The following is a 56452-nucleotide window of genomic DNA, read 5'->3' as shown; positions in this document are numbered from 1 at the left end:
CCGCCCGGATGCTGCTGCCGCTCGGCACCGACCTCGCCGCCGGCACGCTGCGGGTGCTCGCCCGCCGGCAGGGCACGCGGGTGGACCCGGCCTCGGGCGAGGCGCCGGGCAAGATCATGCACGAGCTGCGGCGGCGCGAGTTCACCGTCGAGGGCAACGGCCTGCGGCTGCCCGCGGCCTACTACGGCACGATCGACGCCACGCCGCTGTGGATCAGCCTCCTGCACGACGCCTGGCGGTGGGGGATGCCCGAGCGCGAGGTCGCGGCGCTGCTGCCGCACATGGAGGCCGCGCTCGGCTGGCTCGCGGACTTCGCCGACCCCGACGGCGACGGGTTCGTGGAATACATCGACACCTCCGAGCGGGGCCTGGCCAACCAGGGCTGGAAGGACTCCGGCGACTCCATCCGGTTCCGCGACGGGAGCCAGGCCAAGCCGCCGATCGCGCTGGTGGAGGTGCAGGGCTACGCGTACGAGGCGGCCAGGAACGCCGCGTCGCTGCTGGAGGCGTTCGGCCGTCCCGGCGCCGCGCGGTGGAACGCGCACGCCGACGCGCTGTCGGAGCGGTTCCGCGCCCGGTTCTGGGTGGACGGCCCGAACGGCCGCTTCCCCGCGCTCGCGCTCGACATCGACAAGCGGCCGGTGGACGCGCTGACCAGCAACATCGGCCACCTCCTCGGCACCGGCCTGCTGTCGGAGGCGGAGTCGGCCCAGGTCGCGGACCTGCTGGCCGGCCCGGCGATGAGCGGCGGCTACGGGCTGCGCACGATGTCGTCCGGCGACGGCGGCTTCAGCCCGCTGTCCTATCACTGCGGCTCGATCTGGGCGCACGACACGGCGATCGTGCTCGGCGGGCTGGCCAGGGCCGGGTTCGCGGCACAGGCGGCCGGGCTCGCCGAAGGGCTGCTCGCCGCCGGGGAGGCGTTCGGCTACCGGCTGCCCGAGCTGTACGCCGGGGACGGGGCCGGCCCGCACCCTGCCTTCGGCAGGCCCATGCCCTACCCGGCGGCCTGCCGTCCCCAGGCGTGGTCGGCCGCCGCGGCGGTGGCGATCACCCACGCGGCGCTGGGCCTCTATCCCGACGTGCCGGCCGGGCGGGTGCTGCTGCGGCCCATGGCCGGGGCGCCCCTCGGCGCGGTGTCGGCCCGGGGACTGCGGGTGGCGGGCGCGGAGGTGAGCGTCGCCGTGGACGCGGCGGGCCGCGCCACCGTCACCGGCCTGCCGCCGGGCCTCGACCTCGACGTACGCTGACGAACCCGGCCCTCGGCTCCCGACATGATCGAATGCATGTTTGAATATGCTGGTAGCCATGACGGCTTTCCAGGCTTCGTTGCTCGACTGGGGCGAGGACGTTCATGTCGGCGAGCTGGGCTCGTCCGTGCGCCGCACTCTCCTGGAGCGCGGCGCCTGGATCGACGTGCGGCCCCACTGGATCGAGGGGGCCGACGCGCTCTTCGAACGCCTGCTTGAGGCGGTGCCCTGGCACGCCGAGCGCAGGCACATGTACGACCGGGTCGTGGACGTGCCGCGCCTGCTGAAGTTCTACGAGGAGGACGAGGAGCTGCCCGACCCGGTGCTGGTGCAGGCGAGGGACGCGCTCAACGCCCACTACGAGGAGGAGCTCGGCGAGCCGTTCCGTACGGCCGGCATGTGCCTCTATCGCGACGGCAGGGACAGCGTCGCCTGGCACGGCGACACCATCGGGCGGGGGAGCACGCACGACACGATGGTCGCGATCGTGTCGGTCGGCACCCCGCGCCCGCTGCTGCTGCGCCCCCGCGGCGGGGGAGGCCCGGCGCTGCGGCACGAGCTGGGCCACGGCGACCTCATCGTCATGGGCGGGAGCTGCCAGCGCACCTGGGAGCACGCGATCCCCAAGTCGGCGAAGGTGACCGGCGCCCGCATCAGCGTGCAGTTCCGCCCGCGCGGCGTGCGCTGAGCACGGGCCGGGGGCACTGGGCAGGGGGCCGGTGGGCAGGGGGCACTGGGCCGGGGCCGGTGGGCAGAGCGCGGTGGGCAGAGCGCGGTGGGCAGAGCGCGGTGGGCAGAGCGCGGTGGGCAGAGCGCGGTGGGCAGGGGGCGGTGGGCCAGCCTTGAGCACGTGCGGTTAGCTGGTAGTCCTTGAGTAAGGCCGCGGCAAAGGACCGGCCCAGTCGCGCAAGAAAGGCCACGGATGACCCCGCACCCCTACGTCCCCGCCCCCGCTCGATACGACGACATGCGGTATCGGCGCAGCGGAAGGAGTGGCGTGCTGCTCCCCGAGATCTCCCTCGGGCTGTGGCACAACTTCGGCGACGGCCACCCGCTCGACGTGCAGCGCGCCGTCCTGCGCCGTGCCTTCGACCTCGGCATCACCCACTTCGACCTGGCCAACAACTACGGCCCGCCGTACGGCTCGGCGGAGGAGAACTTCGGCCGCCACCTGCGCGCGGACTTCCGGCCCTACCGCGACGAGCTGTTCATCTCGACCAAGGCGGGCTACGACATGTGGCCCGGGCCGTACGGCGAGTGGGGGTCGCGCAAGTATCTGCTGGCGAGCCTCGACCGGTCGCTGAGCCGGATGGGCCTCGACTACGTCGACGTCTTCTACTCCCACCGGCCCGACCCGGACACCCCGATCGAGGAGACGATGGGCGCCCTCGACACGGCGGTGCGCTCCGGCAAGGCGCTCTATGTAGGCATCTCGAACTACTCGGCGGAGCAGACCGAGCGGGCCGCCGCCGTGCTGCGCGAGCTGGGCACGCCGCTGCTGATCCACCAGCCGCGCTACTCCATGCTCGACCGCTGGGTCGAGGACGGCCTGCTGGACACGCTGGAGCGGGCCGGGGCGGGGTGCATCGCCTACTCGCCGCTCGCGCAGGGCCTGCTCACCGGCCGCTACCTCGACGGCGCGGTGCCGGCGGACTCCCGGATGGCGATCGGCCACTTCCTGAAGCGCGACCGGCTCACCCCCGAGCTGCTGGAGACCCTGCGCGGCCTCAACAAGATCGCCCAGGAGCGCGGTCAGTCGCTCGCGCAGCTCGCGCTCGCGTGGATCCTGCGCGACCAGCGGGTCACGTCCGTGCTGATCGGGGCGAGCTCGGTCACCCAGCTCGAGCAGAACGTCGCGGCCCTGGACGCGCCGGCGCTCACCGCCGAGGAGCTGGCCGCGATCGAGAGCCTGCTATAACCCTCCCGACGTGTTGTCCGGGGCGGCACACCCGTGCCGGCCCGGTCAGTCGGCCTCGGCACTGCCGTTCACGCGGAGCTTGCGGCGGGCTCGCTCGTAGAAGGTCGTCGTGCCGAGCCGCACCACGCGGGCGGCGGCGCGCAGCGCGGTCACCGTGAGCCGGTCGCCGGGACACAGGTGGCCGCCGATGGTGCCGTCGACCTCCAGCGCGAGCTGTCCGCTGGTCGGGAGCACGTCGAGCGTCACCTCCTCGTCGGCCGACAGGACCAGCGCCCGGTTGAACGCCGAGTGGGCGGCGGCCGGGACGACGAGGAAACCCTCGACCGTGGGGGAGACGATCGGGCCACCCGCCGAGAAGTTGTACGCGGTGGAGCCGGTCGAGGTGGAGACGATCACGGCGTCGGCGGAGTAGCGGACGAACGGCTCGCCGTAGACCGAGACGGACACCGCGGCGAGCCCGTCGCCGGGGATGCGGACGAGGGCGATGTCGTTGAACGCGGTCACCATCCGGCCGTCGTGGCTCGTCGCCCGGACGGCCATGCGCGGCTCGACCGTGTATCTGTGCTCGTCGATCGCCGACAGCGCGGGGGCCAGCTCGTCCACGTCGATCTCGGCGAGGAAGCCGAGCCGTCCCAGGTTGACCCCGAGGACGGGGGTCGGCCGCCCGGCGATCAGGCGCATCGTGCGCAGCATCGTGCCGTCGCCGCCGAGGCTGACGAGGAGGTCGGACCGCTTCACCAGCGTCTGGGCGTCCACCGCGATGGCGCTGCAGTCGATGCGCCCGACCTCGTCGGGCAGCCCCAGCACCGCGCAGTCCCGCTTGCGCGCCCACTCGACGATCGTCTCGATCGCCTCCCTGGAGTCGCGCTGCGGGTGCAGGACGAGACCCACGGTGCTGACCATGCCCATGCCCACACTGTACGGGGCCGTGTGGGCGGCTCTACCGAACGGCCTCCGGGGCCGCCTGGTCCAGCGGAAGGTAGACCCGGAACCGGGTGTCGCCGGGCTGTGAGTCCACCCGGATGTCCCCGTGGTGCTTGTTGACCACGATCCGATAGGAGATGTCCAGGCCCAGGCCGGTGCCCTCACCGACGGGCTTGGTGGTGAAGAACGGCTCGAAGATGCGGGGCCGGACCTCGGGCGAGATGCCGGTGCCGGTGTCGCCGACCTCGACGACCAGGTGGCCGTCCTTGCGCCGGGTGCGGAGGGTCAGCGTGCCCGTGCCGTTCATCGCGCCGAGCGCGTTGTCGATCAGGTTGGTCCACACCTGGTTGAGCTCGGCGGCGTACGCCGGGATGAGCGGCAGCGACCGGTCGTAGTCCTTGACCGTGTGGACGCCCCCGGGGATCTTGCCCTGCATCATGGTCAGCGTGGCGTCGAGCAGGTCGTGCACGTCGACCGTCTGGTACGGGGCGCGGTCGAGCTGGGAGTACTGCTTGGCAGCGGCGACCAGGCCCGAGATCCGGTTGACCGCGTCGTCGATCTCGCACATCAGCAGCTCGGCGTCCACCGTGTAGGTGAGCCATCGGATCGCGGACTCCAGGTTCTCCTCGCCCACCGCTCCGGCGATCTGGTCGAGCCAGCTCGCGTCGAGGCCACCGGCCACCAGCGTCGCCGCCAGGTCCCAGCTGCCGACGATGTCGTGGTCGTCCAGCCAGTCGGCGACCGCGTCCTCGGCGTCGGAGCGCGCCAGCGGCGTGAGGTCGGGGGCGGAGGCCGACCGCTTGACCGCGTTCTCCTGGAGCTCCACCAGGTCGTGCAGCTGACTGCCGTCCAGCCGCCCGTCGGCGATCATGGCGAGCTTGTGCCGCATGCCCGCCACCCGCTCGCGCAGCGCCGACGTCGCCCGTACGGCGGCGGCGGCCGGGTTGTTCAGCTCGTGGGTCAGTCCGGCCGACAGCGAGCCGAGCGCGAGCAGCCGCTCCCGTTCGCTGACGATCGTCTGGCTGGTGCGCATGCCGAGGAACAACCCCTCCAGCAGGTGCATCGCCATCGGGAACCACTCGCGCACGCATTCGGCGATCACCTCGGCCGGCAGCACGAAGAACTCGGCGTCGGTGACCGCGGTCAGCGAGTTCAGGTAGAGCTGGGAGAACTCGCCGGAGATGTACGCCTGGGTGGCGCCGGCGTACACGCCGCGCTGGCTGGTGCGGCTCACCTCGACGTCGTCGCCCTGCACCCGCCTGCTCATCGCGACCGTGCCGTTCAGCAGCACGAAGAAGCAGGTGGCGGGGTCGCCCTCCGGGTAGACGAGGGTGCCGGCGAGCCGTCGCTCGACCCGCCCCGCCTCCGACAGCCGGGCGAGCTGCGCGTCGTCCAGCGCCTCGAACAGGAACAGCGTGCGCAGCTCGTCGGGGGGCAGCGTCGGCTCATGGGGATGGTCGGTCATGGAGTCTCCAGATAACGGTGAACGAGTGAGACCGCCATGGCGCCCTCACCCACGGCCGAGGCGACGCGCTTGACCGACCCGGCCCGCACGTCGCCCGCCGCGAAGACGCCGGGCATGCTCGACTCCAGGTGATAGGGGTCCCTGGACAGTGTCCACCCGGCCGGGCGGCGGCCGTCGGCGAGCAGGTCGGAGCCGGTCAGCACATAGCCGCCGGCGTCGCGGGCGACCACGTCGCCGAGCCAGTCGGTGCGCGGCTCCGCTCCGATGAAGACGAACAGCCACGACGCCGGCACGGTGGTCGTCCGGCCGGTCGTCCCGTCGCACAGGGTCAGGCGCTCCAGATGGTCGCGGCCCTCGCCGGCGACCACCTGCGTACACGGATGGACCTCGATCGAGGGGATGGCCTCGATCTGATCGATCAAATAGCGCGACATCGACCGGGTGAGGTCCTCGCCCCGGATGAGGACGTGCACCTTGCGGGCGTAGCGGGAGAAGTGCACCGCCGCCTGCCCGGCCGAGTTGGCCCCGCCGACGATGTAGACCTCTTCCCCGGCGCAGCTCGGGGCCTCGGTGGCGGCCGCGCCGTAGAAGACGCCCCGGCCGGTCAGGTCGGCCAGGCCGGGCGCGTTCAGGAGCCGGTATGACACGCCGGTCGCCAGCACGACCGTGTGCGCCGTCACGGCGGTGCCGTCGCCGAAGTGCAGCAGGGTCGCCGAACCGCTCCGTTCGAGGCCGACGACCTCGCGGGCGGTGAGCAGCTCGGTGTTGAACTTCAGCGCCTGCCTGCGGGCGCGGTCGGTGAGCTGGGCGCCGGAGACCCCGTCGGGAAAGCCCAGGTAGTTCTCGATCCGGCTGCTCTGCCCGGCCTGGCCGCCGGTGGCCCGCTGCTCCACGAGCAGGGTGCGCAGTCCCTCGGACGCGCCATAGACGGCGGCGCCGAGGCCGGCGGGTCCCGCGCCGATCACGGCGAGGTCGTAGAGATCCGAGGCGGGGGTGGTGGCCATACCCACGTGCGCGGCGAGGTCGGCCTCCGTGGGCCGCGCCAGGGCCTTGCCGTCCGTGGTGATCACCACCGGCACGTCCGCCTCGCTCATCCCGGCGGCGGCCAGCAGGCGGGTGCCCTCGGCCTCGTCGGCCCGCAGCCAGCGGTACGGCACGAGGTTGCGGGCGAGGAAGTCGCGCACCGCGAACGAGTGCGCCGACCAGCGGTGCCCGACGACCTTGGTCTCCGGCATCGTCACGGCGGGCGCGGCGAGCCACGCCTCCAGCAGCGCGTCGAGCACCGGGTAGAGCTTCTCCTCCGGCGGGTTCCACGGCTTGAGCAGGTAGTGGTCGAGATCGACGATGTTGATCGCGTTGATGGCCGCATCGGTGTCCGCGTACGCGGTCAGCAGCACTCTGCGCGCCAGCGGGAAGACGTCCATGGCGGCCTCGAGGAACTCGATGCCGTTCATCTGGGGCATCCGATAGTCGGCCAGGAGGACGGCGACCTGCTCGCCGCGCAGCTTGATCTCGCGCAGCGCGTCGAGCGCGCTGGGGCCGGACTCGGCTCGGATCACCCGGTAGCGGTCGCCGTATCGGCGGCGGATGTCACGAGCCACGGCCCGGGAGACGGACGGGTCGTCATCTACGGTGAGGATCGCGGCATTCTGCACATCTCACACGGTACTGGCGGGTCTTCCCTGATTGGCACCCCTGAGGACATAGGTCCCACGGGAGGGGGACGTTCGCCGGTCGCCCCGCGGCCGGTCGTGGCGAAGGCTGGGGGAGACGAGGGAGGCCCGCCATGCCGATGACCGTGAGCGACGTCATGAACCGGTTCGTCGTCGCCGTCGAGGCGACGGCCTCGTTCGCCGACGTGGTCACCGCGATGTGCCGCTTCCATGTGGGGGCGGTCCCCGTCGTGGACGGGGACCGGCGCGTCATCGGCATGGTGAGCGACAGCGACCTGCTGCTCAAGAGCCTCGACCGGCGACCCGGCGACCTGATCATCGAGGGGCCGTCCCGGTGCAGGGAGCGCAGGAAGGCGAGCGGCCGCACCGCCGCCCAGATCATGACCAGCCCCGCGATCACGGTCACCGAGGACACCACGCTGCGGCGGGCGGCCTGCCTGATGCGCCGCAACAGGATCAAGGAGCTGCCGGTCGTGGACGGCGAGACCGGCCGCATCACCGGACTGGTCAAACAGTCGGACCTGATCAGGGCGTTCTGCCGGCCCGCGGAGGACCTCCGCGACGACGTCATCGCGGTGGTGTCGCGCTACTCCCCGCAGTGTTCCGTACGGGTCGAGGACGGGATCGTCCACCTCGCCGGCAGCGTGGCGCGGCGTCGCCAGGTCCGCGCCCTGATCGATGAGGTCTGGCAGGTGGACGGCGTGGTGGACGTCGACTCCTCCATCACCTACGAGACGGACGACGCGGACCGGGCAGTCCCCGCGGGCGCGCCCCGGTGGACCCCGGAGGGCGGGAAGGACCGATGAGCGTCGAGACGATGACCGCGTCCGACGTGATGACCCGGACGCTCGTCACGGTGGAGCCGGAGGAGTCGCCGCTGATGGCCTGGGAGCTCATGTGGCGGGCAGGCGTCCACCACCTCCCGGTCGTGGACGCCTGCTTCCGGCTCGTCGGCGTGCTCGGGCGGGAGGACGTCGCCGCGCACTGGTCGGGCGGCCCCGCCGAGCAGTCCCGGACGGCGGTGCGCACGCTCCTGCAGGGGCGGCGCTGTCCCCGGGTCGCCCCGGACGCCCCGCTGCCCGAGGTCGCCGCGCTGATGGCCGACGCCGACTGCTGCGCGGTCCCCGTGCTGGGCCCGGACGACGTCCTGCGGGGCCTGGTCACCACCACCGACGTGCTGATGGCGCTGGCCGGGAGGACGGCGCGGCCGGTCGGCGACCCCACGTACGTGAAGGGCGGCCTGTTCCGCCTGGAGCCGGTGCCGTCCGCGCCCCGTCCATAAGCGTCACCCCTGGCTGTCACCCGTCCATGAGCAGGACCGCCGCCCCCTCCACGCGGTCGGCGGCCAGGTCGGCCAGCGCCCGGTCGGCGGCGGCGAAGGGATAGGGCGTCGTCGTGACCCGCGGGTGGTGGAGGGACGCGAGCCGCAGGAACTCCCGCCCGTCGTCGCGGGTGTTGGCCGTCACGCTGCGCAGCGTCCGCTCCTGGAACAGGTGGCGCTGGTAGTTCAGCACCGGGATGTCGGTGAGGTGGATCCCCGCCACCGCGAGCGTGCCGCCCCGGTCGAGCGCGGCCAGCGCGACCGGCACGAGATCGCCCACCGGGGCGAACAGGATGGCCGCGTCCAGAGGCTCGGGCGGCGGGTCGGCGCTGCCCGCCGCGGAGGCCGCGCCCAGCCGCAGCGCGAGCTCCCTGGCCGCCGCCGACCTCGTCATCACGTGCACGGTCGCGCCCTCGGCGATCGCGATCTGCGCGGTCAGATGGGCCGAGGCGCCGAACCCGTAGACGCCGAGCCGCCCGCCCGGGGGCAGGTCGGCGCGGACCAGCGCGCGATAGCCGATGATCCCCGCGCACAGCAGCGGGGCGAGCGTCTCGGCCGGGACGTCCTCGGGCAGCGGATAGACGTACGCCGCGGGGGCGGTCAGCAGCTCCGCGTATCCGCCGTCGGCGTCCCAGCCCGTGTAGGTGGACTCGGGGCACAGGTTTTCCGCGCCGCGCCGGCAGTAGCGGCACCGCCCGCAGGTCGAGCGCAGCCAGGCCACGCCCACGCGGGCGCCGACCGGCGGCCCCTGCGTGTCCGGGCCGAGCCCGGCCACGCGTCCCACGACCTCGTGCCCGGGAACCGTACGCGGACGCCTCGGGGGGAGATCGCCCTCGGCGAGGTGCAGGTCGGTGCGGCAGACCGCGCACGCCTCGACGCGGATGAGCAGCTCCCCCGGCCCGGGCACGGGGTCCGGCAGCACCGTGCGCTCCAGCGGCCGAGTCGCGACGGGCCCCGGCCGGGCCACGACCCAGGCGTCCATCACGCGTGCGTGATGCGCCGGCCGGTGATCTCGTTGGGCGAGATCCGGATGTAGAGCGGGCGTTCGCCGCCCGCCCACGATTCCACGGCGTCCTTGTTCACGTCGCCCGTGATGTGGTGGGCCCCGCCGCGCACGAGCACGCTCCAGCCCTCGCGGGTGCTCTCGTCGATGTGGTCCACCTCGAAGGCCACCATGAAGTCGGCCCCCTCGATCCCCGTACGCAGGTCGGCGTCCATCGGCCCGCCGAGAGCGGTGCGGAACAGGACGGAGCCCTGCTCGATCGTGTAGTTGACCGGCAGGATCACGGGCCCGGTCGGGTTGTTGAAGGCCACCCTGCCCACGCCGCCCGGAGAGATCAGCCGCAGGCACTCCTCGCGGTCGAGCTTGTCCAGGCGCGGCAGGCCGGCGGGAGCCGTGTCTTCGGTCATTCGGACCTCCACAATGATCCTCAAGGGCGTCGGCGACCACTCTGCCGTTCCCGGCTCCGCGGCGGCACGGACCTCCGTCGTACGACGGAGGGACGAAGTGCCCGGGAAGCCTTGGCCGTCGTTTGCCGCAATTCATCCTTTAACCGCATGCCCCGGATGGGCACGCACGTCACATGGAAGTGCTGAGCAGCCGCATACTCGTGCGATCGGCCGACCGGGCCGAGAGCCGCCGCTTCTACCGCGACGTCCTGGGCCTGGCCGTGAACCGGGAGTTCGGGCCGGCCGAGGACCCCGGGGTGGTGTTCTTCCTGGGGCAGGGGCTCCTGGAGGTCTCCGCGCGTGCCTCCGGCGCGGTGCGGGAGAACGCGACGCTCTGGTTGCAGGTGCGCGACGTCCAGAAGGAGCACGACCGGCTGGTGGAGGCGGGGGTGCGGGTGTCCCGGCCGCCCCGGCTTGAGCCGTGGGGGCTGGTGGAGATGTGGATCGAGGATCCCGACGGCATGCCGATCGTGCTGGTCGAGGTGCCCGCGGGCCACCCGCTGCGGCGCGACCTTCGCTCCTTCGCGCCGCATCCCGCCTGAGCCGGGCACCGGCCCCTCGGGGTGCGGGGCTGTTGAATTGAAGAATTCTTCATATTGCATATGCTTAACTCCGCCGACGGAGGAGAGGACCACATGCAGGAGTTCACGGCGGAGTTGCGTGCCCGGCTCGCGGAGGCGCGCGAGGACCTGCGGCGGGCGCGGGAGAACGGCGACGAGCACGGTGTCCAGGTCGCCTCGGGCCGTCTGGACAACCTGAATCGTCTGGCCGCCGACCACGGCATCAGCGTGGAGACGGCGGGGGAGACCGAGTGAGCCCAATGCCCGTTCCGCTTTATCAGGCCAAGGCCGACTTCTTCCGCACCCTGGGACATCCGGTGCGCATCCGCGTGCTCGAACTGCTGCGGGACGGCCCCCGCCCGGTCCGCGAACTGCTCGCCGAGATCGAGGTGGAGGCGTCGAACCTGTCCCAGCAGCTCGCCGTGCTGCGCCGTACCGGCCTGGTCGGCGCGGTCAGGGAGGGCGGCTCGGTGGTCTACTCCCTCGCCACCCCCGACATCGTGGACCTGCTCGCGGCGGCCCGGCGGATCCTCACCGACATGATCACCGGCCAGGGTGAGCTGCTGGCCGAGCTCCAGGCGGAGGCGGCCGAGTGACCAGCACGGCCAAGCAGTTGTACGACCGGGTCGTGGGCCTGCTGCCCTCGCCCGCCGACTGGCGACCGGCCCGCCGCAGTCCCGGCCGGGACCTGATCGCCGGGCTCACGGTGGCGGTGGTGGCCCTGCCACTCGCGCTGGCCTTCGGGGTCGGCTCCGGGCTTGGCGCGCAGGCCGGCCTCGCGACCGCCGTCGTCGCGGGCGCGGTCGCCGCCGTCTTCGGCGGCAGCAACCTCCAGGTGTCGGGCCCCACGGGGGCCATGACCGTCGTCCTCGTGCCGATCGTGCACAGCCACGGCCCGGGCGGGGTGCTCGCGGTCGGCCTGCTCGCCGGGATCGTGCTCATCGTCCTGGCGCTGGCCAGGGTCGGCAGGTACGCCCGCTACATGCCGACCCCCGTCATCGAGGGCTTCACGGCGGGCATCGCCGTCGTCATCGCGCTCCAGCAGGTGCCCGCCGCGCTCGGCGTGACCGGCGAGGGCGAACGCGTGTGGCAGGCGGCCGGCGACGCGGTGGCGAACTTCGTGCGCACCCCGCACCCGGCGCCGATCGTGATGGCGCTCGTGGTCGCCGCGATCATGCTGCTGGGCGCGCGGTGGCGGCCCGCGGTGCCGTTCTCGTTCCTCACGGTCGTGGCCGCCACGATCGTGGCCGAGCTCACCGGGCTTGACGTCACCCGCATCGGAACCCTGCCGGCCGGGCTGCCCGCGCCGACGGTGAGCTTCCTCGACCTGGGCTCCGTCACCTCGCTGCTCCCCGCGGCCCTCGCCGTGGCCGCCCTCGGCGCGCTGGAAAGCCTGCTGTGCGCCTCCGTCGCCGACGGCATGAGCGTGGGGGAGCGGCACGACCCCGACCGCGAGCTGTTCGGGCAGGGCCTGGCGAACATCGTCTCCCCGCTCTTCGGCGGCATCCCCGCCACCGCCGCGATCGCCCGTACGGCGGTCAACGTCCGCTCGGGCGCGCGCTCGCGCCTGGCCTCCCTCACGCACGCCGTCGTGCTGGCCGTCATCGTGTTCGGCGCGAGCGGCCTCGTCGGGCGGATCCCGCTGGCCGCGCTGGCCGGCGTGCTGCTGGCCACGACGGTCCGCATGGTCGAGGTCGGCTCGCTGCGCGCCATCGCCCGCTCCACCCGGGGCGACGCCGCGGTGATGATCCTCACCTTCGCCGTCACCGTCGCCTTCGACCTCGTCACCGCGGTCGCGGTCGGCGTCGGCGTCGCGATCGTGCTCGCGCTGCGGGCCGTCGCGCGCAGCGCGCAGATCGAGCAGGTCCCGCTGGAGACCGGCGACCACAGCGACGAGGAACGGCGCCTGCTCGCCGAGCACATCGTGGCCTACCGGTTCGACGGCCCGCTGTTCTTCGGCGCGGCCCACCGCTTCCTGCTGGAGCTGTCGGAGGTCGCCGACGTGCGGGTGGTCATCCTGCGGATGTCGCGCGTGTCCACGATCGACGCCACCGGCGCGGGCGTCCTCGGCGACGCGATCACCCGGCTGGAGGGGAGGGGCATCACCGTGCTGCTGTCGGGCATCCGGCCCGGCCACGACGAGGTGCTCGACGGCCTGGGAGTGGCAGGCCACCTCCGCCGCGACGGGCTCGTCTTCCCGGACACGCCGGCCGCGATCGCCCACGCCAGGACGCTGCTGGGACTCCGGCCGGCGCCGTCACCGGCCCCGGTCCCCGAGGCACGTCACCCGGACGTTCCCGCGCGGACGGTGTGATCGGTGCGCGACTGCCCGTAGGCTTCCCAATAGAAGCATGTAAGCCTTAATTTCCTACCAGCTTTGTGGGAGACTGGGGTGATGAGCGCCTGGCCCCGCGAGACACCGGTCACCGCCGCCGTCACGGCCGCGCGCTGGGTGCGGTCGGCGGCGGTGGACGACGACCTCGGACGGCGCTGGCGGGCCAACCCCGATCCCCGGGGGCGGTCGGCCGGAGCCGGTGACGCCTCGTCTCTCTACGCCGGCGCGGCCGGCGTCGTGCTGTTCTTCCTCGAACTCGCCGCCGCCACCGGTCACGAGGCCTACCTGGAGGACGCGCTCGCGGGCGCCCGCAGGCTGGCCGTCACCTGGCCGGAGCAGCGCGACCCGACCTTCTACCACGGGCTCGCCGGTCTGGTCTTCGCCATGGCGGAGACGGGGTGGGCGACGGGCGACGAGGAGGTCTTCGGGGCGGCCCGCGCCGCCGCCGACCGCCTCGTCCGCGACGCCCGCCCGCTCGGCGACGGCATCGGCTGGACCGGTGACCCGGCGCAGCGCGGCGACGGCGGGATCGTGCTCGCGCTGCTGCACGCGGCCGGCATCCTCGGCGTCCCGGCCTACGAGGAGGTGGCGATCGAGGCGGGGCACCGCATCGCGGCGCTCGCCGTCCCGGGGCACCGCTTCGGCGGCGACGCCATCCCCGACCTGCCCGTGGACGCCGTCACGCCCGGGTTCCTGTCCGGCACGGCGGGCACCGCTTTCCTGCTCGCCCGCCTGTACGGCGTGACCCGCGACGAGCGCTTCCTCGAGGCGGCCCGGAGGGGGGCAGGATTCGTCCGCGCGGTCAGCGTGGTCACCGACAGATGCGCGCTCGTGCCGCACCACATCCCGCAGGGGCGGCGGCTCCACTACCTCGGCTTCTGCTCCGGCTCCGCCGGGGTGGCCCGCATGTTCTACGAGCTGCACCGGGTCACCGGAGACCCGGGCGATCTCGACTGGGTGGAGCGGCTCGCGCACGGGATCATGCAGAGCGGCGTGCCCGGGGCCCGGCCCCCGGGGCACTGGGACGTCGCCTGCCTGTGCTGCGGCACCGCCGGGCTGATCGAGTGTTTCGTCGGCCTGTACGCCGCCACGGGGCACGAGCCGTACCTCGGCTTCGCGCGCACGCTCGCGATCGACCTGATCGGGCGCGCGACCGCGGGCGACGAGGCCGGTTTCCGCTGGTATCAGGCATATCGGCGGCTGCGGCCCGGAGAGGTCACGGCCGACACCGGTTACATGGTGGGAGCCGCGGGCATCGGCACCGCCCTGCTGCACCTGGACGCCACGGAGCGCGCCGCCACGCCGCGCCGGCTGATCCTGCTGCCGGACAACCCCTTCCCGGCCATCCCGATCCCGGCCGCCGTCCTGCGCGGCGACCAGGCATAGCCCGGAGCTTCGGGCGGCCGGGCATCAAGGCGACCAGGCGTGAAGGCGGCCGGGCATCAAGGCGACCAGGCGTGAAGGCGGCCGGGCATCAAGGCGACCAGGCACGAAGGCGGCCGGGCTACTCCGTACGGCGTAAGCGCGTCCGCCCGCTGCGCCCGGCGCGGTAGCGGGAAGAGCCCTCCCCGGGGCGACGACGCGGAGGACTCGTCGCGGCAGGCTGTCCACCGAGAGACCCCTCTCGGGAAGGACGGAGTGACGATGTTGTTTGTCGAGTTGCTGGTGCCCAAGGGCATGTTCGACGACTGGGAGCGCCGGGTGCTCGCCGGGCGGCTCACCGCGCGGCGTCTGCTGTCGGCCGGGGACGGCACGACGGCGGCCGCGGACCCCGGCGTGATGGATCTGCTCGACTCGCTCTCCCATGTGGTGGTCCGCGAGGAGGAGGTCTGGGTCGCGGGCGGAACCGCGCTCGACAGCCCGCTCGACGGCTCTCGGGCCCCTTGTTATGTGGTGAACGTCATCGTCGGGCTGTGGGGCAAGGAGATGAGCGAGCACCTCGTCTCCCGGATAACCGCCGAACTCGCGGAGGCGGAGGGCCGCCCCGAGCCGAACGTCGTGGTGAACGTGATCAGCCTCCCGGAGGGCGGCTACGGCCTGCGCGGGCGGGTGTGGCGCTCCTCGGACTTCCTCGCGCTGATCGAGGACTCGAAGACCGGGCCCGCCACGGACGCGCCGGACGGCATGGTCGTCGACCCGGTCTGCGGCGCCACGCTGCCGCTGGACGAGGCGGTCATCCTGGAGCGCGACGGGCGGACCTACGGCTTCTGCTGTCCTCATTGCCGCGGGCACTTCGTCAGGGAGTCGAGCGCCGCGGGGGCGTCCTGACTGGCGGTTCGCCCCGGACGAGGCGCCGGGCCGGAGCCGGACTGAAAATTTCACCTGTTCACGGCGGATACGCCCAGCTCGGCGAGGTGACGCGGGCCACGTTGTTGACTTAACCGGTCAAGTTAACGACGCTTCGCTCCGGTCTTCTATGGCCGCTCTTCTATGGAAGGACGGAGCATGCGACGGAGAGGCGCGATCCTCACCGCACTGGGGCTGCTGGCCGCAGGCGGACTCACCTTCGGCAACCCGCCGGCGGCCCAGGCCGCCGTGGCGTGCACGGTCACCTACACGGCCAATCAGTGGCCGGGTGGCATGTCCGCCAACCTGAGCATCCAGAACCTGGGCGACGCCCTGAGCGACTGGACGCTCACGTTCACGTTCCCCGACAGCGGCCAGAGGGTCACCCAGGGCTGGTCGGCCGACTGGACCCAGTCCGGCGGCAACGTGACCGCGAGGGCCATGGACTGGAACAGGTCCCTGCCCACCGGCGGCTCGGCGAGCATCGGATTCAACGGATCCTGGTCCGGGAGCAACCCGGCGCCGACCGACTTCAAGATCAACGGCGTCGCCTGCAACGGAACCCCGCAGTCGCCCTCGCCCTCACCGTCGCTGTCGCCGTCCGCGCCGCCCTCCCCCTCGCCGTCGCCCTCCCCCTCGCCCTCGCCGTCGCCCTCGCGCCCGCCGAGCCCGTCCCCGTCCCCGTCGCTCTCGCCGTCGACGTCGCCCAGCCCCTCCACGGGAGCGGCGCCGAAGCTGAAGGTGTCGGGCAACAGGATCGTGAACGCCGCGACCGGCACGCCGTACCGGCTGCTGGGCGTCAACCGGTCGGGCGGCGAGTTCATGTGCGTGCAGGCCCGCGGCATCTGGGACGGCCCGGTCGACAACGCGGCGATCGACGCGATGAAGGCGTGGAACGTCCGGGCGGTCCGCGTCCCGCTGAACGAGGAGTGCTGGCTCGGCCTGAGCAACATCCCGTCCGCGTACGGCGGCGCCGCCTACCAGAACGAGGTCAAGTCGTACGTCGACCGGCTGGTCGCCAAGGGCATCACCCCGATCGTCGAGATGCACTGGAACTACGGGCAGTACACCGGCAACTCCTCGGGCTGCTCCGACGTCCACGCCTCCTGCCAGAAGCCGATGCCGGACGCGCAGTACGCCCCGCAGTTCTGGACGGGGGTGGCGAACGCGTTCAAGGGGCGTGACGAGGTCGTGTTCGACCTGTTCAACGAGCCCTATCCGGAGCGTGCGACCGGCAGCGCCTCCTCCGGGTGGGCCTGCTGGCGCGACGGCGGCACCTGCTCCGGCATCCCCTACCAGGTGGCGGGCTTCCAGTCGCTGGTGAACGCGGTGCGGGCCACCGGCGCGACCAACATCATCATGCTCGGCGGCCTGGCCTACTCCAACGACCTGTCCCAATGGCTGCAGTACAAGCCCACGGACCCGCAGGGCAACCTGGCCGCCGCGTGGCACGTGTACAACTTCAACTCCTGCGTGAGCACCTCGTGCTGGGACGGTCAGCTCGCTCCGGTGGCCGCCCAGGTCCCGCTGGTGGCGGGGGAGATCGGTGAGAACACCTGCTCGCACGGCTTCATCGACCAGGTCATGAACTGGTTCGACGCGAAGGGTGCGTCCTATCTGGGCTGGACCTGGAACACCTGGGACTGCTCCACCGGGCCGTCCCTGATCAGCGACTACAACGGCACTCCGACAGGCTTCGGAGCCGGGCTGCGGGCTCGCCTGCTGTCGTCCTGATCCCGATACACGGCGTGCCCTCCTTCCTCGCGGCCCCCCGGGGAAGGGGGGCGCGTCACATCCGACTTTGCCACCTGATGGGCAGTTAGTCCATAAAGTAAAATTTTCGTCCGAGATGTCGAGATTTGGGGTGTTCTTGGCTTAGTGTCCGGTTACCCAGCCGTGACCAGTCAGGAGATCCCCCATTTCCAGCTACGCGGACCCCATGAACGCCCTGCGGGACCAGGCAAGCCTGGCGAAGGGCGAGACGCACCACGCGGCCACCGTGCCCCAGCATCGGCAGGACGCCCCCGCCCACCTCGCCCCTGAGGCGGGCTCCTCGTACACCGCCGCCGACGCGGGCGCCAGGCCCGCCGTTCCCCCGGTCGGCTGCCCGACCGCCGGAGGCAAGACCGTCCTGTACGTCGGCAAGACGACCGCGTCGTACTTCTGGGACGACGGGTCGGGCGTCAACGGCGACACCGGCGCCCCCGCGTCGGGCGAGCCGATGCAGAAGGGCCTGGCCGCCAGCCCCAGCTGGCCGATGGGAACCAAGGGCTACGTGATCTACCAGGGGAAGAAGGCCGACTTCTTCATCGGCGACCGCGGCCCCGGCATTCCCTCAAGCAGCGGGGTCATGCTCGACCTCGACGGCAAGACGTTCGCCGACCTGACCGGCGGCACCTGGGACACCGGCTCGTACACCGTCGACGACGCGGGCGGGCTCGGCCACATCCCCGTGACGTACGTGATCACCGAGTGGGGCGACGGCCTTGGCAAGACCGGCGCGCCCAGGCCGTTCTCGTCGGGCGCGTACGGGGTCAAGGACCACCCGAAGCCCCCGCCGCCCTGCCCCACCGCGGCTCCCGCCCCCTCCGCGACGCAGGACGCGCAGGCCGCGCAGGACTCCGCTCCCGCGCCCGGGGTCAAGGAGAGCCCGGCCCCCGTGGCCTCGTCCTCGTCGGCGCCTGCCGTGCCGGACGCGCCCGCCGAATCCGCCGCGCCTGCTGCGGCCGCGCCGCCCGCCCCGCCCGCACCATCCGCGCCGTCGGCTCCGCCTCCCGCGGCCGACTCGCCGGGCACGCAGGCCGAGGCCGCCGCAGCCCAGATGTTCCCGCTCTCCGGCGGGGCGGCGGCGAACGCCGGGACCACTCCGGCAACCCTCCAGCAGGTCGCCTCGAAGCCCGTCACGAAGACGGTCACGGAGACCGTGAAGGGGGCGAGGTACGGCGGGGGGATGGCCTCCCCGGCGTTCATCCCGGCGTCGGCCGTGGACGGGCAGGCGGATGAGGCCGTTCCCGCCTTCTCGGTCGCGATCGTGGTGTGCGCGCTCGTCGCCGTGGGCGCCAAGGCCGTGCTGAGCCGTCCCGCCCACGCCGCCGCGCACCACCCGGGCCGCCACCGCAAGCGGTAGGAACGGGGTGCGCCGCGGGCCCCGGCCCGCGGGCGTTCACCGCTTGCGGCGCTTGAGCGCTCCGGCCACGCGCTTGAGCACGCGGTCCCACTCCGAGCCGAACGGATTGTCCTGCACCAGATAGGTCCAGGTGGCCGTGGGCCGCTTGAGACCCTGCTCCGCGAGGTCCCGGGTGACGTCGGCCTTCTCGAAGGTCTCCGTGGACCGCCGCTCGACCTCGTCGAGCATCTCCCGGTAGGCCGGAACGGCCTCGCGGTTGAACTCGTCGAGCGGGTTCAATCGCCCGAGGGCCCGCAGGTGGATGCCCTCGCGGAGGTCGGCGAGGAAGCCGAGGTGCTCGGTCCAGCAGCGGTCGAGGTGATACAGCACGATCTGCCGGGCCGCCCGCTCGACCGCCTCCTCGCCCGCCGCCTCGCACAGCTCGCGGTAGCGCTCCGGGCGGGCCTGCTCCAGGGCCCGCGCCCCGGTGTCGCCGTACAGGACGCGGTCGCGCCGCTCCAGCACCTCCGCCCGCTGGCGCTCCTGCAGCCGCGTGTAGCGCCAGGTGTTGCGGTGGATCTCCAGGTTGACGCCCTCCGCCACGCGCTGGGCGTGCGCCACCAGGGCGGCGGCGTTCGGGTCCCGCACCAGGCCGTCGCGACCGGCCGCGGGCAGCGACTGGTCCGGCGCGTACGCGGTGAGGAGCGTGTCCTCCCCGCTGACGAAGAACACCGAGCCGCCGGGATCGCCCTGCCGTCCGGCGCGGCCCCGCAACTGGTCGTCCAGCCTGCTGCTCTCGTGTCTGCCGGTGCCGATGACGTAGAGCCCGCCGAGCGCGGCGACCTCCCGCTCCTCGTCCGGGTCGCCCGCGCCGAGCCGGATGTCGGTGCCGCGCCCGGCCATCTGCGTGGAGACCGTGATCGCGTCGCGCCGGCCGGCCTTCGCGATGATCTGCGCCTCCTCGGCGTCGTTCTTCGCGTTGAGCACGGCCGCGTCCAGCCCCTTGGCCTTCAGCGCCTCGGCCAGGCGCTCGGACTCGGCGACGTCGAGCGTGCCGACGAGGATCGGCTGCCCGGTGGCGTGCCGGGTCTCGATCTCCTCCAGCAGCGCCCGCTCCTTGTCCTCCAGCGTGGCGAAGATCCGGTCGGGCTCGTCCACCCGTACGCACGGCTTGTTGGGCGGGATGACCGCGACCCTGAGGTCGTAGAACTCGCGCAGCTGCTCGGCGACGGCGATGGCGGTGCCGGTCATGCCGCACACGCGCGGGTAGCGGCGGATGAGGCTCTGCACGGTGAGCGAGTCGAGGATCTCGCCCGTCTCCGACGCCGGCAGGTGCTCCTTGGCCTCGACGGCCGCCTGCAGCCCGTCCGGCCAGCGCTGCAGCACCGCGACCCGGCCGCGCGAGGTGTTGATCAGGTGGACCCGGCCGTCCCTCACGATGTAGTCGACGTCCCTGGTCAGCAGCGCGTGGGCGTGCAGGGCGAGGTTGACCTGCGTCACGACGCCGGGATGCTCGTAGAGATCGATCCCGAGGGCCTTCTCGACCGTGTCGGTGCCCTTGGGGGTGAGGAAGACGCTGCGCCCCTCCTCGTCGATCGTGTAGTGGTAGCCGCGCGACAGCCGCCGTACGAGCGCCGCCATCTCGGGCAGCGCCGTGCCGGGGTCGGCCGCGCCGGCCAGCACGAGCGGCACGCGGGCCTCGTCCACCAGCACCGAGTCGGCCTCGTCGACCAGGGCGACCTCGGGGGCGGGCACGACCAGCTCGGCCGGGTCGGTGCGCAGGCGGTCGCGCAGCACGTCGAACCCCAGCTCGCTGACGGCGCCGTACGTGACGTCGCAGGCGTAGGCCGCCCTGCGCTCCTCGGGAGAGGAGGTCTCGGCGATCCACCCGGCCGTGAGGCCGAGCGTCTCGTAGAGCGGGCCCATCCACTCGGCGTCGCGGCCGGCGAGGTAGTCGTTGACCGAGACCGCGTGGACCCGGACGCCGCGCAGCGCGAACCCGGCCGCCGTCAGCGCGCCGACGAGCGTCTTGCCCTCGCCGGTGGCCATCTGCACGACATGGCCGTCGAGCATGGCGAGCATGCCCACGAGCTGCACGTCGTACGGCCGCTGGCCGAGCGACCGGCGGGCGGCCTCGCGCATCACCGCGCAGAAGTCGGCGGAGCCGACCCAGCCGGGATCGGCGGTGGCGGGGCGAAGGTCGGCGCGCCGGGCGACCTCGCTCTCCAGCTCGCCCGCCTCGGCCACGATCCGCTGGAAGGGGGCCAGATCGACGCTTCCTGGTTTGTCCAGAAACCGCCTGATCCATTCGCCTACCCGTGCCACATCCGCTCCAACGACTCGCTTGCCGGACTGGTTCCACATGCCCGGTTCATGGTCCCACTACTGGTGCCGAATTCCGCGGCCCGGCTACCTGACACTCCCTGACAGGTATACGCGACAGGATGAGGGCCATGACAACGAAAGCGAAGCTCATCGCCGTGACCCTCGACTGCGCCGAGCCGAAGAAGCTCGCCGAGTTCTACTCGCAGATCACCGGATTCCCCGTGCAGTACGCCGAGGACGAGTACGCCGGGATCGGCGACGGCGCGACGAGCATCTTCTTCCAGCGCGTGCCCGACCGGAAGGCACCCTCCTGGCCCGGGCCGGACAAGCAGTTCCATCTCGACTTCCGGGTGCCCGACGTCGCCAAGGCGGTGGAGGAGTACATCGCTCTCGGAGCGACCAAGCCGGAGTTCCAGCCGGGTGACTGGGTGGTGCTCGCCGACCCGGAGGGCCACCTTTTCTGCGTGTGCCCCGAGAGGTCCTGAAGCAGGCACAGTGTAGGTGACCTCGGGACTCGCCCGCTGCGGCGGTCCTGCTGCCGGCCGGGCTGGGCGCCGGCTGAGCTCGGGCCGTCCTGGGATCGATGTGACGACGCGGCGGCGGTGAGCGGTCGGTCCGCCGTCACCCGGCCCCGGGCACGTCGGCGAGGGCGTGGCGGTCAACGGATGCTCGGTGGGGTGCCCGTAAAGCCCCACTTGTGTCGCGGGATCCTGAGGCGCGTGCCGCGTCCCACTAAGCTTGCGTAGTGATTTCTCGACACACCGGCGGGCGCGTATGACCTGGGTGGGAGTGGTGATCGCCCTCGTCGGCGCGCTGGGATACGCCCTGGGCGCGGCGCTGCAGCAGTTCGAAGCGGTGAGCGAGGGGGCGACCCTCGCCCTCGTCAGAAGGCCCCGCTGGTGGATCGGCGGGGTCATCGGTTTCGCCGGGGCGTCCCTGCACGCGGTGGCGCTCAGCGTCGCTCCGCTGGTCGTCGTCCAGCCCGTGAGCGTGGCGACCCTCGTGTTCGCGGTGCCGCTCGCCGCGACGCTGCACGGCAGACGCCCGCGCCGGGCCGAGATCGCCGGGTCGATCGCGGTGGCGGTCGGCCTGCTCGGGCTGATGCTGCTGGTCCCGGCGCACAACGTGACGCCGGTCCTGTCCGACGCGCACGCCCTGGAGCTGATCGGCTGCGTCGCCCTGGTGGTCGCCGTCGTGTTCACCGTGGCCCGCCGGCTCAAGGGCCCGGCCAAGGCGCTGCTGATGGCGGTCGGCGCGGGAGCGGTCACCGCCACCGTGTCCACCTTCGTGCGGGTCGTCGGCGGAGGGCTCCAAGGAGACCTCGGTCACCTGCTCCACTGGTTCACCCTGGCCATCCCGGTGCTGCTGGTCTGCGCCGTGGTGCTGCTCCAGAAGTCGTACGCCGTGGGCTACTTCGGCATCGCCTACGCGGGGGTCCAGGTCGTCGACCCCATCACCTCGGTGACCGCCGGAGCGGTGCTGCTGGGCGAGTCGCTGCCCACGGAAATGAGCAAGGCGATCCCCGCGCTGCTCGCGGCCGGGCTGCTGATCGCCGGGACGATCACGCTCGGCCGTCTCACTCCCGACCATTCCAAGCCCGTCGCCGCACCGGCCGAGCCGGACAGGGTCGGCGACCCGGTGGTCGCGTCCGAGGCCGCCTGACCGCCCGGCCGCCGGTCTCCCGGGCGGCCGGTCTCCTGGGCGGCCGGTTTCCTGGGCGGCCTGTCTCCTTGGTCCACCGGTTTCTTGGGTGGCCGGTCTCCGCGACCTCAGGGCGTCCAGGCGAAGATCTCGTCGCCCTGACGCAGCGCGACGTTGGGCCCCAACCAGCCCGCCGCCCGCATCGCGCCGTCGCGCAGGGCCACGGCCAGCGGGTTGCGCCACCGGGTGAGCCGGCAGATCGCCCGCGACCGCCGCACGATCGGCGTCGTCCGCGCCAGCCGTTCCCGGCTGTAAGCGGCCAATCCCGCCGCCAATCCCGCGGACAATCCCGCGGACAATCCCGCGGACAACCCCGCGGCCAACCCCGCGGACAACCCTGCGGGCAGTCCCGTGGCAGGCCCCGCGGCCGGGTCGCCGCCGGGGGAGACCCGATCGGCGAGTACGACGGCGTCCTCCATGGCCTGGCAGGCTCCCTGCCCGAGGTTGGGGGTCATGGGATGGGCGGCGTCGCCCAGCAGCGCGATCCGTCCCCTGTGGAGGGCGGGCAGCGGGACGTCGAGGCTGTGGATGTCGTGGCGGAGCACGGCCGCGGGGTCGGCCGCCTCCAGCAGTGCCGGGATCGGGTCGTGCCAGCGGCCGAACAACCGGAGCAGCTCGTCCCTCTCGTCCGCCGCGCGCAGGCCCGGCGGCACCGTCGCGGTCGCGTAGCAGTACACCTGGCCACCCGCGAGCGGCATGACCCCGAAGATGAGCCCGCGTCCCCATGTTTCGGAGGCTCCCGTCACGCCGGGCAGCGGCACGATCGCCCGCCAGCTCGTCACGCCCGCGTAGACCGGTGCGGGATGCCCGGGGAACAGAGCGGAACGGATCCGGGAACGGATCCCGTCGGCCGCCACGACGAGGTCGGCCTCGAACGCCTCCGCCGTTCCGGCCACGACGACGCGGCCGGTCGCGGGGTCGACGGACTCGACCGGGGTGTTCACCCGCAGGGCGCGGTGCGGCAGGCGTCCGGCGAGGATGCCGACCAGGGCCGAGCGGGTGAGCAGCACGATGGGGTCGCCATATCGGGCGGCGGCGTCCTCGGCGATGGTCCGTGCCAGCCATCGGCCGTCCGGCAGCCGGACGCCGCTCTGCCCCTGGATGGCGGACAGCTTCCGCACCTCGTCGCCGACCCCGATCACGTCGAGCGCCCGCAGCGCGTTGGGTGCGACCGCCAGCCCCGCGCCCACCGGCTCGATCGAGGGGGCCCGTTCCAGGATCGTCACCTCCCAGCCCTTGTGCGCCAGTGCAAGGGCCGCCGTCAGCCCGCCGATGCCCGCCCCGATCACCACCGCGTGTGCCATGCCCGCCTCCTTGTCACTACAGATGTAGTGAATGTACTACACCTGTAGTCCGCCCCTACGATGTGGGGGTGAGCAGTCAGCGTGCGGTCGTCGTCGCGGACGCGGCCATCGCGATCCTGGCCGAGCGGGGGATGCGCGGCCTCACCCATCGGGCGGTGGACGAGGCCGCGGGGCTGCCGCCGGGCTCCACCTCCAACCACGCGCGTACGCGGGCGGCGCTGCTGGAGCTCACGCTGGCCCGGCTCACCGAGCGCGAGGAGGCCGTGTTCGCCGCCGCGATGGCGCCCGCCGGGGACATGCCCGAAGGCGTGGTCGAGGCGGCCCGGCTGGCGGATCTGCTGGCGCGGACGATGCACGCGGCGATCACCGTGCACCGCGAGACCACGATCGCGCGATACGAGCTTGCGCTGGAGGCGACCCGGCGCCCCGAGCTGCGGGAGATATACGACGACGTGGGACGCCGGATCCGGGAGCAGGTCGTCGCGGCGCTGGCCGCCGCCGGCTCGCCCGATCCGGTGCGGCACGGCCGGCAGATGGTCGCCTACATCGAAGGGCTGCTGTTCGACGCGATCGTGGGGGCGGGGGAGGTGCCGACCCTCGACGAGCTCGGCGCCGCCTTCCGGGAGCTGCTCCGCGTCGTCTCGGGCAGGTGAACCCCGGCCGCCCCGTCGAAGTGTCCGTTCGCCGTCAGGCGGGCTGGTAGACGGTGATGACCACTCCCGTCCCGGTCGCCGCCGACTCGACCAGCCGGAAGTCCCGCAGGCCCGAGCCCAGGTCCGAGCCCGAGCCCAGGTCCGAGCCCGAGCCCAGGTCCGAGCCCGAGCCCAGGTCCGAGCCCAGGTCCGAGCCAGCGTCAGGGAACAGCCGGCGGCCGGAGCCGAGCACGAGCGGGTAGACCAGAAGGACCAGCGTGTCGACGAGGTCGAGCGGCAGCAGCGACCGCACCAGAACCCCGCTGCCGAACACCACCAGGTTCTCCGGCAGCTCCTCCTTCAGGCGGCGCACCGCGTCGGCTGCGTCACCTCCGAGGAGCACGGAGTTCTCCCAGGCGAGGGGTTCGGCCAGGGTGGTGGACGCCACGTATTTCCGGGCGCGGGCGAGAGCCTCGCTGAACGGGTTCGGCGGCTGCTTGGGCCAGTAGCCCGCGAACTGCTCGTAGGTCGTCCGCCCGGCCCCGGATCGACACGCGCCGGGGGACTTATTTCCGGGCGGCCAACAGGCGGGCGCGGTGGGCAGGCCACTCGTCGTCGAGGATCGAATAGAGAGGGCTGTCGCGCCAGGTGCCGTCCGCGCGGCGATACTGCCGCCGGAGCACGCCCTCGCGGACGCCGCCGATGCGCTCGATGGCCGCCTGCGACCGCAGGTTGCGGATGTCGGTCTTCAGCACCACGCGGACGAACCCCAGGGCGAAGGCGTGGTCGAGCAGCAGGACCTTGCACTCGGTGTTGACGGCGGTGCGCCAGTAGGCCCTGCCGTACCAGGTGGAGCCGATCTCCACGCTCTCGTCGAAGCCGTCGACCTCCCAGTAGCCGGTCGAGCCGATCGCCTGGCCGGTCTCCTTGAAGACCACCGCGAACTGGGTGGTGCGCGGGTCGGCGATCAGCTTGTCCACGAGGCGGCGCGTGTCGTCCTCGGTGCGCGGTGTGGGCTCCGGCCGGTGCCGCCAGATCTCCTCGTCGGACGCCGCGAGGAACAGGTCGGGCACGTGGCCGGGGGCGAGCGGCTCAAGGCGTACGACGCGGCCGTCGAGCACGACGGGCGCGGGCAACTTCGCGGTCATGCGGCCGACGTTATCGCCGGTCCCGGCGGTGCGCGGATGGCCACTTCGGGCGGAACGGCGAGGACCACTTCACCGTGACCGTGTCGACATACATACCGTCTGGTCGGTACGCTGACGGGGTGACTCCTGACCCGCCGGGCCTCGACCTCACCCGCCTCGCCGAGCACCTCCAGCGCGAGGGCCTGACCGAAGGACCGCTCACCGCGGAGCTGATCGTGGGCGGCAAGTCCAACCTGACGTACGTCGTCGGGGACGGCACGAGCACGTACGTCGTGCGGCGGCCGCCGCTCGGGCACGTGCTGGCGACGGCGCACGACATGGGCCGTGAATATCGGGTCATGAGCGCGCTCAGGGACACCGGCGTCCCGGTGCCCCGCACCTACCATCTCTGCCGCGACCCGGAGGTCGTCGGCGCGCCCTTCTACGTCATGGAATACGTGGAGGGCGGGCAGCCGCAGCTCACCCCCGATCTCGCCCACGGGCTGGTGGACGTGCTGGCCGCGCTGCACTCGATCACCCCGGAGAGCGTGGGCCTCGGCGACTTCGGCAGGCCGGACGGCTTCCTGGAGCGCCAGGTCGCCCGGTGGAAGCGGCAGCTCGACGCCTCGCGCAGCCGCGAGGTGCCCGGCATCGACGACCTCTACGAGCGGCTCGCCCGCGACGTGCCCGCCTCCGGCGCGCCGGCGATCGTGCACGGCGACTTCAAGCTGGGCAACACGCTCATCGCCGATGACGAGGTGCGGGCCGTGCTCGACTGGGAGATGTCCACGCTCGGCGACCCGCTCACCGACCTGGCGCTGTTCCTCCTCTACGGCGAGTTCGCCTCGCTCGACCGGGGCGCGGCCGGGGACGCGCCGCCCAGCGCCGAGCTGAGCATGCACTACGAGGAGGCGGCCGGCCGCGACCTGTCCCGGCTCGGCTGGTACGTCGGCCTCGCCTGCTTCAAGCTCGCGGTGATCGCCGAGGGCATCCATTTCCGATACACACAGGGGCTCACGGTGGGGGAGGGCTTCGCCGAGGTCGGCGACCAGGTCGCCCCGATCGTCGCCCGCGGGCTGATGGAGGTCTGATGGACTTCGCGTTCGACGCGACCACGAACCGCTACCGCGATCGGCTGCTCGACTTCATGGACGAGTGCGTCTATCCGTCCGAGCACGCCTTCCACGAGCAGGCGGCCGGAAGCGGCTGGAGCCCGCCGCCGATGCTGGAGGACCTCAAGGCCGAGGCCCGCTCGCGCGGCCTGTGGAACCTCTTCCTCCCGCCGTCCGACACCCGGGGCGAGCACGGCGCCGGGCTGACCAACCTCCAGTACGCCCCGCTCGCGGAGATCATGGGCAGGTCGCCCGGCATCGCGCCGCCGGCCACCAACTGCGCCGCGCCCGACACCGGCAACATGGAGGTGCTGGCGGAGTTCGGCAGCGAGTGGCAGCGCAAGGAATACCTGGAGCCGCTGCTGGCCGGGGAGATCAGGTCGGCCTTCGCGATGACCGAGCCCGACGTCGCCTCCTCCGACGCGACGAACATCGCGACCTCCATCAGGAGGGACGGCGGGGAGTACGTCATCAACGGGCGCAAGTGGTTCATCACCGGCGCGATGAACCCGAACTGCAAGGTCTTCATCGTGATGGGCAAGACCGACCCCGAGGCGCCCAAGCACCGCCAGCAGAGCATGGTGCTCGTCCCGCGCGACACCCCCGGTCTCACCGTACGGCGCGGCATGACGGTCTTCGGCTACGACGACGCCGACCACGGCGGGCACGCCGAGGTGGTGTTCGAGGACGTACGGGTGCCGGTGGACAACCTCATCGGCGAGGAGGGCGGCGGGTTCGCCATCGCCCAGGCCCGGCTGGGGCCGGGCCGCATCCACCACTGCATGCGGCTCATCGGCATGGCCGAGCGGGCGGTGGAGCTGATGTGCCGCCGGGTGCTGGAGCGCGAGGCGTTCGGCAAGCCGCTGGCCCGGCAGGGCGTGATCCAGGACTGGATCGCCGAGTCGCGGGTGCGCATCGAGCAACTGCGCCTGCTGGTGCTGAAGACGGCCTGGCTGATGGACACGGTCGGCAACAAGGGCGCGCACACGGAGATCCAGGCCATCAAGATCGCCGGCCCGGCGACGGTGGAGTGGATCCTCGACAAGGCCATCCAGGCGCACGGCGCCGGCGGGATCAGCCAGGACTTCCCGCTGGCGGCGCTGTGGGCGGGCGCGCGGTCGCTGCGGTTCGCCGACGGCCCCGACGAGGTCCACAAGCGGTCGCTGGCCTACCGCGAGCTCAAGAAATACATGGGGTGATATTTCGTGGCATGGGATGAGGCGTCGGTCGCCGAGCGCGCCAGAGCCTTCCTCGCGGAGCACGACCCGGCGGCCATGGACCGCCTGGAGTTCCTGCGCGCCCGGTTCGACGCCGGGCTGGCCTGGGTGCACTTCCCGGAGGGCCTCGGCGGGCTCGGCGCGTCCAGGGACCTGCAGGCCGTGGTCGAGCGGGAGCTGAAGGGCACGCCCGACAACCGGCCGGGCCGGATCGGCATCGGCCTCGGCATGGCCGCCCCGACGATCCTCGCCTTCGGCACCGAGGAGCAGAAGAAGCGCTTCCTGCGCCCGCTGTGGACGGGCGAGGAGGTGTGGTGTCAGCTCTTCAGCGAGCCGGGGGCCGGTTCCGACCTCGCCACGCTGGCCACCCGCGCCGTACGCGAGGGCGACGAGTGGGTGGTGGACGGCCAGAAGGTGTGGACGTCGAGCGCGCACACCGCGCGCTGGGCCATCCTCGTGGCCCGCACCGACCCCGGCGTGCCCAAGCACCGTGGGCTGACCTACTTCGTGTGCGACATGCACGCCCCCGGCGTCGAGGTGCGCCCGTTGCGCCAGATCACCGGAGAGGCCGAGTTCAACGAGGTCTTCCTCACCGGGGTGCGGCTGCCCGACTCGCTGCGGCTGGGCGAGGTGGGCGACGGCTGGCGGGTCGCGCAGACCACCCTCATGAACGAACGGGTCGCCATCGGCGGCACGCCGACCCGGCGCACGATGATGGGCGTCGTCGCCGAGACCTGGCGCTCCCGGCCCGAGCTGCGCACCCACGACCTGCACCAGCGGCTGCTCAAGCTCTGGGTGGACACGGAGGTCATGCGGCTGACCGCCGTACGGCTGCGCGAGCAGCTCGCCGCCGGGCATCCGGGGCCGGAGGGATCGGGCATGAAGCTGGCCTTCGCCCGGCTGCACCAGGAGCTGTCGGGCCTGGAGGTCGAGCTGCTGCGCGAGGACGGCCTGGCCTACGACGACTGGACGTTCCGCCGCCCCGACACGGTCGACTTCGTCGGCCGCGAGGCGGGCTACCGCTACCTGCGCGCCAAGGGCAACTCGATCGAGGGCGGCACCTCCGAGATCCTGCGCAACATCATCGCCGAACGCGTCCTCGGCCTGCCCGCCGAGCCGCGCGCCGACAAGGACGTCGCCTGGAAGGACCTCCCCCGATGACGCTGCTGTACACGGAGGTGGAGGAGGAGCTGCGGGCCGCCGTCCGCGACCTGCTCACCGACACCTGCCCGCCGTCCGCCGTGCTCGACCGGGCCGGCTCGGCCGCCGCGGGCGGCACGCCGTACGACGCGGAGCTGTGGAAGGCGCTCGCCCGCGACATCGGCGTGGCCGGGCTGCTGGTCCCCGAGGAGCTCGGCGGCGCGGGCGCCTCGGCGCGGGAGGCGGCCGTCGTGCTGGAGGAGCTGGGCCGGGCCGTCGCTCCCGTGCCGTTCCTCAGCAGCGCCGTCCTCGCCACCCAGGCATTGCTTGTGGCGGGGGGAGAGGTGGCCGGTGAGCTGCTGGGACGCCTGGCGACCGGTGAGGCGACCGCCGCGCTCGCGGTGTCGTTCGCCGCCTCGCCGTACGCGCCGCCGGCCCCGGTGGCGTCCCTCGGCGAGGACGGCACGGTCACCGGCACGGTCACGGGGGTGATCGGCGCGGAGGCCGCCGACGTCCTGCTCGTCCCGGTGCGGCTCGCGCAGGGCGTGGGGCTGTGCGCGGTCGAGACGTCGCCCACCGTCCAGGGGAGCGCCGAGGAGGCCGTCCGGGTGACGACGGTCACCTCGCTCGACCTGACCCGGCCCATCGCGACCGTCGAGTTCGCGTCGGCCCCGGCGCGGATCGTCGCGCGGGCGGAGGGGCTGGAGCTGCCGTGGGTGTGGGAGGCCCTGGCGCGCGGCGCCGGCCTGCTCGCCTCCGAACAGCTCGGCGTCGCCGAGTGGTGCCTCACCACCACGGTCGCGTACGTGAAGGAGCGCAGGCAGTTCGCCCGTCCCGTGGGGTCGTTCCAGGCGGTCAAGCACCGGCTGGCCGACCTGTGGCTGGAGGTCGTGGGGGCCAGGGCGGCGGCCCGCAACGCGGCGGCCCTGCTGGCGGAGGCGCCCGCCGCGGGACCGCTCGGCGACGAGGCGGCCGTGGCGGTCGCGGTGGCGCAGGCCCACTGCGGGGCGGTCGCGGTGCACGCCGCGGAGGAGTGCGTGCAGCTTCACGGCGGCATCGGGATGACCTGGGAGCACCCCGCGCATCTTTATCTCAAGCGGGCCAAGGCCGATCAGATCGGGCTGGGCACGCCGGGCGACCACCGCGACGCGCTCGCCGGCCCGGCGGGCCTCCCCGCGCCCATGTGAGCCGTGGTGCCGGGCGTGATCAGGGTCGCAGCGAGTTGAGCAGGAGGTCGGCGAAGTGGCGGCCGACCTCCTGGCCGGTCAGCGGGCCGTCCGGGTGATACCAGGTGCCGAGGTGGTGGACCGAGCCGAAGAAGAAGTCGACCACCATCTCGGCGGGGATGTCGTCGCGGAAGACGCCGTCGCGCTGCCCCTCGACCACGAGGTCGCGGAACCGCTCGTGATAGCGCCGCCGCTCGGCCCGCACGCTCTTGTACGTCTCCGGCGCGAGCTGGTGCATCGACCTGAAGAAGATCTTGGAGTCGTCGAGGTTGTCGACCGTGGTCACCACCACGTCCGTCGCGGCGGCGTGCAGCCGCTCGGCCACCGGGCCCTCCGCGTCGGCGAACCGGTTGAGGCGCTCCATCTGCAGGCGCAGCACCCGGGCGTAGATCTCGTGGAGCAGGTCGTCCTTGGAATCGAAGTAGTGATACATGGCGCCCTTGGTGACGCCGGCGGCCGCGACGATCTCCTGCACCGACGTGCTCTCGAAACCCCGCTGGGCGAACAGCCGGGTGGCCTCGGCGAGCAGGCGCTGCCGCACCGGCTCCTCCAGGGACCCGTTCGCGCGGTCCCCCGTTGCGCGGCGTTCTCCGGCGGCGCTGCGCTCTCGGGCTGCGCTGTGTTGTCGGGCTGCGCTGTGCTCCCTGGCTGCGCGGCGGGCCATTGCCGACCTCCTCTGTCTCTCAAGTCAAGCATACCGACTGGTCGGTCAAGTGTCGGCACTGGCGTAATTGCGCTACTTCCCTCACCTTAGGAGGGTTGGGATTCCCGCTCGGGTATCCCGGAGAAAGCCGCATGCCTAGTGTGGGGGGTTTCGCGTGCCCAGTGGGTCCATTTACGTCCCGAAGGATGAGAAGTTCACGGGCGCATCGCCGCAGAACCTGTACGAGACGTTCTGGTTCGCCGGACGCAAGAACCGCATCCGGGTGCGGGCCGCCGTCGCCTTCGCGGGGTTCGTCATCGGCAACCTGGTGGGCCCGCGGTTCGGCCTGAACATGTTCGCCGCCGGTGTCGGCCTGGGCGTCCTCGCGGGCGGCACCGACCTGTTCATCGCCTGGCGCCTGCACGAGCGTACGGCCGTGTGGCGGGGCAAGCGCCGTGGCGAAGTGCGCACCGGGCGGCTGCTGCGGTTCGCACTGCGCCGGCACGGCTATCGCGTGATGGACGGCCGGGCCGTCCCCGGCGAGGCGTCGATCGACCACCTCGTCATCGGGCCGGGCGGCATCTGGATCGTGGACAACGAGGCGTGGTCGCCCGACACCCTGATCGCGCGCTACGGCGAGCGGCTGTTCTTCGACGAGAAGTTCGGCACCTCGGTCGCCAAGGGGCTCATCTCCGCCGCCGGGTCGATGGCCGGGCTGCTGACCAAGGAGACCGGCATCGAGGTCTCCATCGACCCGGTGCTCGCCGTACACGGCGGGAAGATCAAGGCCAGGGGCGGCGTGCTGCACGGCGAGGGGCTGACCGTCGCCTACCCGTGGAGGGTCGCCCGCTGGATCCGCGCGCACGGGTCCGGGACGTTCACCGAGGAGCAGATCGAACTGCTGGCCCGTACGGCGGCCCGCATCCTGCGCCGCATGAGCTGAGCCGAGCCGAGCTGAGCCGGGCGGCCCGCGGCCGTGTCGATTCGGGCGAAGGGAATCGACTCGGGCCGGTGTCTCTCAGGCCGTGTCCGTCAGGCCGTGTCCGTCAGGCCGTGTCCGTCAGGCCGGTGTCCGTCAGGCAGGCGTCTCTCAGGCCAGTGTCTCGACGAAGGCGGCGAGCTGGGCGACGTTGCGGCACTCGTGCATGGGCACGACCGAGCCGTACGCCGTGGCGAGGGAGTCCCCGGTGTCCCACTGGGCCCGGGGCTCCGGGTTGAGCCAGTAGGCGTGCCTGGCCTGCCCGGCCAGCCGCTTCAGCGTGCCCAGCGCCGGCACCTGATAGTTCGACCTGGCGTCGCCGAGGATCAGCAGCGACGTCCGGGGGCCGACGGCGTCGGGGAAGCGTTCGGCGAAGCGCTCGAAGACGTGGCCATAGTCGGTGCGGCCGAACCTGACGATGTCGGCCTCGTCGGTGAGGCGGCCGATGGCGTCCAGCACGTCCGCGCCCGGGGCGAACAGGTCCGTGATCTCGTCCACGGTGTCCACGAACGCGAACGCCCGCACCTTGGTGAACTGCTCCCGGAGTGCGAACGTCAGCAGCAGAGTGAAGTGCGAGAACGTGGAGACCGAGTCGCTGGCGTCGCACAGCACCACCAGCTCGGGCCGGTGCGGGCGGGGCGGGCGCAGGTGCGTGGTGAGCGGCACCCCGCCCGTGGACAGCGAGGCCCGCACCGTACGCCGGAAGTCGAGCCGCCCGCGCCGCCCCCGCTTCTGCCGGATCGACAGCCGCGTGGCCAGGCGGCGGGCGAGGGGATAGACCTCCCGGCGCAGCCGGGCCAGCTCCTCCTTGGTCGCGCGCAGGAAGTCGACCCGGTCGATCGGCGGCCGGACCGTCGACCTGGCGATCTTCTCGACGCCCGACTCCTCGGCGATCCTGCGGCGTACGTCGGAGGCCACCGCCTCGGTGAAGGCTTCGATGGTCCGAGAGATGTGTCGTCTGGCGACCTTCTCCGGCAGGCCGCCGCGCTCGTCGAGCATGGCCGCCAGCATCCGGGCCACCAGCGTCTCCGGCGACAGCGCGCGCAGCACCGGGAAGGAGAACCACGACTGCCTGCCGGGGGCCGCCTGGACCTGCCCGAACCGTCCGACCATCGCCCGCGCGAACTCCCGGAACGTGGGGTCGGCCGGGTCGCCCATCAGCAGCTCCGCCAGCCGCTCACGCAGCTCCGGCAGCGCGGCGTCGTCGGGGACGTCCGTGCTCGCGGCCGGACCGGTCACCGGCGGGAACCACAGGTCGAAGAGCAGGTCGAACCCCGGCCGGTGGGCGGGCCGCTTCACCAGCGTCGCGGCGTACGCCTCGCGCAGCGTCTCCCGCTCGGCCAGGTCGATGACCATGAGCGCGTGGGCCGCGTCCAGGCCCTCGGCCGGGGAGACCGGCAGCCCGGCCTCCCGCAGGGCGTGGACGAACCCCACGTGCCGGTCCACGAGGGACGCCGGAGCCGTCATGACCGGGACGGCAGGCCGAGCTCCTTGGCGGCCCGCACCTGGTCGGAGTTGTGCTTGAGCACCACGCCCAGCGTCGCGCCGATCAGCGCCTCGTCCAGCTCCGTGCGGCCCAGCGCGAGCAGGGTGTGCGCCCAGTCGACGGTCTCCGCGATCGACGGCGACTTCTTCAGCTCCAGCCCCCGCAGCGTGGCCACCGTACGGGCGAGCTGGTCGGCGATGCTCGCGGGCAGCCCGGGGATCTGCGCGAGCAGGATGTCGCGCTCTCGTTCCGGCGTGGGGTAGCCGAGGTGGAGATAGAGGCAGCGCCGCTTGAGCGCCTCCGACAGCTCGCGGGTCGCGTTCGAGGTCAGCACGACGTACGGCCGGCGCGCGGCGGTGATCGTGCCCAGCTCGGGGATCGTGATCTGGTAGTCGGACAGGATCTCCAGCAGCAGCCCCTCGACCTCGACGTCGGCCTTGTCGGTCTCGTCGATGAGCAGCACGGTGGGCTCCTCGCTCCTGATCGCCCGCAGGAGGGGGCGTTCGAGCAGGAACTCCTCGGAGAAGATGTCGTCCCAGGCGCCGTCGTCGGCCTGGATGCGCAGCAGTTGCTTCTTGTAGTTCCACTCGTACAGGGCACGCGCCTCGTCCAGGCCCTCGTAGCACTGCAGGCGGATGAGCCGCGCGCCGGTGGCCCGCGCCACGGCCTTGGCGAGCTGGGTCTTGCCCACCCCCGCCGGGCCCTCGGCCAGCAGCGGCTTGCCCAGCGCCCCGGCCAGGAACACCGATGTCGCGATGCCGTCGTCGGCAAGGTAGTCGACGGCCGCCAGCCGCCCCCGGACCTCGTCAGGCGAGGCGAACCACATGTGCGCTCCCAACCGCTGAACCGAATGTTGTTCTACTCTAACCGGATTTTGTGTGATCTGGCTGCTGCGGTAACCTCTAAGAGCTTTCGCGCCGCTAGCTCAGTTGGTTAGAGCAGCTGACTCTTAATCAGCGGGTCCGGGGTTCGAGTCCCTGGCGGCGCACCAGCGAGAAACCCCAGGTCGGCATCGTCGGCCTGGGGTTTCTGCTGTCGCGGGCGGCGGCCTGGCGATCCTCCTGGGGCTCTTCCTGCTGCTGATCGCCGCCACCCTGCTATCGAGCGGCTGACGGCCGCGGGGTTCCCTCGGCCCGGGCCTTCCCCGCCGCCGAGGTGGCGTACAGGGACGCGAGCAACTGGAGGCGTTCGGCGTCCGCGCTGCCGGGCTCGGCGGTGTGGACGAGCAGGACCGGCCCGGGATCGCCGGGCAGGGGATAGACGTCCCAGTCGAGGGTGATGTCGCCGACCTGCGGGTGCCGGAACAGCTTCGTCCCGTGGACGGTCTCACGCACCTCGTGGCGGGCCCAGAGCCGGCGGAAGTCCGCGCTGCGGATGCTCAGCTCGCCGATGACCTCCCGGGCGCGCGGATGGTCCGGGTCGGTCGCGACGGCGGCCCGCAGCATGCCGATGTACTGCAGGGCGGTGGCCTCCCAGTCGGGGCAGCGCCCACGGGCCCCGGGGTCCTCGAACAACGCCATGAGCAGGTTCCGCCGCCCCGGCGGCAGGGTGTCCGGATCGCCGAGCAGTGCCTCGGCGAGGGTGTTCCACGCGAGCACGTCGAGGTGCCGGCCGAGCACGACCGCCGGGGTGGCAATGACGTGCAGCAGGCGCCGGGTGCTGTCCGGCACGCGTTCCGGCGCCCGGCGGGTGCGGACGGCCGCCGGCCGCCGCGCCGCCCGGGCGAGGGTGAACAGGTGCCGCCGTTCCTCGTCGTCGAGGTCGAGCGCGGAGGCGATGGCGTCGAGCACGTCGTCGGAGGGCCGCACTTCACGGCCCTGCTCCATACGCTGGTAGTAATCGGTGCTCAGCCCGGCCAGCAGCGCGACCTCCTCGCGCCGCAGCCCGGTCACCTTGCGCCGGGGCCCCGGCTCCAGGCCGACGTCCTGCGGGCGCAGCCGACCGCGGCGGGTACGCAGGAAGTCGCCGAGCTCACGGGCGTACGGGTGGTTGACGGCCATGCCGACAGTCTGCCGCCGTGGTCCGCGCCCAAGGTAGGTCTGTGGTTCCCAGGCACCCGCGTACGACCGAACCCCGGCGATCCCGTCCTAGCGTCGCCGCCATGAGCGAATGGAACGCCAGTCACATCCCCGGCCAGCAGGGCCGGGTCGCCGTCGTCACCGGCGCGAACTCGGGGCTCGGCCTGGTCACCGCGACCGAGCTCGCCCGGCACGGCGCCCACGTCGTGATGGCCGTACGCAACACCGCCGCGGGCGAGCGGGAGGCCGAGACGATCCGGCGCTCCGCGCCCGGGGCCGAGATCGAGGTGCGGGAGCTCGACCTGGCCTCGCTCGCGTCGGTGCACGCGTTCGCGAAGGACCTCGCCGCGGACTTCCCGGCGATCGACCTGCTGGTCAACAACGCGGGCGTGGTCCTCCTCGGCCCCGCCCGCACGACGGCCGACGGGTTCGAGCTCCAGCTCGGCACCAACATGCTGGGCCACTTCGCCCTCACCGGCCTGCTGCTCGGCAACCTCGGCCGGGCGGACGCGGCACGGGTGGTCGGCCTCAGCTCGATCACCCACAAGAACGCCCACCTCGACTTCGACGACCTGATGTCGCGGCGCGACTTCGGCGCGAGCCGCGCGTACGGCCGCTCCAAGCTCGCCACCACCGTCTTCGGCCTCGAACTCGACCGCCGCCTGCGCGCCGCGGGCTCACCGGTCGTCAGCGTCCTCGCCCACCCCGGGCTGTCCAGAAGCAATCTCACTCCCCGGGCCTGGGAGCATCGCGGCCGGCTCGGCCGGATCATTGCCCGAGCCGGGCTGCTGGTGACGCAGCCCGCCGAGCGGGGGGCGCTGCCCCAGCTCTTCGCCGCCACCGCCCCCGGCGTACGCGGCGGTCAGTTCTTCGGACCGTCCGGCCCCTGGGAGACGCGCGGCCGGGTCGTGGAGGTCCGCCCCAGCGCGGAGGCGGCCGACCCGAGCGTCGGCCGCCGCCTCTGGACCACCGCCGAGTCCCTGACCGGCGTCACCTATCTCTGACCCCGCGTCCTGGCTTCCCGTCGGCATGACGCTGGATCTACGCTGAACCCGCTCGTACGGCGGCGCCGGGACGGGGGTCCCGGCGCCGCGTCACCAGACGGTCAGGGGATCAGTAGAGCTTGTTGTCCGGCACCGGCAGGTCGATCTGCTGGGGACCGTGCCAGGTGCCCTTGTCCTTGGGAATGTCGCCGCCGTTCAGCGCGTGGCCCACGCCGAGCACGAGCGGAATCTCCACCCGGCTCTTGTGCAGGTCGACGGTGACGGTGGTGCCGGTGGCCCGCTCGCCGCTGTAGTTCGAGTCGGTGCCGGCGATCACCAGCCCGATCCTGTGGCCCTTCTTGAAGACGTACTCCTGCGGCAGCGTCTTCCACTTGACCTGCGCGTACGTGCCGGGGGTCAGCGGCGAGGACTCGGAGAGCGAGTCGCGGTTCTGCGCGTCGATCCAGCCGCGGGCCACGACCTCCAGCGGCCGTGTGGCCAGGTTGGTGGCGACCTTCTTGTAGCAGGCGTCGTCGTCGGCGGTGCTGTCGCCGTGGCAGTCCTCTTCGGCGAGGGTGGTGATGCCCTGTCCACGGCGCCAGTCGACCCGGGTGTCCTCGCCGAAGTCGACGAGAAGCGCGGTCAGGTTCGAGGCCGGCGTGTCGAGCGAGACCCGCAGGTCCACCTCGGGCGTGCCCGACATACGCAGGTCGCGCGGCAGCTCGCCGGTGGTGAAGGCGATCCGTCCGGCCTTGGCCGTGCCGACATCGGCGACCATCGCGTCCTCCGACTGGCGGACGTCGGTGAAGCTCGCGGTCTCGCCGTTCTTGCCGGGCTTGAGGTTCAGCGAACCGTCGGCGGACGGACGGAAGAAGTGGGTCGAGGCGGCAGGCGTCGGCCAGTCGCTCTGGGTGACCCAATCGGCCGGGCCGACCTGCACGTCGGCGCGCGGCTCCCGCATGATCCCGTTGTTCACGCCGAGCAGCCAGTAGTCGAACCACCGGTGCAGCGTGTCGACCCACAGGTCGCGGCGCCCTTCGAAGTCGAAGGGGTCCACGTGCTGATACTGGCCGACCCAGATCTTGCGCGGCACGTTCCGCTCGGCGAGCGCCTGCCACCACACCGAGAAGTTGTCGGGCTTGACGTTCAGGTCGTTGACCGTATGCACGACGAAGACGCTGGCGTGCACCTTCGAGGCGTCGCCGAGCGACCCGGCGACGTAGTCGCGCTCGGCCCAGAAGCCGTTGTAGTTGCCCGTGGTGTCGTCGGCGTCGACGTCGAGCTGGGCCCGCTTGGCCGCGCACTTGGCGGCCGGGTCGGTGTCGACGGCCCGGGACAGGTACGACATGTAGTTGAAGTTGTAGATGACGCCGTTGGAGCGCTGGTACTTGTACCAGGAGCTGATGGCGGAGATCGGGACGATCGTCTCCAGGCCCTCGACCCCGGTCGCCGCGACCGCGTTGGCCAGCGTGCCGTCGTACGACTTGCCGATCATGCCGGCCTTGCCGGTGCTCCAGTCGGCCACGGCGGGGGAGCCGTCGTCGTGGAAGGCGGGGGCGCGGCCGTTCAGCCAGTCGATGACCGCCCTGCCGCCCAGCACGTCGGCCCTGCCGCCGACGTCCGGGCAGCCGTCGGACTTCGTGGTGCCGACCATGTCGACGTTGAGCACGGCGTATCCGCGCGGCACGAAGTAGTTGTCGTAGAACAGCGGGAACTTCACGGGCTCGCCCGCCGCGTCGTACACCTTGCGCTCGGACTCGTTGCCGCGCCCGGAGTTGTCGTAGTAGGGGCTCTCGTCGATGATCGTCGGCACCTTGAGCCCGGGGCCCGACTCCCTGGGCCGGATGATGTCGACCCTGACCCGGTCGAGGCGGCCGTCGGAGTCGCTGTCGACGCTCGACTCGACGTAGACGTGCTCGCGGATGGCGTCGGCGTAGGAGAAGACCGGTTGGGTGCGTCCCTTGTCGACGGTGATGGCCGGACCGGTGGCCGCGTGGGCCGGGACCGCGCCGATCGCGGCCACGGCGACCGCGGCGATGGCTGCTCGTAACAGCACGGAGAGCCTCCAGAGGGGGTGTGGAAATCCCCCGCAAATCTCCATGCGTGCCGGTTTGCCGACAAGATCCCTTTATGCGATCGACATCACCTTGATCCTGCTGTGTGACAGAAGTGGTTCACGGGGGTCAGGGGGCGTTGTGAGATCGCGGCCGGTTCATCGGGCTGACGAACACCGGCGTGCCGGAGACGGCCAGGCACAGCCGCCGGTCGCGGACCTCGACGGGGTGCGGCTCGCCGAACGCGTCCACGGCGGTCGCGGCGGACGCCGGCCAGGGCCAGGAGACGGCGACGGGCGGCAGATCCTCCTCGTCGACCGCGCCCCGCCCGTCCCACAGCACGAGCAGCGGCTCCTGTCCGGCACGCTCGACCTCGAACGCGTACAGGCCGGGCGCGTCGGCGAACGGGACGCGGGTCACCCGCCGGGCGTCCGCGAGCTGCGCCGTGAGCAGGGCGAAGGTGTCCGCCGCCGGGTGCCGTACGGCGAGCTCGCCGTCCCGGTAGCCGAGCATGGCGAGCTTGCCGAACATCAGATGCATGATCTGCAGCGGATCGGCCGGGCCGGGCACCTCGGGCGCGAGGTTCCAGTGGAGGGTGCGGCGGACCCCGGCGGCGAGCGCCTGCAGGGTGCACGCGACCAGTTGGCGGCAGTTGATCCGGTGTCGCCGGGCCTCCAGCTCGGGCGGGCACCCCTCCATGAACATCTGCAGCCGGGGCGGGAGCTGCGGCATCCGGGCGTACAACGCGGCCATGGCCCGCCGCTCCGGGGTGTCCTGCCGCGCCCTCGCGGCCAGCTCTCTCGTGCTCTGCACGGCTGGCTGGCTCGTGCTCTGCACGGCTGGCTGGCTCGTGCTCTGCACCTGCCCGCCCGCGTCGGCGAACGCCTTGGCGAACACCTCGTACATCACGGCCTGCGCTTCGGGGAACTCGAACGGCACGGGCGCGGCGTACTCGCCCGCCACCACCGGCCGGAGACAGCCGTGCGCCCGCATCAGCTCCCGTACGGCCTCGATGTGGGCGGGGACCGCGGCGGCATCACCGTAAAGGTGCACGTCGAACAGGTCGAAGGCGTCCCGGCCGCCGCGCAGCACCTGCTCGAAGAAGCGCCACGGCTCGCTTCCCGGCTCCCCGCCGAGCACGTCGTAGCCGCACCCGCCGAGCACCACGGCGGCCGCGGGGTCGGCCTCCTTGACCGCGGCGTACATGACCTTGAGCTGCGCGACGTACTCGTCGGCGGTGCCCGCCCACAGCAGGTCGGTGTTGCTCGGCTCGTTGTCGCACTGCCAGTAGTGCACCCGCCCGGCGCAGCGCCGCACCACCCGGCGGACGAACTCGACGTACGCGTCCAGGTCGAGCGCGGGGGAGGGCGGCAGGAAGTCGGTCGGCGTCCGGGTCGCCCAGGGGGAGCTGGAGCACAGCGTGATCCAGACCTCCTCGTCGCCGTCGAGCTGGCCGAGCAGCGCGTCGACCACGTCCCAGCGGTAGTGGCCCGGCTCGGGCTCGACCTGGCTCCAGTAGACGTACGCCCGGAGGATCCCGGCCCCCAGCGACCGGGCCTGGGGGATGAACGTGCCGGGCGGGCCGAACAGGCCGTAGCTGACGCCCCTCACCACGCCCAGCCGGATCCCCTGGGGTTCGTACGCGTCGGTCGTCTCCTGTGCCATCGGTGCCTCCGTAAGTTTATGACGTACACATAGAGTGTATGTTGTAAACTTACGGCATGGGAGAGACGGACGAGTTCCCGCTGATCTGGACCCGGCCACAACCGCGCAGGCGCGGGCTGGACCGGGAGAAGGTCGTGGCGGCGGCGATCGGCGTGGCCGACGAGGCCGGGCTCGACGGCCTGACGATGAAGGCGGTCGCCGCACGGCTCGGGCCTTACTCGCCGATGGCCCTCTATCGGCACGTGCACAGCAAGGAGGGCCTGTTCGACCTCATGCTCGACGCGGCCACGGCCGAGATCCCGCTGCCCGCCGAGCCCGGCGGCGACTGGCGTGACGACCTGCGCACACTCGCCCTGGAAACCCGGCGGATGACGTCGCGGCATCCCTGGTTCGCCATGCTGGTCCACGCGCGCCCTCCGGCAGGCCCGCACATGATGCGCCGGCTGGAGTTCATGCTCACCGTCCTCGTACGGCAGGGCGCAAGCGTCGGCGACGCGATGACCTACGCGGCGCTGCTCGATCGGCACGTCCTGGGCAGCGCGCTGCAGGACAGCGAGGAGGCCCGTCAGGAGCGGCATCAGGGCCTGGACGACGACGCCCGGCTCTATGCCGCCATCGCGGCGCTGCGCGACCTGGCCGCCGCCGACGGAAGCCTGCCCCACCTCACGGAATGGCTCACCCATCCGGCCGGTCCCACGCCGGAGGAACGCTTCGTGATCGGGCTCGACTTCGTCCTCGACGGGATCGCGCGCAGGCTGCCGTAATCGGGGCCGCGCCCGAAAACCGAGATCACGAAAACCTTTTCGCACGCTCCGCGCCGCTCTGATTTGTGCTGCCAAGGCGACCCGGCACCGTCGCCGCCACCTGCAACGACGGCTCGAAGGACAGCCGGGTGGCGGTGACCTGGGACGCGACCGATCCCGAGCGGTACGCCGCCCCGGGCACGTTCACCGTCACCGGGCACGTGACCGGGTGCTCTCCCACTCCAGCGCACCCTTGACGACCTTCGGCCGCCAGCCGCGGATCGGCCTGCCGGTCTCCAGCGACCTCGTGGTCGCCTTCAGCAGCGCCAGATAGGACGGCCACACGACGTCGCCCTCCAGGGTGAGGCCGTCCTCGTTGAAGAACTCGCCCGTCTTCCCCGTACGCGTGTCGATGAAGAGGTTGCCGCCGTCGATGGCGTAGGCGAAGGGGGATCAGGTGGCCGTCCCGCCAATACCCGTCGGGGCCGATGTAGCAGAGCATCTTCCACTCGCTGTGGATCTGCTTGGCGGGCATCAGCTCATAGAAGGGGGCGGGGCCGAACCCCAACGAACCGGCAGCTCCTCGGTCGTCGGCTTCTCCGGGGTCGGCTCCTCCGTCGGCGTCGGGCAGGCGGCGGCCGTCGTTCGCCTCCCACCCGGCGAGGTTCTGCGGGTCGGCGCCGAACTTGAGCTTCCGCAGCGTGGCCGAGGCGTGCGCGCCCAGCCAGCGTTCGATGCGGTCCCACGCCTGGTTCACCCGCGCCGCGATCGCCGGATCGGGCGTACGCGGGGTGTAGGTGGGCTCGTCGCTTGGGAAGCCGGGGTCCTGCGGGATGTCGGGGGTGAGCTTCGCCTCGTCGTCCCACTGCACCGGCGGGCACCCGATGCTCTTCGCCTCCTCGGGAGTGAGGGCGTTGGCCTTCATCTCGGCTTCGAACTCGGGATCGCCGCAGGACATCGACGCGACGGCGCCCATCGATGTGGAGATGCACAGCACCGAATGCACCGTGAGATCCGGCTCGCCGGCGAGCCCTCCCAGCACAAGCACGCTCACGAGCGCCGGCCACACGACACGCCGCGATCTGATCACCGGCGCACTGTATCGATCTTGACCGACAGACCTCAGGCCGTTCGCAGGCAAACGCACCTTTGATCGCAATTGAAACGCGGTTTCGGGGGAATCTCTCCGTAGATCGCTCTGAAACTGTATGGTTCTTGCGCTCAAGTGAAGAGGTGATCACTATGCTTCTGCGCTTCCGGGTGGCCAACCATCGGTCGTTGCGCGATGAACAGACGTTGTCGTTCGTGGCCGCGCCACGGCGGGGGGAACAGAAGCGAAAGGGTGCTGTGATCCCTCGGACCGTGTCAGCGGCGGGGATCTACGGTGCGAACGCATCGGGCAAGTCCAACGTGCTGGACGCCCTGCGGTGGATGAGCCGGGCGGTGAAGAGTTCGCATACCACGTGGGCGCCGAGCGGAGGGGTGCCGCGACGTCCGTTCCTGCTCGACGAGACAGGCCGCAAAACCCCCTCCTTCTATGAGGTCGACTTCCTCGACGAGGGAGTGCGGTATTCCTATGGCTTCGAGATCGACGACGAGAACGTCCGCGGCGAGTGGTTGTACTCCTTTCCGGCCGGGCGGCCCAGGACGCTGTTCGAGCGGAACGGGCCCGAGGACTACAGGTTCGGTCGTTCGCTCGGCGGAGAGACCGCCCGGATCGCGAAGCTCACCAGAGGGAACGCCCTTTACCTCTCCTCGGCGGCTTCCAACAACCACCCGTTGCTGGGTGCCCTATACGAGACGTTGGCGGAGAAGGTCCACTTCGCCGAGCAGGATCACTTCGACGAACAGGCTCGGCTCTCGGCGACCATGTCGCTTCTCGAGCATCCCCGAGCGGCCAGGGACGTCAACGAACTCCTGCGGCTGGCCGATCTCGGCCTGGAGTCGGCCGAGGTGGTGCGTCGCGAGATACCGCCCGAGGTGCTCACGAGTTTCCGGCGTCTGCGAGAGGCCGTACGGGAGAGTGGCGGCGACTTCGCCACCGACGAGGAGCAGTTCGGAAAAGAGATCCGCCTACGCCGGGCCGGGACGGACGTCACCCTGGACATCAGAGAGGAGAGTGCGGGCACCCGAGTCTGGCTGTCGATGCTGGGCTACACCCTGGTGACGCTTCTGGCCGGACACCTGCTGGTGGTCGACGAAATCGACTCCAGCCTTCACCCCGTGCTCTCCTCGACCTTGATCCGGATGTTCCAGGACCCCGAGATCAACCGGACCGGGGCGCAGTTGCTGTTCGCGTCCCACGACACGACACTGCTCGGCACCATGCTCGCCGACGACACCCTGGGCCGGGACGAGGTCTGGTTCACGGAGAAGGACGCGAACGGTGCCACATCCCTTTTCCCGCTCGCCGATTTCCGGCCACGAACCGACGAGAACATCGAGCGTGGTTACCTCCAGGGTCGATATGGTGCTGTGCCGTACCTGAACTTCGACAAAGTTCGCGAGATCTTCCGAGGAATGGAACCCCGACTGGATGAGCCCTCGGCGTAGCCCCCCACGCTTGGAACGGCCTTCAGCGAAAAGAGATCCGAAGAAGCGCATCCTCGTCATATGCGAGGGCGTCGTCACCGAGGTCCAATACTTCAACGGGGTGAAAGACCACTTTCGAGCAGTCCCCGTAGAGGTCGGCCACTGCGACGTCGACGGCTGCGGCAAGGATCCGCTGAGCGTCGTGAGGGAGGCGATCCGGCGTCGGGACAAGGCCCGTTCCGCCGCGCGGCGGCACCGGGACGCCTTCCTCGCCTATGACGAGACATGGGCGGTGGTGGACGTCGACGATCACGCCTCTCTGGATGAGGCGATCCGCGTGGCGCGAGATGATGGGATCAATCTGGTCATCTCCCGCCCCTGCTTCGAGATCTGGCTGCTGTGGCACTATCAGGATTGTCCGGCCGCTCTGACCGCCAAAGAGATCCAGCGGAAGCTCGCGACGAAACTGCCGAACTACGACAAGCATCTCTCTGCGACATTTCCCTACCACGACTATCTTCGAGCCGAACGCCGTGCGAAATCGGCCGATCCCGATCACTCGGCACCTAACCGGAAAGGGCGCAATCCCTCCACGAACGTGTGGCTCGTCGTGAACGGGATCGCCCAGTCCGGGAAGAGAGAACCCGTCGGCATCTGAGCCTCGTACGCTGATCTTCTTTTCCGGGGGTGCGGGAAAACCACTGGGCGTACCGGGCCGGGGCGGAGGAGACTCGGCACATGGGGATCATCGCGGCGGAGCGGCTCACGTTGTGGCCGCTGACCGTGCAGGACGCGGACGAGATGGCGGAGGTGCTGTCGGGAGAGGAGCTGTACGCCTTCATCGGCGGAGCCCCGCCCACCCCGCAGGAGCTCCGCGCCAGGTACGCCAGGCTCGAAGCCCGCCGCTCACCGGACGGGCGGCAGGAGTGGCTCAACTGGATCATCCGCCGCGACACCGACCGGCGGGCGGTCGGCTACGTCCAGGCGACCGTGGCGGACGAGGGGCGGCGGGCCGAGGTCGCGTGGGTCGTGGGAACCACGTGGCAGGGCCAGGGCTACGCCTCGGAGGCGGCGGCTGCCCTGGCCGGGTGGCTGCGGGCGCGCGGCGTCGCCCGCATCGAGGCCCACATCCATCCCGATCACCACGCGTCCATGGCGGTGGCCGGCCGGGTCGGCCTGGCGCCCACCGATCACGTCGAGGACGGCGAGCGCCTGTGGGCCTGGGAGGCCGGGGCCTGAAACGCCCCGGCCTCCCGCCGGTCTGCGCCAGTCTGCATGTCCTCCTGCCGGTCCGCGCCGGTCTACCCGGTCTGCGCCGGTTCGCGTCGGTCTGCCCGGCCTCCCGCCGGTCCGCGCGTGAACGGGCCGGTCTGTGGGCGGACGAGCGGCCTACGTGCGGCCGGGCAGCCGCAGCGTCGCCACGACTCCCGCATGGTCGGACGGCCACAGGCCCAGCGGCGTACGGTCGGTCTGCCTGTTCCCGATCACGTTGATGTTCTTGACCCCGAACGCCCCGCGGAACAGGACGAGGTCGATGCGGCGCGACAGCGAGGAGACGGAATTGCGCAGGTCGGGCGCCTGGCAGCAGGTGAATCCGGGGTCTCCGGAGTGCCTGAACCTCCACGCGTCGGAGAAGCCCTGGTCGAGAAGGAACCGGTAGGTGGCGAACGTCGGATCGTCCGGGTCACTGGCGTTGGCGTTGAAGTCGCCGACGAACACGACGGGCAGGCGCGTGTTCGCCGCACTCGCCACGAGCTCCTGCGCCTGCGCCCGCTGAACGGTCAACGGTGGTGTCGAGTCCAGATGGGTGTTGACGAAGCGGAACGTCCGCCCGCAGACGGTGGCGTCCACGGAGATCCAGCCGCGGATGTCGGTGATGGTGCCCGCCGGTGAGCGCTGCGTCGAGTTGATCACGTAGGTCTGCACCTGCCGGTTGGACAGCGTGATCTTCCTGGCCGCGTCCGCCCTGACGATGACCACGTCACGATAGGTGAGGCGCACGTCGATCCCGAGCGTGCTGGGCACCTCGATGTCCGTGCCGGGCATGATGCCGACCGTCTCGTAGTGGTGCCCCAGCCGGTCGAGCTCGGCCAGAAGGGCGTTCAACTGGTCCGACTGCACGTTCTCCGCCGGCCGCGAACCGGTGCGCACGATGTCGACCTCCTGGAGGCCCACCAGGTCGGGCTCGTTGCGGGCGATCTCGCGGGCGACCGCGGCCGCGCGTTCGGCGGGCGCGCTCGCGATGATGTTCTGGTAGACGGTCGTGACCCCCGCGAGGAACTGCGGGAGCGTCTGCGCGGCGATCAGCGGCGCGAAGTTGCTGCCCAGGTACATGTTCTGCGTCATGACGCGAATGTTGGGATCGCAGGGTTTCGGCGCCGGCTCGTTCCTGGGGTTTTTCCGGGACTGCGCCGCGTTCTGCTGGTCGCCGGCGTTCTGCCGGCCGTTGGCGCTCTGCCTGGTCTTCTGTGCCGATGAATTCCGTACGTGCGAATCGGTCTTTTGGGTGTTCGAGGTGATCGTGCGCGAATGGGCGAGTTGCCGGTTGTCCGGCAGTGCCCTCGATTGCGTCGTGGACTGCTGAACCGGCGACAGGACCTGGGTGAAATCACGGAGCAGCTTCTGGTTCTGGCCCTGGCCCTGGTCGCCCCGCTGCCGCTGATCGTTCTTGTTCTTGCTCTTGTTCTTGTTCGCGCCGGGGTGCGGGGAGAAGGGGTCGGCGGCGGCGCGACCGGCCAGGCCGCGCGCCGGTATGGGAGCGGCCGTGCCGTCCGCGGCGGCGTGGGCGACGGTGCCGCCGGTCAGCAGTGCGCCGACCGTGAGAAGCGCGACAAGGCTCATTCTTCTGGGCAATTGAGCTCTCCTATGCGCGGGTTCCCCGACATCGCCTCGTTCATCGCGAATGTCGGTATTAGTGACCCGCCGTGAATGGTTCCCTGCCGCCTTGGCTTTCCTTTCCGTTCACCGTGTAAACGGCCATCGCCTTTTCTTTCGACTGCCTTGGGCGCGCATGTGGTGTCGGTTGCCGAGCCCCTCTTATCGTGCGCTCTTTCCTCCTGGTTTGATGGGATGTCGAGGTCGATATAGGGAGACAGGCATGGAGACGGCGCAGAGGTATCGGTACTTCGCGGAGCAGGAGGTCAGGGAGCGCAGCCCGGCCTACGAGGCGCTCGCTCTCGGGATCGCGGCCGACCCCGGGCTGCTCGAACTGATCGACGGCCTGCCGGAGCCGAAACGGCAGCCGAACCTGCTGCTGGCCGCAGTCCGCTTCCTCGGCGGGCCGTACGACGAGTTCGGCCGCTTCCGGGAGTGGCTCGTGCGCCACTGGCCCGAGGTGCGGGAGACGATGCTCGCCCGGCGGACGCAGACCAACGAGACGGGCCGGTGCGCGAGCCTGCTGCCGGTGCTGGCGGCGCTGCCGCAGCCGCTGGCCCTGGTGGAGGTGGGCGCCTCGGCGGGGCTGTGCCTCTACCCCGACCGCTACCGCTACCGCTATGACGACGGGCCGGAGATCGGGCCGGCCGAAAGCCCGGTGCTGCTCACCTGCCGGACGAACGGGAAGGTGCCGGTGCCGGAGCGTCTCCCCGAGGTCGTGTGGCGGGCCGGGCTGGACCTCGACCCCGTCGACGTACGCGACGACGAGGCGGTGCGCTGGCTGGAGTGCCTGGTGTGGCCGGAGCAGCAGGACCGGCTCGCCCGGCTGCGCGGGGCGGTGCGGATGGCGCGGCAGGACCCGCCCCGCCTGGTGCGGGGGGACGCCGCGGCGGCCCTGCCCGATCTCGTCGCCGCCGCGCCCGCCGGGGCGACGGTCGTCGTCTTCCACAGCGCGCTCATGCCCTACCTGGACGCCGAGGCGCGGGACCGCTTCGTGGCGCTCGTACGCGATCTTCGGGTGCACGGTCTGCCGGTGCGGTGGATCTCCAACGAGGGCTCGCCCCGGCTGCCCTCCCTTCTTCCGAAGCTGACGGCCGGGCTGCCGGAGCGGCGGCTGGCGTTCCTGCCCGCGCTCGACGGCGAACCGCTCGCGATGGCCGGGCCGCACGGCGAGTGGCTCGACTGGCTCGCCTGACCGGGCCGATCTTCGGGGCGATCTTCGGGCCGATCTTTAAGCCGGGGCGTGGGATCCGCACCGCGGGGGGTAAGGACAGACCGGAAGGAGAAGGCATGCCTGACCCTGCGGTGACGGAGCGGCTGCGCCAGGTCGTGGACGAGCTCTTCCACGACCGTCTCCGCGTGACGCGCCGCGACCTCTACTCCGCCGCCGCCGCGGACATCCACGTGCCGGCCGAGACCCTCGCCCTCCTGAACGAGATCCCCGAGGGCTCCTACAGCCGGGGGGAGATGCTGGAGGCCATCGAGGGGGCCGTACGGGACCGGGACGAGGCGGAGCGGGAGGCGCGGCGACCCGAGCGGATCGTCGCGCTGGAGGACACCGCCGAGGCCGAGCGCGCCATCATCGGCGACACCACGTTGAACGCGCTGATCCAGGGGCCCTCCGGCCCTCCGCCGGACGCGCCGCCGTTCCGGGAGCCGGGCGAGTGATACGCACTGTGCCGCCCAAGGACTGTGCCACCAAGAGACTGTGCCGCCAAGAGCGGGTGCTGCCAGAAGACTGCGCCGCCCAAAAGACATAGGCCGCCCACAGACATATGCCGCCAGAAGGCGCGTGAGGCCGCCAGAAGGCACACGAGAAGGCGCACGAGGAGGAGGGGTGACGCGATGCGATCCGGCCCGGTGACGATGCGGGTGCGACGCTACCTGCCCGACGGCAATCCGTTACGGCGCGGCACCGACCGCGTCGAGTCCCTGGCCGTCCTGGCCTTCCTGATCCTGTCCGTGCTGAGCCTGGGCGCGGCGTACGCCGTGGGCGCCGCCGTCTATCGCGGCGGCGTGGCCGAGGAGCATTCCGGGCGGTGGGTGACGGCGACCGTCACGCGTGACGCGCCGGCGGCCACCTGGGTCGCCGTGGAGGGCACCGCCGCGCGGCTGCGCACGGGCGTCGCCTGGACGACCGCCGACGGCCGTACGGTGACCGGGCAGGCGCCGGTGCCCTCGGCGGCCAAGGCAGGCACGCCCGTGCGGATCTGGCTCGACCACGAGGGCAGGCCCGGCGACGGCCCGCGCAGCCGGATCGACACGGTCGCGGACGCCGTCGCGTCCGGAACGGCCACGGCGGCGCTGTCGCTGACGATGCTGCTCGCCTGCCTCGCCCTTGTGCGCCGCCGTCTCGATCACCACAGGTACGCCGCCTGGGACGCCGGATGGCTCGCGATGAACCGGCGGCGCAAGCCCAAGGACGCGTAAGCACACAGGAGGCGCGTCGTGCTGACAGTGACCGACCATGCCGTTCGGGCGATCCGCGATCTGATGGTGGGGGAGTATCTCCCCGAGGAGGCGGGCCTGCGCATCGCGGCCAAGCCGGGCGAGCCCGCCTCGCTGGAGTTGTCGCTGGCGAGCGCGCCGTTCGCGGGCGACGAGGTGATCGAGAAGGCGGACGTGCGCGTCTTCGTCGAACCGGAGGTCGCCGAGGCCGTCGGCGGCAAGACGCTGGACGCCGAGACCGGTCCCGGCGGCCGGCCCACCTTCCGCTTCACCTGATCACCTGTCGCCCGTACTCACAGCTCGGCCGGGACCCGTGGCGGCGGGACGCTCGCCTCCTGGCGGCTGCGCAGCGCCTCCAGGCCGACCAGGTCGTCCGGCTCGGCGTCCGGGGTCTCCTGGTCGAACCTCGCCAGGGCCGGGTGCCGCAGGGCCAGCGTGATCGTGAGTGCGATGGCCAGGCCGCACACGACGTACAGCAGGCCGATGCCGCGGCCCTCGCCGACGCCGATCACCTTGCCGACCGTGCCGGCCAGCGGGCCGTCCGGCCGCATCAGCGGCTCGAAGAGCAGCCCCACCAGCCAGGCCTGTACGGCGAGGCCGACCGGCTGGGTCGACAGCGCGAGCATCCGGTTGATCGCGATGACCCGGGCGTGGTAGCGCTGGGGCACCTTCGAGTGGATGATCGTCAGCCAGATGCCGTCGCTGATCGTCATCATCAGCGACATCCCGAAGGCGCCGATCGTGATGAGGACGAGCGACGGGCGCAGGCCGGCGATCGCGCAGAAGATCCCCAGCACGCCGGCGGCCGCCAGCATGCCGAACATCCGGCGGTCGCGCGGGCCGCCCCACAGCGTGATGATCAGGCCGCCGCAGACCGCCCCGATCCCGGCGAGCAGCGCCACCCGCCCGGTGTCGGCCAGCTCGCCGACCGACAGCACCAGCGGCGAGATCATGATGAACCCGGTGAACAGGAAGAAGTTCACGATGAACATCGTGAAGGCCATGGCCCGCAGGCCCCGCCGTCGCAGCAGATAGCGGAAGCCGTTGCGGATCTCGGCGGAGACCGTCTCACGGCGCCGCCAGGCCATCGTGGCCGGGAAGCGCACGAGCAGGGTCACGGTGAACGCGATCGCGTAACAGACCACGTTGGCGGTCAGGATGCCCTCGATGCCGATCAGCGCCAGCACGGCGACCGAGAACAGCGGCACCATGAGCTGGGCCACGGCGTTGCCGAGCTGGACGACGCCGCCGACGTGATGCAGATAGTGCTTGGGCGCGAGCTGCGGACCGGCCGACTGCCAGGCCACCCGTTGCAGGGTCACCGATATCGACAGCACGACCAGCAGGCCGTACAGCAGGGGCATGCTCAGCACGTCGCCGGCCATCAGGGCGAGCAGCGCGGCCTGCACGGCCAGCGACAGGCCGTCGGCGGCCAGCATCGCCCGCTTGCGGTCGTAGCGGTCGACGAGCGCGCCGATCAGCGGCGCGAGGACGAGCCCCGGCACCAGCCCGATGATGGCGAACAGGCCGAACTGCACCAGCGAGCCGCTCTTCAGGTACGCCCAGATCGGCACGGCGAACTCGGTCATCACGGCGCCGATCATGGAGACGATCTGACCGGTCGCCACCGTGAAGAACCGGCCCAGGCTGGGTTGCGGCCCGGCGACGTCGGCCTTCCGGTCGGTGGACAGCGCCTGCCGCCACCACGTCGCCGGGTCCTCGGGTGGGCGTGGCCGCCACTCTCCGGGGCGTTCGACGGCGGCGTGGGTGGTCGTGACGATCGCGGCCAGTTCCTCGGTGCGATAGCGGAGGAAGTAGTGGCCTGCCTCGGCCATCACGACCAGTGCCGTGGTCTCGGAGACGCAGTGCCAGTCGCGGTAGCGCTCCTGGTAGAAGTCGGTCAGCGCGTCGCGGTCGCCGACGATCGAGATCACCGGGGCGCGCAGCTGCGGGCTCTGCCGCTCCACGAGCTCGCTGAAGTAGTCCTCACCGGCCCGCGCGTCCACGCGCATGGTGCGGATGATGTGGTCGACCTGCTCGGGTTCGAGGTCCTGGAGATCGGCGCCCATCGCGCGCAGCCAGTTGGCGTGCGCGTTGGCGTTGTCCAGCGCCTTGCTGCGGAAGATGCGCCCGAGCAGGCCGTTCAGGCCCTTGGTGGGGGTGGCGAACGGGAAGCTGCCGCCCATGTAGACGGCCTCCACGCGCCGCCCGGCGGCCTCAAGACGCCGCGCGATCTCGGCGGTCAGCGCGCTGCCGACGCAGTGGCCGTACAACGCGACCGGGCCGCGCACGCGCTCGACCACCTCGTCGCAGACCCGCTGGGCGGCCTCGTGGAACGGAATCGTGCTCTCCTCGACGCCCAGCTCGTGGCCGGGCAGGGCGACCGCGAACAGCGAGTGGCCGTCCGGCAGCGCGTCGGCCAGCGGCTGGTAGACCATCGCGCTGGCCCCGCCGTACGGGATGCAGACGAGCGACAGCGCCGACGTCTTGATGGGCCGGGTGAGCTCGACCAGCAGGCCGCGCGGGCCCTCCTCGGCGGTGCTCTCCGGGGTGCCGTTGGCGGCGTCGATCACCGCGGCCAGCTCGCGCACGGTGCGGTTGGCGATCGCGTCGAGCACGGTCACCTGGTAGCCGCCGGAGGGCAGCGCCTGGCGCAGCTTGGCGACCATGCGGATGAGCAGCAGCGAGTGGCCGCCGAGCGCGTTGAAGTCGGCGTCGATCGAGACGGCGTCGATGCCGAGGACCTCCCGCCAGACCCCGGCCACCACGATCTCGGTCTCGGTCGTCGGCTCGGCCAGGTCGTCGCCCACCCGGACCACCGGATCGGGCAGCGCCTTGCGGTCCACCTTGCCGTTGGCGTTGAGCGGGATGGTCGCAAGCGGCACGAACACCGACGGGACCATGTAGTCCGGCAGCCGTTCCGCGCAGTGGTCCGCCAGATCGGACAGCTCCGGACCGGTGGGGACGTAGTAGGCGACGAGCCGCTTGTCCTCGGAGGTGAACGCGTGGACGGTGACGACCGCGTCGCGCACCCCGGGGTGATCGAGGACGGCCGCCCGCACCTCGTCCAGCTCGATGCGGTAGCCGCGGATCTTCACCTGGTCGTCGAACCGGCCCAGGAAGGCCACGTTCCCGTCGCGGGTCCAGGCCACCCGGTCGCCGGTGCGGTACATCCGGCCGCCCGGGTTGAAGGGATCCGGCAGGAACCGTTCCTCGGTGAGGTCCGGCCGGTTCATGTACCCGCGGGTCACGCCCACGCCGCCGACGTACAGCTCGCCCGGCACGCCGACCGGCTGCAGCCGGCGGTTGGCGTCCAGGACGTACATCCGCATGTTGGGCAGCGGGCGCCCGATCGGGACGACCTCCACGAGCTGGGCGTCCCGCACGGGATAGATGCACGTGCCGACCGACGCCTCGGTGGGGCCGTACTCGTTGATCAGCCGGCCCGGGCCGAGCATCTCCAGCCAGCGGTTGGCCATCGAGCCGGGCAGCGCCTCGCCCGCGACGACGATCTTCCCGGCGAGCGCGGCGGCCTGCCGGGCGTCGATCTGGTGACCGAGCACCTCCAGGTGCCCGGGGGTGCACTTGATGAAGGCGTACGGCCCGCCCGCCACCAGCAGCGAGCCCAGCTCGCCCATGTCGAAGTCCTGCGGCAGCACGGTGACCCGGTGGCCTGTGACGAGCGGCGCCCACAGGTTGGGCACCACGAGGTCGAACGCCACCGAGCCGAACAGCGGCGCGCCGCCGTCGCCCTGGGACGCCAGGTCCTCCACGGCCCACCACACGTGGTTCACCAGCCCGCGGTGGGTGACCTGCACGCCCTTCGGCTTGCCCGTCGATCCCGAGGTGAAGATCACATACGCCAGCCGGTCGATGTCGTACGGCACGCCGACCGGGTCGCGCGGCTGCCCGTCGAGCAGGCCGCCGCCCACGTCGACCACCTCGACGCCCTCGAACAGATGCGCGTAACCCGCTGAGGTCAGGACCAGCGGGGTCGCGGCGATCGACAGCATGTCGTGCACGCGCTGTGCGGGGAACTTGGGATCCATCGGCAGGTAGGCCGCGCCCGCCTTCCACACGCCAAGCAGGCAGGCGATGAGATCCGGGCTCCGGTCGAGCAGCACGCCCACCGTGTCCTCCGGGCCGATGCCCCGCTCGCGCAGCAGGTGAGCGACCTGGTTGGCGCGGGCGTGCAGCTCGGCGTAGGTGGTCGTGCGGCCCTCGAAGGCGACCGCGACCGCGTCGGAGTCCGCGTGGCGCTCCAGCAGCTCGGGCAGGGCGACGTCCGGGTAGGGCCGGGCCGAGTCGTTCCAGTCGTCCAGCACCACCTCGCGCTCGGCGTCGGTGAGCAGCTCCAGGCCGGCCAGCGGGGTGTCCGGGGCGGCGGCGATGCGCTCGGCCAGCGCCCGGTAGTGCCCGGCCATCCGGGCGACGGCGTCGGCGTCGAACCGGTCCTTCTGGTAGGTCAGGTAGAGCTCGGGGTCGCCGGCGCCGTTCAGGTGCACCAGCAGCGCGAGGTCGTAGGTGAAGTCGTCGACCTCGTGCTCCCAGACCGACGCCTCCAGCCCGGGCCAGCGCCCGCGCTGGTCGCGGAAGACGCGCAGCGAGAAGCCGACGGTCGACAGCGAGAAGTTGCGGGCGTCCCGGTCGCTCAGCGCCCCGGCCAGCTCCGAGAACGGCAGGTGGTTGGCGAGCGCCTCGCCGAGCCTGCGCCGGATCCCGGCCGCCGCCTCCCGGAACGACGGGTCGCCGGACAGGTCGGCGCGCAGCGGCAGGGCGTTGACGAAGCAGCCCAGCACCGGCTCCAGCTCCACGCGGCGCCGCCCGCCGTCCACCGTGGCGATCGTCAGGTCGCCCTGCCCGGTGTATCGCGCGAGCAGCATCGAGAAGACCGTGAGCAGGGCCACGAACGGGGTGGTCCCGGGGCCGCCGGCCTCCCGCAGCGCCCGCAGGACCTCCTCCGGCAGCGTGAACAGGTGGCAGTCGCTCCGGTTGCCCTCGGTGACGGCCTGGCCGTCCCGCGCGATGGGCAGCTCCACCGCGCTCGCGCCGTCGAGCCGGTCGCGCCAGTGGGCGAGCCGCCGCTCGCGCTGCTCGCCGGTCAGCTCACGCCGCGACCAGGCCGCGTAGTCGGCGTACTGGAGCGGGGGCGCGGTCACCTCGGCGGGCCTGCCCTCGTGGGCGGACGCGTACACGCTGGTCAGCTCGTCCACGATGATGCCGACCGACCACCCGTCGCACGCGATGTGGTGGCAGACGAACATCAGCACGTGGTCCTCGTCGGCCAGCCGCACCAGCGTCGTACGGTGGACCGGCCCGGCCTCGAGGTCGAAGCGTTCGACGGCGGCCCTGCACGTGATCTCCCGGGCCCGGGCCTCCCGCTCGGCCTCCGGCAGCTCCCGCAGGTCCACGACGTCGAGCGGCGCGGGCCCGGGGTCGAGGATGACCTGCCGGGGCTCGTGCCCGTCGCCCTCGTAGACCGTACGCAGGATCTCGTGGCGTTCGACCAGGCTGTCCAGGGCGATGGTCAGGGCCCGGAGGTCGAGCGGGCCGGTGAGCCGCAGGCCGATCGTGGCGTTGGGCGCCGGGGCGCCCTCGGCGAAGCGGGCGCCGAGCCACATCTGGGTCTGCTCGTAGGAGCAGGGGGCGGGTCCCTCGCCGCGCGGGGTGATCGCGTTGGCGGCGGCGGCCTTGGCGGCCCTGGCCGCAAGCAGCCGGCGCAGCGCCTCCTGCCTGCGTGGGGAAAGCGACGCTATTAAATGCTCGTTGTCAGTCGTCGGCGTTATCGTCACCGAGCGTTCTCCTCTCTGCGCAGACAATGCGCAGGACCAGCTGACCACGCAGAAAAGTGGTTGAACCAGAAAACGCTTGATCGTCGATTCCGCAGGACGTCGCCGCGTATCTCGCCGCGTTGAGCCGAGATGCGTGGGAGCGCTCCCACGAAAGTGATTATTTTACGATACGGGATGCACGCTGGGTAACGCAAGCCTCACTTTCACCTGCGATCACGTGCGCAGAGTATTGGGAAATCGACCTTCCGTCAGCGATTGCGGGTGACCGAACATGAGCAGCCGTCGGCATTGCCGACGGACACAGGCATATGTCGGAGAATTTGACTGGCGCCGTCGAGCGGACCGGATGAAACATGTTTCTTGCGCGTAACCCGATCCGGGTTCTATGTTGGCCGCCGGAATCTCTTTCCGCAGGGGCGCCGCTTATTCGAGGGCCCGCCTGCCTCCTTAATTCGACTTTTCCCCGTGCTCGGCCGCGGCCGGATCGCGCGCAGAAGGAGGACGCATGGACGACTTCTGGAAGCCCTTGGAAATAGCCCCGGACGGCGTCGCCGCCACGCCCGAGGGGCTGCTGCACCGGCTGCGCGAGCTGAACGTGGGCGACCTGCTGGTCCACGAGAAGGCGCTCGTCTTCCGGGGGTTCGGCGTCACGCCCGAGACCCTCGATCCCGTCATGGACATGCTGCTGCCCAACCGCCTGGCGTACGTGCACGGCAACTCGCCCCGCACCAAGGTCGGCGGCAACGTCTACACCTCGACCGAGTATCCGCCCGAATACACGATCTCCATGCACAACGAGCTGTCCTACTCCGCCACCTGGCCCTCGCGGCTGCTGTTCTACTGCGAGAAGGCGGCGGAGACCGGTGGGGCCACCCCCGTCGTGGACGGCGTGCGCTGGCTGGAGTCGCTCGACGACGAGGTCAGGGACGCCTTCGCCAAGGGCGTGCGCTACACCCAGAACCTCCACGCCGGCCGCGGGCTCGGCAAGAGCTGGCAGGAGACGTTCGAGACCGGGGACCGCGACCAGGTGGCCGAGTTCCTCGACGGCATCGGCGCGGACTGGCAGTGGCGGCCCGACGGCGGCGTGCGGATCTCCCAGGTCAGGCCGGCCACCACCCGCCATCCCGTGACCGGCGCCGAGGTGTGGTTCAACCAGGCCGACCAGTGGCATCCCGCCTCGATCGGCGACGAGGCCGCCGCCATGCTCGCCGAACTCATGCCGCCGGAGGAGCTGCCCCAGTCGGTGACGTTCCCCGACGGCGCCCCGATCCCCGGCGAGTACGTGATCCAGGTGCGCGACCGGGGCCTGGACAACGCGGTGGACGTCGACTGGCGGGAGGGCGACCTGCTGCTGATCGACAACGTGCTGGTCGGGCACGGCCGCAGGCCCTTCACCGGCTCCCGCCGCATCCTCGTGGCCATGTCCGACTGATCAGGCGCCGTTCGAAGGGACACCGAAGTGAACAAGATCGGGCTTGGGGTCGCCGCGACCTTCACCGCCGAGCCGCTCGGGGACGCCCTGCGGTTCTGGCTCGCCGAACTCGGCATCCACGGGGACGCCGAGGAGGCCGTCGCCTTCGCGCCGTACGACCAGGTCTTCCCCTCGCTGCTCGACTCGGGCAGCGTGCTCGGCCGGGCCCGCGCCGCCGTCGTACTGGTCCGGGCGGAAGACCTGGTGGCCGAGGATCCGTCCGCCGGGCAGGACGGGCTCGACGAGGCGGAGGCCGTCGCCACCGACCTCGCCGCCGCGCTGCGCACCTCGGCGCGCGGGTCGGGCAGTCCGCACGTGCTCGTCGTCTGCCCTCCCTCGCCCGAGCACGGCTCGCCCGAGGTGCACGCGCGCCTCGCGTCCCGGCTGGTCCGGGCGTTCGAGGACGACCGGGCCGTCTCCGTGCTCACCTCCGCCGAGCCGTACGAGCCGGGGCCGGACGAGGTGCACGACGCCTTCGCCGACCGGACCGGCAACGTGCCCTACACCGACCGCTATTTCGCCGCACTGGCCGCCGCGGCCGTCCGCCGCCTGCACGCCATGACCACCCCGCGTCCCAAGGTCGTCGCCGTGGACTGCGACGGCACGCTCTGGGACGGCGTGGTCGGCGAGGACGGCCCCGACGGCGTCGTCATCGGCCCCGAGCGGCTGGAGATCTGGCGCGAGCTGGCCCGC

The 56452-nt window shown here is 71.8% G+C and carries 50 protein-coding genes and 1 tRNA gene (2 of these 51 only partly in view); 34 read left to right on the top strand and 17 right to left on the bottom strand.

Going from position 1 to position 56452, the window contains the following annotated elements; all coding sequences use genetic code 11:
- The 3 genes from OHB01_RS02025 to mgrA form a co-directional block, all read left to right on the top strand.
- Positions 1–1250: the 3' portion of a glycogen debranching N-terminal domain-containing protein gene (locus OHB01_RS02025; protein ID WP_260617139.1), read on the top strand. Its footprint begins 886 nt before the window's first position; the window shows 1250 of its 2136 coding nt (coding positions 887–2136); the start codon falls outside the window, past its left edge; it ends in the stop codon at positions 1248–1250.
- A 58-nt stretch (positions 1251–1308) separates the two neighbouring features.
- Positions 1309–1938, top strand: a complete 630-nt coding sequence (locus OHB01_RS02020) for an alpha-ketoglutarate-dependent dioxygenase AlkB (RefSeq protein ID WP_142645939.1) — start codon at positions 1309–1311, stop codon at positions 1936–1938.
- Between the two features lie 234 nt (positions 1939–2172).
- Positions 2173–3168, top strand: a complete 996-nt coding sequence (gene mgrA / locus OHB01_RS02015) for an L-glyceraldehyde 3-phosphate reductase (protein ID WP_142645938.1) — start codon at positions 2173–2175, stop codon at positions 3166–3168.
- 45 nt (positions 3169–3213) lie between these two features.
- Here mgrA and OHB01_RS02010 read toward each other — a convergent pair whose 3' ends face one another.
- The 3 genes from OHB01_RS02010 to OHB01_RS02000 are packed head-to-tail and all read right to left on the bottom strand — an operon-like array spanning position 3214 to position 7212.
- Positions 3214–4077, bottom strand: a complete 864-nt coding sequence (locus tag OHB01_RS02010) for an NAD(+)/NADH kinase (protein ID WP_168065698.1) — start codon at positions 4075–4077, stop codon at positions 3214–3216.
- A 31-nt stretch (positions 4078–4108) separates the two neighbouring features.
- Positions 4109–5557 carry an ATP-binding protein gene (locus OHB01_RS02005; protein ID WP_142645937.1) on the bottom strand — a complete coding sequence of 483 codons (1449 nt, stop codon included), beginning with the start codon at positions 5555–5557 and terminating at the stop codon, positions 4109–4111.
- On the bottom strand, positions 5554–7212 hold the full coding sequence (locus OHB01_RS02000) for an FAD-dependent oxidoreductase (RefSeq protein WP_142645936.1): 1659 nt from the start codon (positions 7210–7212) through the stop codon (positions 5554–5556). The genes OHB01_RS02005 and OHB01_RS02000 overlap by 4 nt, the downstream gene beginning before the upstream one ends.
- Before the next feature lie 131 nt (positions 7213–7343).
- Between OHB01_RS02000 and OHB01_RS01995 the strand changes: the two genes are divergently transcribed.
- Positions 7344–8036, top strand: a complete 693-nt coding sequence (locus tag OHB01_RS01995; protein ID WP_142645935.1) for a CBS domain-containing protein — start codon at positions 7344–7346, stop codon at positions 8034–8036.
- Entirely contained in the window at positions 8033–8512 is a 480-nt protein-coding gene (locus OHB01_RS01990; RefSeq protein ID WP_142645934.1) for an HPP family protein, read from the top strand. Before OHB01_RS01995 ends, OHB01_RS01990 begins: the two co-directional genes overlap by 4 nt.
- A gap of 16 nt (positions 8513–8528) precedes the next feature.
- Here OHB01_RS01990 and OHB01_RS01985 read toward each other — a convergent pair whose 3' ends face one another.
- Positions 8529–9533 carry a zinc-binding alcohol dehydrogenase family protein gene (locus OHB01_RS01985; RefSeq protein ID WP_142645933.1) on the bottom strand — a complete coding sequence of 335 codons (1005 nt, stop codon included), beginning with the start codon at positions 9531–9533 and terminating at the stop codon, positions 8529–8531.
- Entirely contained in the window at positions 9533–9961 is a 429-nt protein-coding gene (locus tag OHB01_RS01980) for a pyridoxamine 5'-phosphate oxidase family protein (protein ID WP_142645932.1), read from the bottom strand. The genes OHB01_RS01985 and OHB01_RS01980 overlap by 1 nt, the downstream gene beginning before the upstream one ends.
- 173 nt (positions 9962–10134) lie before the next feature.
- Here OHB01_RS01980 and OHB01_RS01975 point away from each other — a divergent pair, with 173 nt between their 5' ends.
- From OHB01_RS01975 to OHB01_RS01940, 8 genes are all read left to right on the top strand, one after another.
- Entirely contained in the window at positions 10135–10542 is a 408-nt protein-coding gene (locus tag OHB01_RS01975) for a VOC family protein (RefSeq protein ID WP_142645931.1), read from the top strand.
- 93 nt (positions 10543–10635) lie between these two features.
- On the top strand, positions 10636–10815 hold the full coding sequence (locus OHB01_RS01970; RefSeq protein WP_142645930.1) for a hypothetical protein: 180 nt from the start codon (positions 10636–10638) through the stop codon (positions 10813–10815).
- 5 nt (positions 10816–10820) lie between these two features.
- A complete protein-coding gene (locus OHB01_RS01965; protein WP_142645929.1) occupies positions 10821–11156 on the top strand; it encodes an ArsR/SmtB family transcription factor in 336 nt (111 codons plus the stop codon).
- Positions 11153–12874, top strand: a complete 1722-nt coding sequence (locus OHB01_RS01960; RefSeq protein ID WP_328854867.1) for a SulP family inorganic anion transporter — start codon at positions 11153–11155, stop codon at positions 12872–12874. Before OHB01_RS01965 ends, OHB01_RS01960 begins: the two co-directional genes overlap by 4 nt.
- A gap of 81 nt (positions 12875–12955) precedes the next feature.
- A complete protein-coding gene (locus OHB01_RS01955) occupies positions 12956–14281 on the top strand; it encodes a lanthionine synthetase LanC family protein (RefSeq protein ID WP_142645928.1) in 1326 nt (441 codons plus the stop codon).
- Between the two features lie 258 nt (positions 14282–14539).
- Positions 14540–15163, top strand: a complete 624-nt coding sequence (locus OHB01_RS01950) for a YHS domain protein (RefSeq protein WP_142645927.1) — start codon at positions 14540–14542, stop codon at positions 15161–15163.
- A gap of 177 nt (positions 15164–15340) precedes the next feature.
- Positions 15341–16915, top strand: a complete 1575-nt coding sequence (locus tag OHB01_RS01945) for a cellulose binding domain-containing protein (RefSeq protein WP_328854866.1) — start codon at positions 15341–15343, stop codon at positions 16913–16915.
- 205 nt (positions 16916–17120) lie between these two features.
- Complete coding sequence (locus OHB01_RS01940; protein ID WP_240971072.1) at positions 17121–18308, top strand: hypothetical protein; 1188 nt, start codon at positions 17121–17123, stop codon at positions 18306–18308.
- A gap of 36 nt (positions 18309–18344) precedes the next feature.
- On the opposite strand, the gene secA2 is transcribed toward OHB01_RS01940, so the two are convergent.
- Positions 18345–20612, bottom strand: a complete 2268-nt coding sequence (gene secA2 / locus OHB01_RS01935; RefSeq protein ID WP_261985789.1) for an accessory Sec system translocase SecA2 — start codon at positions 20610–20612, stop codon at positions 18345–18347.
- A gap of 128 nt (positions 20613–20740) precedes the next feature.
- On the opposite strand from secA2, the gene OHB01_RS01930 reads away from it, so the two are divergent.
- Positions 20741–21097: a VOC family protein gene (locus tag OHB01_RS01930; protein WP_142645924.1), complete on the top strand. Its 357-nt coding sequence runs from the start codon at positions 20741–20743 to the stop codon at positions 21095–21097.
- A gap of 289 nt (positions 21098–21386) precedes the next feature.
- Complete coding sequence (locus OHB01_RS01925) at positions 21387–22274, top strand: DMT family transporter (protein ID WP_328854865.1); 888 nt, start codon at positions 21387–21389, stop codon at positions 22272–22274.
- Positions 22275–22381: 107 nt separating this feature from the next.
- Here the strand turns inward: OHB01_RS01925 and OHB01_RS01920 are convergent, their stop codons facing one another.
- Complete coding sequence (locus tag OHB01_RS01920; protein WP_328854864.1) at positions 22382–23617, bottom strand: FAD-dependent monooxygenase; 1236 nt, start codon at positions 23615–23617, stop codon at positions 22382–22384.
- 68 nt (positions 23618–23685) lie between these two features.
- Here OHB01_RS01920 and OHB01_RS01915 point away from each other — a divergent pair, with 68 nt between their 5' ends.
- On the top strand, positions 23686–24270 hold the full coding sequence (locus tag OHB01_RS01915; protein WP_328854863.1) for a TetR/AcrR family transcriptional regulator: 585 nt from the start codon (positions 23686–23688) through the stop codon (positions 24268–24270).
- A gap of 34 nt (positions 24271–24304) precedes the next feature.
- On the opposite strand, the gene OHB01_RS01910 is transcribed toward OHB01_RS01915, so the two are convergent.
- A complete protein-coding gene (locus tag OHB01_RS01910) occupies positions 24305–24853 on the bottom strand; it encodes a dihydrofolate reductase family protein (RefSeq protein ID WP_328855825.1) in 549 nt (182 codons plus the stop codon).
- Positions 24816–25397: a GNAT family N-acetyltransferase gene (locus tag OHB01_RS01905; protein ID WP_142645919.1), complete on the bottom strand. Its 582-nt coding sequence runs from the start codon at positions 25395–25397 to the stop codon at positions 24816–24818. Before OHB01_RS01905 ends, OHB01_RS01910 begins: the two co-directional genes overlap by 38 nt.
- 119 nt (positions 25398–25516) lie before the next feature.
- On the opposite strand from OHB01_RS01905, the gene OHB01_RS01900 reads away from it, so the two are divergent.
- The 4 genes from OHB01_RS01900 to OHB01_RS01885 are packed head-to-tail and all read left to right on the top strand — an operon-like array spanning position 25517 to position 30032.
- Positions 25517–26467: a phosphotransferase family protein gene (locus tag OHB01_RS01900; RefSeq protein ID WP_147943437.1), complete on the top strand. Its 951-nt coding sequence runs from the start codon at positions 25517–25519 to the stop codon at positions 26465–26467.
- Entirely contained in the window at positions 26467–27687 is a 1221-nt protein-coding gene (locus OHB01_RS01895; protein ID WP_142645917.1) for an acyl-CoA dehydrogenase family protein, read from the top strand. Before OHB01_RS01900 ends, OHB01_RS01895 begins: the two co-directional genes overlap by 1 nt.
- A 6-nt stretch (positions 27688–27693) precedes the next feature.
- Positions 27694–28866: an acyl-CoA dehydrogenase family protein gene (locus OHB01_RS01890; RefSeq protein WP_142645916.1), complete on the top strand. Its 1173-nt coding sequence runs from the start codon at positions 27694–27696 to the stop codon at positions 28864–28866.
- Positions 28863–30032, top strand: a complete 1170-nt coding sequence (locus OHB01_RS01885) for an acyl-CoA dehydrogenase family protein (protein ID WP_328709339.1) — start codon at positions 28863–28865, stop codon at positions 30030–30032. Before OHB01_RS01890 ends, OHB01_RS01885 begins: the two co-directional genes overlap by 4 nt.
- 19 nt (positions 30033–30051) lie before the next feature.
- Here the strand turns inward: OHB01_RS01885 and OHB01_RS01880 are convergent, their stop codons facing one another.
- Complete coding sequence (locus tag OHB01_RS01880; protein ID WP_260617136.1) at positions 30052–30612, bottom strand: TetR/AcrR family transcriptional regulator; 561 nt, start codon at positions 30610–30612, stop codon at positions 30052–30054.
- Positions 30613–30889: 277 nt separating this feature from the next.
- Here OHB01_RS01880 and OHB01_RS01875 point away from each other — a divergent pair, with 277 nt between their 5' ends.
- Positions 30890–31657, top strand: a complete 768-nt coding sequence (locus OHB01_RS01875) for a nuclease-related domain-containing protein (RefSeq protein ID WP_142645913.1) — start codon at positions 30890–30892, stop codon at positions 31655–31657.
- Between the two features lie 147 nt (positions 31658–31804).
- Here the strand turns inward: OHB01_RS01875 and OHB01_RS01870 are convergent, their stop codons facing one another.
- Complete coding sequence (locus tag OHB01_RS01870; RefSeq protein ID WP_328854862.1) at positions 31805–33160, bottom strand: vWA domain-containing protein; 1356 nt, start codon at positions 33158–33160, stop codon at positions 31805–31807.
- On the bottom strand, positions 33157–34005 hold the full coding sequence (locus tag OHB01_RS01865) for an AAA family ATPase (RefSeq protein WP_147943434.1): 849 nt from the start codon (positions 34003–34005) through the stop codon (positions 33157–33159). Before OHB01_RS01865 ends, OHB01_RS01870 begins: the two co-directional genes overlap by 4 nt.
- A gap of 88 nt (positions 34006–34093) precedes the next feature.
- Here OHB01_RS01865 and OHB01_RS01860 point away from each other — a divergent pair.
- Positions 34094–34170: transfer RNA gene (locus OHB01_RS01860), tRNA-Lys, on the top strand.
- Between the two features lie 106 nt (positions 34171–34276).
- Here the strand turns inward: OHB01_RS01860 and OHB01_RS01855 are convergent.
- Positions 34277–35179, bottom strand: coding sequence for a helix-turn-helix transcriptional regulator (locus tag OHB01_RS01855; RefSeq protein WP_142645910.1), 903 nt, complete (start codon positions 35177–35179; stop codon positions 34277–34279).
- Positions 35180–35280: 101 nt separating this feature from the next.
- Here OHB01_RS01855 and OHB01_RS01850 point away from each other — a divergent pair, with 101 nt between their 5' ends.
- A complete protein-coding gene (locus tag OHB01_RS01850) occupies positions 35281–36201 on the top strand; it encodes an oxidoreductase (protein ID WP_142645909.1) in 921 nt (306 codons plus the stop codon).
- A 109-nt stretch (positions 36202–36310) separates the two neighbouring features.
- Here OHB01_RS01850 and OHB01_RS01845 read toward each other — a convergent pair whose 3' ends face one another.
- Together OHB01_RS01845 and OHB01_RS01840 are read right to left on the bottom strand one after the other, a co-directional pair.
- Positions 36311–38236, bottom strand: a complete 1926-nt coding sequence (locus OHB01_RS01845) for a Xaa-Pro dipeptidyl-peptidase (RefSeq protein ID WP_328854861.1) — start codon at positions 38234–38236, stop codon at positions 36311–36313.
- 127 nt (positions 38237–38363) lie between these two features.
- On the bottom strand, positions 38364–39899 hold the full coding sequence (locus tag OHB01_RS01840) for a hypothetical protein (RefSeq protein WP_328854860.1): 1536 nt from the start codon (positions 39897–39899) through the stop codon (positions 38364–38366).
- Positions 39900–39955: 56 nt separating this feature from the next.
- Here OHB01_RS01840 and OHB01_RS01835 point away from each other — a divergent pair, with 56 nt between their 5' ends.
- The 5 genes from OHB01_RS01835 (at position 39956) to OHB01_RS01815 (ending at position 44413) form a co-directional block, all read left to right on the top strand.
- Positions 39956–40663 (top strand): TetR/AcrR family transcriptional regulator, encoded by a 708-nt coding sequence (locus OHB01_RS01835; protein WP_328709342.1) that lies wholly within the window; start codon positions 39956–39958, stop codon positions 40661–40663.
- A gap of 65 nt (positions 40664–40728) precedes the next feature.
- Complete coding sequence (locus OHB01_RS39820) at positions 40729–40899, top strand: Ig-like domain-containing protein (protein WP_142645905.1); 171 nt, start codon at positions 40729–40731, stop codon at positions 40897–40899.
- A gap of 985 nt (positions 40900–41884) precedes the next feature.
- Positions 41885–43195, top strand: a complete 1311-nt coding sequence (locus tag OHB01_RS01825; protein WP_142645903.1) for an AAA family ATPase — start codon at positions 41885–41887, stop codon at positions 43193–43195.
- A gap of 10 nt (positions 43196–43205) precedes the next feature.
- On the top strand, positions 43206–43832 hold the full coding sequence (locus OHB01_RS01820; protein ID WP_261985786.1) for an RloB family protein: 627 nt from the start codon (positions 43206–43208) through the stop codon (positions 43830–43832).
- Between the two features lie 80 nt (positions 43833–43912).
- A complete protein-coding gene (locus OHB01_RS01815; protein ID WP_142645901.1) occupies positions 43913–44413 on the top strand; it encodes a GNAT family N-acetyltransferase in 501 nt (166 codons plus the stop codon).
- 150 nt (positions 44414–44563) lie between these two features.
- Here the strand turns inward: OHB01_RS01815 and OHB01_RS01810 are convergent, their stop codons facing one another.
- Positions 44564–46015 carry an endonuclease/exonuclease/phosphatase family protein gene (locus OHB01_RS01810; RefSeq protein ID WP_328854858.1) on the bottom strand — a complete coding sequence of 484 codons (1452 nt, stop codon included), beginning with the start codon at positions 46013–46015 and terminating at the stop codon, positions 44564–44566.
- A 256-nt stretch (positions 46016–46271) separates the two neighbouring features.
- Between OHB01_RS01810 and OHB01_RS01805 the strand changes: the two genes are divergently transcribed.
- The 4 genes from OHB01_RS01805 (at position 46272) to OHB01_RS01790 (ending at position 48772) form a co-directional block, all read left to right on the top strand.
- Positions 46272–47243, top strand: coding sequence for a DUF2332 domain-containing protein (locus OHB01_RS01805; protein WP_328854857.1), 972 nt, complete (start codon positions 46272–46274; stop codon positions 47241–47243).
- 95 nt (positions 47244–47338) lie between these two features.
- Positions 47339–47716 carry a hypothetical protein gene (locus OHB01_RS01800; RefSeq protein ID WP_328854856.1) on the top strand — a complete coding sequence of 126 codons (378 nt, stop codon included), beginning with the start codon at positions 47339–47341 and terminating at the stop codon, positions 47714–47716.
- A gap of 177 nt (positions 47717–47893) precedes the next feature.
- Positions 47894–48478: a hypothetical protein gene (locus OHB01_RS01795; RefSeq protein ID WP_142645897.1), complete on the top strand. Its 585-nt coding sequence runs from the start codon at positions 47894–47896 to the stop codon at positions 48476–48478.
- Positions 48479–48496: 18 nt separating this feature from the next.
- The gene (locus tag OHB01_RS01790; protein WP_142645896.1) at positions 48497–48772 is read left to right on the top strand and encodes a HesB/IscA family protein; all 276 of its coding nucleotides are present in this window, start codon (positions 48497–48499) and stop codon (positions 48770–48772) included.
- A gap of 17 nt (positions 48773–48789) precedes the next feature.
- Here OHB01_RS01790 and OHB01_RS01785 read toward each other — a convergent pair whose 3' ends face one another.
- Positions 48790–54288, bottom strand: a complete 5499-nt coding sequence (locus OHB01_RS01785) for a non-ribosomal peptide synthetase (protein WP_328854855.1) — start codon at positions 54286–54288, stop codon at positions 48790–48792.
- A 505-nt stretch (positions 54289–54793) separates the two neighbouring features.
- Here OHB01_RS01785 and OHB01_RS01780 point away from each other — a divergent pair.
- Together OHB01_RS01780 and OHB01_RS01775 are read left to right on the top strand one after the other, a co-directional pair.
- Positions 54794–55720: a TauD/TfdA family dioxygenase gene (locus OHB01_RS01780; protein WP_328854854.1), complete on the top strand. Its 927-nt coding sequence runs from the start codon at positions 54794–54796 to the stop codon at positions 55718–55720.
- 27 nt (positions 55721–55747) lie between these two features.
- Positions 55748–56452, top strand: partial view of an HAD-IIIC family phosphatase gene (locus OHB01_RS01775; RefSeq protein WP_328854853.1) — the 5' end (the start) only. Its footprint extends 1380 nt past the window's final position; the window shows 705 of its 2085 coding nt (coding positions 1–705); it begins with the start codon at positions 55748–55750; its stop codon lies off the right edge, out of view.

The sequence above is a fragment of the Microbispora hainanensis genome (assembly GCF_036186745.1).
Classification (GTDB): domain Bacteria; phylum Actinomycetota; class Actinomycetes; order Streptosporangiales; family Streptosporangiaceae; genus Microbispora.
The sequence above is the reverse complement of the archived record's forward strand: the minus strand, read 5'-3'. Positions and strand labels throughout refer to the sequence as shown.

Bases quoted from the DNA above. Each gene is read 5' to 3' on its own strand.
- OHB01_RS02020 (WP_142645939.1), top strand. From the start codon at position 1,309: ATGACGGCTTTCCAGGCTTCGTTGCTCGACTGGGGCGAGGACGTTCAT.
- mgrA (WP_142645938.1), top strand. From the start codon at position 2,173: ATGACCCCGCACCCCTACGTCCCCGCCCCCGCTCGATACGACGACATG.
- OHB01_RS02010 (WP_168065698.1), bottom strand. From the start codon at position 4,077: ATGGGCATGGTCAGCACCGTGGGTCTCGTCCTGCACCCGCAGCGCGAC.
- OHB01_RS02005 (WP_142645937.1), bottom strand. From the start codon at position 5,557: ATGACCGACCATCCCCATGAGCCGACGCTGCCCCCCGACGAGCTGCGC.
- OHB01_RS01995 (WP_142645935.1), top strand. From the start codon at position 7,344: ATGCCGATGACCGTGAGCGACGTCATGAACCGGTTCGTCGTCGCCGTC.
- OHB01_RS01990 (WP_142645934.1), top strand. From the start codon at position 8,033: ATGAGCGTCGAGACGATGACCGCGTCCGACGTGATGACCCGGACGCTC.
- OHB01_RS01985 (WP_142645933.1), bottom strand. From the start codon at position 9,533: ATGGACGCCTGGGTCGTGGCCCGGCCGGGGCCCGTCGCGACTCGGCCG.
- OHB01_RS01980 (WP_142645932.1), bottom strand. From the start codon at position 9,961: ATGACCGAAGACACGGCTCCCGCCGGCCTGCCGCGCCTGGACAAGCTC.
- OHB01_RS01975 (WP_142645931.1), top strand. From the start codon at position 10,135: ATGGAAGTGCTGAGCAGCCGCATACTCGTGCGATCGGCCGACCGGGCC.
- OHB01_RS01970 (WP_142645930.1), top strand. From the start codon at position 10,636: ATGCAGGAGTTCACGGCGGAGTTGCGTGCCCGGCTCGCGGAGGCGCGC.
- OHB01_RS01965 (WP_142645929.1), top strand. From the start codon at position 10,821: ATGCCCGTTCCGCTTTATCAGGCCAAGGCCGACTTCTTCCGCACCCTG.
- OHB01_RS01955 (WP_142645928.1), top strand. From the start codon at position 12,956: ATGAGCGCCTGGCCCCGCGAGACACCGGTCACCGCCGCCGTCACGGCC.
- OHB01_RS01950 (WP_142645927.1), top strand. From the start codon at position 14,540: ATGTTGTTTGTCGAGTTGCTGGTGCCCAAGGGCATGTTCGACGACTGG.
- OHB01_RS01945 (WP_328854866.1), top strand. From the start codon at position 15,341: ATGCGACGGAGAGGCGCGATCCTCACCGCACTGGGGCTGCTGGCCGCA.
- OHB01_RS01940 (WP_240971072.1), top strand. From the start codon at position 17,121: ATGAACGCCCTGCGGGACCAGGCAAGCCTGGCGAAGGGCGAGACGCAC.
- OHB01_RS01930 (WP_142645924.1), top strand. From the start codon at position 20,741: ATGACAACGAAAGCGAAGCTCATCGCCGTGACCCTCGACTGCGCCGAG.
- OHB01_RS01925 (WP_328854865.1), top strand. From the start codon at position 21,387: ATGACCTGGGTGGGAGTGGTGATCGCCCTCGTCGGCGCGCTGGGATAC.
- OHB01_RS01920 (WP_328854864.1), bottom strand. From the start codon at position 23,617: ATGGCACACGCGGTGGTGATCGGGGCGGGCATCGGCGGGCTGACGGCG.
- OHB01_RS01905 (WP_142645919.1), bottom strand. From the start codon at position 25,397: ATGACCGCGAAGTTGCCCGCGCCCGTCGTGCTCGACGGCCGCGTCGTA.
- OHB01_RS01895 (WP_142645917.1), top strand. From the start codon at position 26,467: ATGGACTTCGCGTTCGACGCGACCACGAACCGCTACCGCGATCGGCTG.
- OHB01_RS01885 (WP_328709339.1), top strand. From the start codon at position 28,863: ATGACGCTGCTGTACACGGAGGTGGAGGAGGAGCTGCGGGCCGCCGTC.
- OHB01_RS01870 (WP_328854862.1), bottom strand. From the start codon at position 33,160: ATGACGGCTCCGGCGTCCCTCGTGGACCGGCACGTGGGGTTCGTCCAC.
- OHB01_RS01865 (WP_147943434.1), bottom strand. From the start codon at position 34,005: ATGTGGTTCGCCTCGCCTGACGAGGTCCGGGGGCGGCTGGCGGCCGTC.
- OHB01_RS01855 (WP_142645910.1), bottom strand. From the start codon at position 35,179: ATGGCCGTCAACCACCCGTACGCCCGTGAGCTCGGCGACTTCCTGCGT.
- OHB01_RS01850 (WP_142645909.1), top strand. From the start codon at position 35,281: ATGAGCGAATGGAACGCCAGTCACATCCCCGGCCAGCAGGGCCGGGTC.
- OHB01_RS01840 (WP_328854860.1), bottom strand. From the start codon at position 39,899: ATGGCACAGGAGACGACCGACGCGTACGAACCCCAGGGGATCCGGCTG.
- OHB01_RS01835 (WP_328709342.1), top strand. From the start codon at position 39,956: ATGGGAGAGACGGACGAGTTCCCGCTGATCTGGACCCGGCCACAACCG.
- OHB01_RS01825 (WP_142645903.1), top strand. From the start codon at position 41,885: ATGCTTCTGCGCTTCCGGGTGGCCAACCATCGGTCGTTGCGCGATGAA.
- OHB01_RS01815 (WP_142645901.1), top strand. From the start codon at position 43,913: ATGGGGATCATCGCGGCGGAGCGGCTCACGTTGTGGCCGCTGACCGTG.
- OHB01_RS01810 (WP_328854858.1), bottom strand. From the start codon at position 46,015: ATGAGCCTTGTCGCGCTTCTCACGGTCGGCGCACTGCTGACCGGCGGC.
- OHB01_RS01805 (WP_328854857.1), top strand. From the start codon at position 46,272: ATGGAGACGGCGCAGAGGTATCGGTACTTCGCGGAGCAGGAGGTCAGG.
- OHB01_RS01800 (WP_328854856.1), top strand. From the start codon at position 47,339: ATGCCTGACCCTGCGGTGACGGAGCGGCTGCGCCAGGTCGTGGACGAG.
- OHB01_RS01795 (WP_142645897.1), top strand. From the start codon at position 47,894: ATGCGATCCGGCCCGGTGACGATGCGGGTGCGACGCTACCTGCCCGAC.
- OHB01_RS01780 (WP_328854854.1), top strand. From the start codon at position 54,794: ATGGACGACTTCTGGAAGCCCTTGGAAATAGCCCCGGACGGCGTCGCC.